Annotated in this window: 46 protein-coding genes; 27 read left to right on the forward strand and 19 right to left on the reverse strand. The window is 55.0% G+C overall.

The genetic code is table 11. From position 1 onward, the window contains the following. The 7 genes from Q0239_RS07170 to Q0239_RS07200 form a co-directional block, all read left to right on the forward strand. Nucleotides 1-1,122, forward strand: a 1,122-nt coding sequence (locus tag Q0239_RS07170; protein WP_298600472.1) for a strawberry notch C-terminal domain-containing protein, incomplete at its 5' end; no start/stop codon positions are given. An 89-nt stretch (nt 1,123-1,211) separates the two neighbouring features. After that, the gene (locus Q0239_RS07175) at nt 1,212-3,230 is read left to right on the forward strand and encodes a ParB/RepB/Spo0J family partition protein (protein ID WP_298600474.1); all 2,019 of its coding nucleotides are present in this window, start codon (nt 1,212-1,214) and stop codon (nt 3,228-3,230) included. Nucleotides 3,231-3,302: 72 nt separating this feature from the next. Further along, the gene (locus tag Q0239_RS07180) at nt 3,303-4,199 is read left to right on the forward strand and encodes a zincin-like metallopeptidase domain-containing protein (protein WP_298600476.1); all 897 of its coding nucleotides are present in this window, start codon (nt 3,303-3,305) and stop codon (nt 4,197-4,199) included. A 4-nt stretch (nt 4,200-4,203) separates the two neighbouring features. Beyond that, nucleotides 4,204-4,914, forward strand: coding sequence for a hypothetical protein (locus tag Q0239_RS07185; RefSeq protein ID WP_298600479.1), 711 nt, complete (start codon nt 4,204-4,206; stop codon nt 4,912-4,914). Continuing rightward, complete coding sequence (locus tag Q0239_RS07190; protein ID WP_298600482.1) at nt 4,911-5,111, forward strand: hypothetical protein; 201 nt, start codon at nt 4,911-4,913, stop codon at nt 5,109-5,111. Before Q0239_RS07185 ends, Q0239_RS07190 begins: the two co-directional genes overlap by 4 nt. A gap of 5 nt (nt 5,112-5,116) precedes the next feature. After that, nucleotides 5,117-5,479, forward strand: a complete 363-nt coding sequence (locus Q0239_RS07195) for a DUF3768 domain-containing protein (protein ID WP_298600485.1) — start codon at nt 5,117-5,119, stop codon at nt 5,477-5,479. Between the two features lie 13 nt (nt 5,480-5,492). Next, nucleotides 5,493-6,026 carry a thermonuclease family protein gene (locus Q0239_RS07200; protein ID WP_298600488.1) on the forward strand — a complete coding sequence of 178 codons (534 nt, stop codon included), beginning with the start codon at nt 5,493-5,495 and terminating at the stop codon, nt 6,024-6,026. Nucleotides 6,027-6,261: 235 nt separating this feature from the next. Here the strand turns inward: Q0239_RS07200 and Q0239_RS07205 are convergent, their stop codons facing one another. Continuing rightward, nucleotides 6,262-6,777, reverse strand: coding sequence for a hypothetical protein (locus Q0239_RS07205; RefSeq protein ID WP_298600491.1), 516 nt, complete (start codon nt 6,775-6,777; stop codon nt 6,262-6,264). 290 nt (nt 6,778-7,067) lie between these two features. On the opposite strand from Q0239_RS07205, the gene Q0239_RS07210 reads away from it, so the two are divergent. From Q0239_RS07210 to Q0239_RS07235, 6 genes are all read left to right on the forward strand, one after another. Continuing rightward, nucleotides 7,068-8,138 carry a hypothetical protein gene (locus tag Q0239_RS07210; RefSeq protein WP_298600494.1) on the forward strand — a complete coding sequence of 357 codons (1,071 nt, stop codon included), beginning with the start codon at nt 7,068-7,070 and terminating at the stop codon, nt 8,136-8,138. A 66-nt stretch (nt 8,139-8,204) separates the two neighbouring features. Beyond that, nucleotides 8,205-8,729 (forward strand): hypothetical protein, encoded by a 525-nt coding sequence (locus Q0239_RS07215; RefSeq protein WP_298600499.1) that lies wholly within the window; start codon nt 8,205-8,207, stop codon nt 8,727-8,729. Then, nucleotides 8,726-8,929 carry a hypothetical protein gene (locus Q0239_RS07220; RefSeq protein WP_298600502.1) on the forward strand — a complete coding sequence of 68 codons (204 nt, stop codon included), beginning with the start codon at nt 8,726-8,728 and terminating at the stop codon, nt 8,927-8,929. Before Q0239_RS07215 ends, Q0239_RS07220 begins: the two co-directional genes overlap by 4 nt. 24 nt (nt 8,930-8,953) lie before the next feature. After that, a complete protein-coding gene (locus Q0239_RS07225) occupies nt 8,954-9,694 on the forward strand; it encodes a phosphoadenosine phosphosulfate reductase family protein (protein WP_298600505.1) in 741 nt (246 codons plus the stop codon). Between the two features lie 375 nt (nt 9,695-10,069). Then, nucleotides 10,070-10,405, forward strand: a complete 336-nt coding sequence (locus tag Q0239_RS07230) for a single-stranded DNA-binding protein (RefSeq protein WP_298600508.1) — start codon at nt 10,070-10,072, stop codon at nt 10,403-10,405. Nucleotides 10,406-10,479: 74 nt separating this feature from the next. Next, nucleotides 10,480-10,695: a hypothetical protein gene (locus Q0239_RS07235; protein WP_298600513.1), complete on the forward strand. Its 216-nt coding sequence runs from the start codon at nt 10,480-10,482 to the stop codon at nt 10,693-10,695. Between the two features lie 135 nt (nt 10,696-10,830). Here Q0239_RS07235 and Q0239_RS07240 read toward each other — a convergent pair whose 3' ends face one another. After that, a complete protein-coding gene (locus Q0239_RS07240) occupies nt 10,831-11,085 on the reverse strand; it encodes a hypothetical protein (RefSeq protein WP_298600515.1) in 255 nt (84 codons plus the stop codon). A 102-nt stretch (nt 11,086-11,187) separates the two neighbouring features. Next, nucleotides 11,188-11,316, reverse strand: coding sequence for a hypothetical protein (locus Q0239_RS07245; RefSeq protein ID WP_298600518.1), 129 nt, complete (start codon nt 11,314-11,316; stop codon nt 11,188-11,190). 798 nt (nt 11,317-12,114) lie between these two features. Here Q0239_RS07245 and Q0239_RS07250 point away from each other — a divergent pair. The 6 genes from Q0239_RS07250 to Q0239_RS07275 all read left to right on the forward strand — a co-directional run bounded on the left by Q0239_RS07250 (nt 12,115) and on the right by Q0239_RS07275 (nt 15,235). Beyond that, on the forward strand, nt 12,115-12,570 hold the full coding sequence (locus Q0239_RS07250; RefSeq protein WP_298600521.1) for a DUF736 family protein: 456 nt from the start codon (nt 12,115-12,117) through the stop codon (nt 12,568-12,570). Nucleotides 12,571-12,714: 144 nt separating this feature from the next. Further along, nucleotides 12,715-13,671: an SLOG family protein gene (locus tag Q0239_RS07255; RefSeq protein WP_298600524.1), complete on the forward strand. Its 957-nt coding sequence runs from the start codon at nt 12,715-12,717 to the stop codon at nt 13,669-13,671. A gap of 142 nt (nt 13,672-13,813) precedes the next feature. Further along, nucleotides 13,814-14,113, forward strand: coding sequence for a hypothetical protein (locus Q0239_RS07260; RefSeq protein WP_298600528.1), 300 nt, complete (start codon nt 13,814-13,816; stop codon nt 14,111-14,113). Further along, the gene (locus tag Q0239_RS07265; protein ID WP_298600531.1) at nt 14,103-14,288 is read left to right on the forward strand and encodes a hypothetical protein; all 186 of its coding nucleotides are present in this window, start codon (nt 14,103-14,105) and stop codon (nt 14,286-14,288) included. Before Q0239_RS07260 ends, Q0239_RS07265 begins: the two co-directional genes overlap by 11 nt. A 52-nt stretch (nt 14,289-14,340) precedes the next feature. Then, nucleotides 14,341-14,682 carry a hypothetical protein gene (locus tag Q0239_RS07270; protein WP_298600534.1) on the forward strand — a complete coding sequence of 114 codons (342 nt, stop codon included), beginning with the start codon at nt 14,341-14,343 and terminating at the stop codon, nt 14,680-14,682. A gap of 268 nt (nt 14,683-14,950) precedes the next feature. Beyond that, the gene (locus tag Q0239_RS07275; RefSeq protein WP_298600537.1) at nt 14,951-15,235 is read left to right on the forward strand and encodes a hypothetical protein; all 285 of its coding nucleotides are present in this window, start codon (nt 14,951-14,953) and stop codon (nt 15,233-15,235) included. A 97-nt stretch (nt 15,236-15,332) separates the two neighbouring features. On the opposite strand, the gene Q0239_RS07280 is transcribed toward Q0239_RS07275, so the two are convergent. After that, nucleotides 15,333-15,566, reverse strand: a complete 234-nt coding sequence (locus tag Q0239_RS07280; RefSeq protein ID WP_298600540.1) for a hypothetical protein — start codon at nt 15,564-15,566, stop codon at nt 15,333-15,335. Nucleotides 15,567-15,586: 20 nt separating this feature from the next. Then, a complete protein-coding gene (locus Q0239_RS07285) occupies nt 15,587-15,817 on the reverse strand; it encodes a hypothetical protein (RefSeq protein ID WP_298600543.1) in 231 nt (76 codons plus the stop codon). A gap of 434 nt (nt 15,818-16,251) precedes the next feature. On the opposite strand from Q0239_RS07285, the gene Q0239_RS07290 reads away from it, so the two are divergent. The 8 genes from Q0239_RS07290 to Q0239_RS07325 all read left to right on the forward strand — a co-directional run bounded on the left by Q0239_RS07290 (nt 16,252) and on the right by Q0239_RS07325 (nt 24,614). Next, complete coding sequence (locus Q0239_RS07290) at nt 16,252-16,539, forward strand: ribbon-helix-helix domain-containing protein (protein WP_298600546.1); 288 nt, start codon at nt 16,252-16,254, stop codon at nt 16,537-16,539. After that, complete coding sequence (locus tag Q0239_RS07295) at nt 16,526-18,898, forward strand: type IV secretion system DNA-binding domain-containing protein (RefSeq protein WP_298600549.1); 2,373 nt, start codon at nt 16,526-16,528, stop codon at nt 18,896-18,898. Before Q0239_RS07290 ends, Q0239_RS07295 begins: the two co-directional genes overlap by 14 nt. A gap of 118 nt (nt 18,899-19,016) precedes the next feature. After that, nucleotides 19,017-22,034 (forward strand): MobF family relaxase, encoded by a 3,018-nt coding sequence (gene mobF, locus Q0239_RS07300; RefSeq protein ID WP_298600552.1) that lies wholly within the window; start codon nt 19,017-19,019, stop codon nt 22,032-22,034. A gap of 204 nt (nt 22,035-22,238) precedes the next feature. Then, a complete protein-coding gene (locus tag Q0239_RS07305; protein WP_298600555.1) occupies nt 22,239-22,442 on the forward strand; it encodes a hypothetical protein in 204 nt (67 codons plus the stop codon). Nucleotides 22,443-22,452: 10 nt separating this feature from the next. After that, on the forward strand, nt 22,453-22,866 hold the full coding sequence (locus tag Q0239_RS07310; RefSeq protein WP_298600557.1) for a hypothetical protein: 414 nt from the start codon (nt 22,453-22,455) through the stop codon (nt 22,864-22,866). Nucleotides 22,867-22,888: 22 nt separating this feature from the next. After that, entirely contained in the window at nt 22,889-23,179 is a 291-nt protein-coding gene (locus Q0239_RS07315) for a helix-turn-helix transcriptional regulator (protein ID WP_367276073.1), read from the forward strand. A gap of 30 nt (nt 23,180-23,209) precedes the next feature. Then, on the forward strand, nt 23,210-23,980 hold the full coding sequence (locus Q0239_RS07320) for a CsgG/HfaB family protein (RefSeq protein WP_298600559.1): 771 nt from the start codon (nt 23,210-23,212) through the stop codon (nt 23,978-23,980). Nucleotides 23,981-24,209: 229 nt separating this feature from the next. After that, nucleotides 24,210-24,614, forward strand: a complete 405-nt coding sequence (locus tag Q0239_RS07325; protein ID WP_298600563.1) for a hypothetical protein — start codon at nt 24,210-24,212, stop codon at nt 24,612-24,614. Nucleotides 24,615-25,024: 410 nt separating this feature from the next. Here Q0239_RS07325 and Q0239_RS07330 read toward each other — a convergent pair whose 3' ends face one another. The 14 genes from Q0239_RS07330 to Q0239_RS07395 form a co-directional block, all read right to left on the reverse strand. Next, entirely contained in the window at nt 25,025-28,225 is a 3,201-nt protein-coding gene (locus Q0239_RS07330; protein WP_298600566.1) for a conjugal transfer protein TraG N-terminal domain-containing protein, read from the reverse strand. A 27-nt stretch (nt 28,226-28,252) separates the two neighbouring features. Next, nucleotides 28,253-29,767 (reverse strand): conjugal transfer protein TraH, encoded by a 1,515-nt coding sequence (locus Q0239_RS07335; protein WP_298600569.1) that lies wholly within the window; start codon nt 29,765-29,767, stop codon nt 28,253-28,255. After that, a complete protein-coding gene (traF, locus tag Q0239_RS07340; protein ID WP_298600599.1) occupies nt 29,767-30,558 on the reverse strand; it encodes a conjugal transfer protein TraF in 792 nt (263 codons plus the stop codon). The genes Q0239_RS07335 and traF overlap by 1 nt, the downstream gene beginning before the upstream one ends. 17 nt (nt 30,559-30,575) lie before the next feature. Continuing rightward, entirely contained in the window at nt 30,576-30,944 is a 369-nt protein-coding gene (locus Q0239_RS07345) for a hypothetical protein (RefSeq protein ID WP_298600572.1), read from the reverse strand. Further along, nucleotides 30,945-34,652, reverse strand: coding sequence for a conjugal transfer protein TraN (gene traN, locus Q0239_RS18180; RefSeq protein ID WP_367276074.1), 3,708 nt, complete (start codon nt 34,650-34,652; stop codon nt 30,945-30,947). Nucleotides 34,653-34,843: 191 nt separating this feature from the next. After that, nucleotides 34,844-35,587: a type-F conjugative transfer system pilin assembly protein TrbC gene (gene trbC / locus Q0239_RS07355; RefSeq protein ID WP_298600575.1), complete on the reverse strand. Its 744-nt coding sequence runs from the start codon at nt 35,585-35,587 to the stop codon at nt 34,844-34,846. Between the two features lies 1 nt (nt 35,588). After that, nucleotides 35,589-35,837 (reverse strand): hypothetical protein, encoded by a 249-nt coding sequence (locus tag Q0239_RS07360; protein WP_298600578.1) that lies wholly within the window; start codon nt 35,835-35,837, stop codon nt 35,589-35,591. 10 nt (nt 35,838-35,847) lie between these two features. Further along, nucleotides 35,848-36,861, reverse strand: a complete 1,014-nt coding sequence (gene traU / locus Q0239_RS07365; RefSeq protein WP_298600604.1) for a conjugal transfer pilus assembly protein TraU — start codon at nt 36,859-36,861, stop codon at nt 35,848-35,850. Continuing rightward, entirely contained in the window at nt 36,861-37,130 is a 270-nt protein-coding gene (locus Q0239_RS07370) for a hypothetical protein (protein WP_298600580.1), read from the reverse strand. The genes traU and Q0239_RS07370 overlap by 1 nt, the downstream gene beginning before the upstream one ends. Continuing rightward, a complete protein-coding gene (gene traW, locus Q0239_RS07375; RefSeq protein WP_298600607.1) occupies nt 37,127-37,759 on the reverse strand; it encodes a type-F conjugative transfer system protein TraW in 633 nt (210 codons plus the stop codon). The genes Q0239_RS07370 and traW overlap by 4 nt, the downstream gene beginning before the upstream one ends. A gap of 74 nt (nt 37,760-37,833) precedes the next feature. Beyond that, a complete protein-coding gene (locus Q0239_RS07380; RefSeq protein WP_298600584.1) occupies nt 37,834-38,352 on the reverse strand; it encodes a S26 family signal peptidase in 519 nt (172 codons plus the stop codon). Beyond that, a complete protein-coding gene (locus Q0239_RS07385) occupies nt 38,336-38,872 on the reverse strand; it encodes a TrbI F-type domain-containing protein (RefSeq protein ID WP_298600587.1) in 537 nt (178 codons plus the stop codon). The genes Q0239_RS07380 and Q0239_RS07385 overlap by 17 nt, the downstream gene beginning before the upstream one ends. 1 nt (nt 38,873) lies before the next feature. Then, entirely contained in the window at nt 38,874-39,215 is a 342-nt protein-coding gene (locus Q0239_RS07390) for a hypothetical protein (RefSeq protein WP_298600591.1), read from the reverse strand. Beyond that, the coding region (locus tag Q0239_RS07395) for an ATP-binding protein (RefSeq protein ID WP_298600594.1) at nt 39,212-40,506 on the reverse strand (1,295 nt) is incomplete at its 5' end. The genes Q0239_RS07390 and Q0239_RS07395, both read right to left, overlap by 4 nt.

A 40,506-nucleotide genomic window follows, 5' to 3' on the forward strand; every position in this document is an offset into this window, starting at 1 on the left:
CCGGCAGACAATCTCGGAAGCGAATATGCCAAAGCTGCCCTGGTGCAATGGTTTCATCTACTGGCAGAAGGGAAGCTGAAAAGCTGCAGCTATGCTGACTTCCAGCACCGAACGGGGCTCAAGCTCAGCAAGGAAGGTGGGCTAACGGATGACCTTCCGCCGATCCAGCGATGGCTCAACCGCATCTTGGCCCTCCCGATTCAATTGCAAAACGACATATTCGACGAGTTTCTGGGCTTAGTCGAACAACGCGTGCAGGCGGCAAGGGAAGCAGGAACACTCGACATCGGCGTCGAAACAATCAAAGCCGAAGCAATCGAAATCATCGACGAAAAGCTTCTCCGTGTCGACTCGCACAGCGGTGCAAAAACCTGCCTTCTGACCATAGATCTGAAATGGAAGAAGCAGACTACGTCGCTTGAAAAAATCATGGCACGCGCCGCCAACGATACAAAGTCGCGTTATCTCCAGAACAGCAAAACGAAGGAGGTCGCTCTACTTACACGAGCCCGCTCGCTCCTGTTCAACGACGGACAGATGATCAGGAACTACAGGCTGACGAAAATTGCGGAATATGGAAGCATCACCGAAGGGGCACTTTCCGAGTCAGCATGGGAAGACATTCATGAGGCCAATTTTCAGAAGCTCTGGAGTTCACAGGCCGCGGACGAAGCTGAGAGGCTGCACAGTGAACGCGTCTATCTCGCCTCGGGGCAGCTCTTGCCAATCTGGAACAAGCTCAGTGATGACCATATGGAAGTACGCCGACTAACGACCAACGCAGGACAATCGATCCTGGGACGAATTGTCGAACCAAGTGACGTCGCGGCGCTGTACCAAAACTTCGGCGTAAATGCCGAGGTCAACCTGTCGGCTGAACAGATGGTTGAGGGCGCACTTGCGGGAAGAACGGTTACAATCAACGGTGTCGAAACCCTCCAACTAAAACATTCAATGGTCAATTTCGAACGGCGTCTTGAGCTTGTTGGCGCCGATCCTCGGCGACTGAAACATTACAAGGCGCTTGGGTGCTACACTGAACTGATCCAGTCGAGGACGAGACTATTCCTTGCGCGATCGAGCGCAGTCTCAGTGATCGAAGCCATCACCGATCAGAAATGAACACCGGGATAATCCAAAAGGAAAGGGGGGAGGGAGGAGGGAGCTTGGAGCGTGGCTAAAGCCGCGCGGCTCAGCACAGGAGACTTATCATGACAATTACAACAGTTCCGCTTAAATGCCTTCGGCTTGCCAAAACCAATGTTCGCCGTTCCAACGGCACCACAGGAATCGAGATGCTCGCAGCCAACATCTTGGCGCATGGCCTCATCAACCCGCTGCAAGTAATCCAGGCAAAAAAGAAGGGCTTCTACGACGTCTTTGCCGGTGGTCGCCGACTGCGCGCGCTCACACTGCTGACTGAAAATGGCTCAATTGACGACGACTATGCCGTATCGGTAGAAATCAAGGAAGCCAGCGACACGCTGATGCGCGACATCTCGCTTTCGGAAAATGCAATGCGGGTGGCAATGACGGCCGCCGACGAATGCCTCGCATTCGACCAGATGTTGGGCAAGGACAAAAGTCCTGAAAAAATCGCACAGCTTGCAACCAATTACGGAACAACCGTGCGCCATATCGAAGCGCGGCTTCGTCTTGCTAACCTCGCCGATCCAATCTTTGCAGCACTGTCTGACGGAACAATCACGCTCGACGCAGCCAAAATTTACGGACTGACCGCAGACAAGGACAGGCAATTGGCCGCTTACGAAAGTCTTGCTGCAATTCGCGGGCAAAACGATGATTGGCGAATTCGCAAATTGATCTTTGACGATGCGCTGCAGGCTTCCAACCCCATTGCCCTGTTCATCGGCGAAGAAGCATATCGCGAAGCCGGCGGCCGCATCGAGGCTGACCTGTTCAAGGATGCTGGTAGCGCCAATTGGACCGATGGACATATTGCCCGCAGCCTCGCCGAAAGCCAGCTCAACGAGATGGCTGAACAAGTCAGAACCGAGAACGGACTGGGCTGGATCAAGATCGTCGTCGGGGACAATGTCCCTTATGATGCCTATCAGCAACTGCATTATTATTACCCGCCACGCGTCAAGCTCGACGACGACCAACAAGCGCGACTCGAAGCCGTCGAAGACCGCATCGGAGAAATCAACGAACTCTTCGAATATGGCGAGTTTGAGACGACAAGCGAAGAAGAACTGCAGAAAGAGCTTGATGCGCTCGAAACCGAATATTCCGAGCTCCACGATCAGGGAACCGCAATCCCTGACGAAGATCGGGAACATATCGGCGCATTCTTGATGCTGACTAAAGAAGGCGGAACGACGCTCTATCACCAGCTGTTTTCAACCAGAACAATGCGGAACGACAGCAATAGAACCGATCAGCGATCGGACGACGCGCCGCAACCAATCCACAGCAGAAGCCTTACCGAGGATATGGCGATGATCCGCCGCGACATCCTGGCAGTGCATCTCGCAAATGACCCGGGCCTCGCGCTGGATCTCTCGATCTTCCAACTCGCGGCAGGTGTTCTGTCAGCAGCCTATGGCACGGGAATCACGCTGCGCATCGAATCTGTGGGCGACCCGCAAGGAAGCACATCTACCAAATCGAACGCAGCCACCGAAGCACTCGCGCAAATCCGGGAATCGCTCGATGTCAGCTGGTTTGATCACAGCGATACCAATGGCAACTTCCAGCGTTTCCGCGAGCTTTCCGATGACGTCAAAGCAGCCTGGCTGGCCTATTCCATGGCTCGGAGCCTGAAAGCCACTTCTGCGACGAAGAACAACTTCCACAACCCGTTTCACACGATGTTGGGGGCGATTATGGAAATCGACACCGCGACGCATTGGCGGCCGACTGCCGACAATTATTTTGGCAAGCTGAAGAAATCAGCAATCCTCGAACGCATCGGAGAACTTGGCGATCCATCATTGGTGGCCCGCTACAGCAGCTCGAAGAAAGGCGAAATCGCGGACGCAGCTGAGAAAATCTACAGCGGCAACGCCATAATCGATCCTGAAATCAAGGCCAAGGCCTTGGCCTGGGTGCCTGAGGAACTACGCTTCAAGACCGAAGACGTCGAAGAAGTGGCGGCACCTAACGGCATTGACCCGGAAGCGATCGACGACGTCGCAATCGATGGCCCCACCGAGACTGACGATAACGACGCCGAGGCCGCCAACGACGAGCTCGTCGAAGCCTAAAACAACCATGAACATCCGCATCGAGCCGGGGCCAAGACTCCGGTCGATCGCGGCTGCCCGAAGGAAATCGAAATGCCAAAATCAGAAAGAGCATCACCTGCAGAAATCATCACTGACATGGTCATCAGCCGTCTTGAGCAGGGCGTAAGGCCGTGGACCAAACCCTGGGCATGCGGTGCATCCCAACGGCCTTTGCGCGCATGCGGAACGCCCTACACCGGGATCAACTGCCTTTATCTGTGGGCGATGGCCGAACAGAACGGTTTTCACTCGCGATACTGGATGACCTACAAACAAGCGCAGCAGCTAGGAGCGCAGGTTCGCAAGGGCGAGAAATCATCGCTAGCGATCTTCTACAAGCAATATGACGTCGAACCGAAAGAAGACTCGGATGATGACGATGGGAAACGCCGCGTCATGCGGGCCTATCATGTCTTCAACGCCTGCCAAATCGATGACCTGCCTGAAAAATACACCGCGACCGAAATCGTCGTCCAACAGCCCGAATATGAGCAGCGCGAAGCGTTGGAAGCCATGTTCAATTCGTGGCCGCTGCAGGTCCGCCATGCCGGCACACAAGCCTATTACAGCCCAAGCGCCGACATCATCCAGCTGCCTAACCGCGAAAAATTCTTCACCTATCCCGACTATGCAGCAACCCGTGTGCATGAAAGCGTGCACGCAACCGGCCACAAAGACCGGCTCAATCGACAATTCGGCAAGCGTTTCGGTGACAAGGCATACCAATTCGAAGAGCTAGTTGCTGAATCAGCGTCATTTTTTATGAGCGGCGAACTGGGACTGCCCGACACTGTCATGGAAGGGCATGTGGCCTATATTGGCCATTGGCTCGAAATTTTGCGCAACGACAAGACAGCCCTGTTCACGGCGGCAGCAAGAGGTGAAGAAGCCGTCAATTGGCTGAAAGCCAATGCCTCAGGCCGCGCTGCAGCGCAAATCGCGGCTTGAGGATATGACCATGTATCCCGACCGCGAATACAGGTTTGTTCTGGCAACTCTTGATCCGATCCCGAGCCTCAATGAGGCCGGATGGTATATCGCCATCCAGCACGCCATGAACGATGCGGAAGCAGCTGGGCTTGATGCAGTCAATGACCCTGGCGTTCGCTTGCTCCGATTGAAATCGACCAGCGCACAAAGCGCCTCGGTCGAAAACCCCGAAATGACAGAGCTGCAAAATATCTGCCAAAAGCGGCTCGCCAAGCTACGACGCGAACCCACACTGGCACTTCTCGGAAGCTATGACGTCGCTAGCGACGACAAGTTGAAGCAGTGGTTCCATGCCGAGGCGCGCAAGGCGCTGGTCGCAATGGCGGACAAGGCCGAAATCGATCCGAGAATGTATCAGCTACGCCACAGACTGGGACATCGCTATGAACCTGGCTCAACCTATATGGTCGGCAAAGGCTTTCACATCGAGGTGACCGCTGGACGAAAATTCGGAGCCAATGTCGGTCTCTACAAGACAAAAGACCGCGATTACCTAACCGGCGACACGCCTCGCTGGCGATCATTGCTGCAGCTCCTCGACACCGCCGACTATGCCCTATGGCTGAAGGATCAACTGCGATTGATGCAAATAATGAGCAATATTTGCTCTCCGGAAGAAGCACTTGACCCCGAGTCCGGTTTGACTCACTCTGACGAAAGGATTGGGCAATGACTGGTTTTACGAGAATTTCCGACAAGCGAAAAATACTCGCAGGATTTGCGAACGCACACCGGCTCGCGCTTCGGATCAGCGAGGCCGCAAACATCAACACGGCCGTCACACGTACCGACGATCCAACGCAACCGTTCAAGGTTTCGATCAGCGACCCGCGCGATCCTAAACAGATCTTGCGCGTGCAACAGGGATGATCGTCATGGACCAGAACCCGACAGCAGCCGAATGTGCACGGCTGAACGATCTTTGCCGCTTCGGTCAATTGCACCAAAGCAGAATTGTAATCACACGCGGCTGCATTGATCGCTTTTGCAATCCCGATGAACCATTGAGCATATTCACGGTGCAAGCCGAGCTTTCGAACAAAGTCCGCGAGCACCAATTCAACGCAGACGATGATCCTTATGGCGAACGTGACTTCGGTGCGTTCGAACATGAAGGCGAAAAGCTCTTCTGGAAGATCGACTATTACGACTCCGATCTCACATATGGATCAGAAGATCCCAGTGACGTCGAGAAGACGCATAGAGTTTTGACGATCATGCTTGCGAGCGATTATTGAACGGAGAAGTGCGATGACGCCCGGACACAAATTGATGGCAGTAACGCTGATCAGCGTCGCCGCATGCTCATCAACAGCAAGCAGCCAAAGCGTGAACGTGCCCGGCGCACGAGCGATCGACGGCGATAGCCTGGCTATCGAAGTGCGGCTCAAAGGCGTTGACGCCTTCGAACATGATGCAATTTGTGCGGACAGGCACAACAAATGCACGCCATGCGGCAGAATGGCCCAAAGCCAACTGGCCGCGATCCTCGATCAAGGACAGCGCAACGGGTCAATCACAATCACATTCTCGAAAACACGAAGCTATAATCGTCTCATCGCGACAGCGCAGGCGAACGGCTTTGATGCCGGCGAAGCCCTGATCGCCTCAGGCTACGCCATCCCGCAGCCGCAATATCTAACCGACGATCCGGAAAGGCGAGAGCGATACCAGAGGGTATTCGAATCCGCCTTGGAAGAACAGCGCGGTGCATTCGCAGGCCGGTGGATAGAACCGCAGCAATGGCGGCAAGGCCGTAGATTAACATGCGAGGCCCAATCATGACCAAAACAATGCGAATGGCAGAAATGCTGGATCACATCCACGAAGGACACCTTGCCAGACGCCAAGGATGGCACAACGGAATGCTCTACGTCTATATCGACAGCACCAAAGGATTTAGCGAGCCATTCATCGCAACATTTACACGGGGCGTTCTCATAGATTGGCCATATTCGCCTTTACGGGCGGATTGGTGCAGTGAAGACTGGATCTTGGTTTCGGAGAAAGAAGCAGCAGCTCAGCGCGAGCGCGCGATACCGTCCCACGCTGGACCAAAATCAAAATCTTCCTCAAAGCGTCCGCGAGGGCCATCGGCTTCATCAAAGAAACGATAAGGCGGCTCAGCTGCAGCAACAGCATGCCCGTTGGTCGCTGACACATGAGCCGCGTCAGCGCGGGTTTGCATCAATGCAACGAGCCGCTGCAGATCCAACAGCATAGCGACCGGGCCACGTCCAGCGACCGAATAATAAAGCGCGCGCTGATAATCATCGCCCCGACAACCTAAAATTTCTGCCAGACGACGCTTGCCTTCAGGGCGACCATCAGCCGCCCAGCACAGCGCTTCCTGAAGCTCACGCGCGGCCAGAAAACCATCTTCTGGCGGCATCCCGACCGAATGGCCCGCAAGGGCGCGCATCGTCCAGGATTCATCCGGATTGTCGCGAACCTCGATCAAGCCGAGATCGATATCCAGAGGGTCCAAACCGTGCTTCTTCATCCACTTCGAGAAAATCATCTTCAAAACCTCCATTTTTTCGAACGTAACATGAACATCAGCGGCATTGCAAGCGTGACCTCTCCATGCCAGATTCTTTTGAAAGGAGATTGTCAATGTGGCTCGTTCCAAGAGGCACAGTGAAGATAAACCAGAGTGCGAAACCACTGCCTGAAGCAGTGCGCGCCGCCCTGGACGATTGGTATTCGGGCAAAGGATCACTCCGCGACGAAGAGGCCGCGGTCACGCTCGCGCAACAGGCACGCAAGCACCGATACTGGCTCGCTTGTTCATGCAGAGGCGACGGAACAAAATTGCGCGCTCCAATGCTTACTTTCAATTTCCTGTCAGAAGCAGAGACCTATTATCTGCGCCGCTTGACCGGTCGCAAGCACAGCGCCCATGCTGAGACGTGCACCTATTATCGTGAGCAAGCACCCCCAAGGCTCCGGGAAATCGAAAGCAACCGCAAAGCGATCACTCCTACAGACGGTTATTTTGCGATCCTTCACCCGGACGCTGTGCAACTCAGTCAAAAGCCCGAAGATGAAGATATCGACGATCGCACCAGGCACAAGACAACACCAAAACTTGCGCGCATGCTCTGGCAGCTTCTGACAATATCAGGCCTGACAAGAATCCCCACACGCGAACATGACATTGCCGAAATTTTCAAAGTCATCAAAACGGCCGCCCAAAAAATCGAAATTGCTCCGGGAATCCAACTCGCCGAACTGCTCTTCACACATCCGGCAGCATATCACAGCCGCAAAATCTATGCTGTTTTGCGTTCACGCGCGAAAACATGGCCCAGAGACCATCAGCCACAGGCTTTCATGCTGACCTATGGACAGGCAAAGCGAAGCAACAGTCTCCAATTTCGAACCGAAGAGCCGATGCCGATCATCAACAGCATCCAATCACGATCAACGGTCGACAACCGTCTCGACGGTCCATGGCTCGCGCTGACGGTTATCGGCGACTATCCCGATATTCACGGATATGCGCCCATGCGCTGCTACGCTGAAGCGATCATGTCCGGACATTATTTCGTTCCGGCACTTCGTAACAGCGATCGACCGATTTTCATGCAGCTACTCGCAGCACGGCAGATGCTACTCGACGACGACATCGAAATGCAGATCGAACGTCCCCTTTTCGACCGTCCGGTCGAAAAAGGATATACACGGCCCGACTATGACCTCGAATTCTTCGACCTCAACACCGGAGAATTGAAGCGCGCCGCATTGCTTGTCGACGCCCAAGACGACATCTTTGTAAAGAACAGAGATGAGCTTTTGCGACCGCATGTGCAATGCCTCCATATATCGACGAATGACCCAAACTCAGGCGACAAACTCCAACGCCTGCTTCGCGAATATCTCCAGCTCTGCTGATTGAAAGGGGAGGGGGTTGAAGGGGGGTGCGCTGCCAAAGGGGCAAGCGCCCATCAGGAGACCATCATGGCAGACCTATTTGAAACGACGGTTGTCGATCCATCGATACCGCCAGGCGATATACTACCGATCGAGCTCATGCTGCTTGCAGAAATATTCACGCTCGATGGCGATGATGACCGTATTTACCTCCACACCGAGAACAACACGGCGCAGATACTCCATCTCACAGCATCGGAGCTATCCGCAGCATGTCTCGAAACAGTCGGCGAATGCATTGCCAAAACCATAGCAAACGTGGCGCTGCTGAAGGCGACGGCCTCAGACGAGAAAGTTGCGGTCGATCTCAGCGATGATGGCTGGACCGATATTCTTGCCGACATTGTCAAACGCTCCACAACGCTCGACTTCATCACAGTCGAAACCGGCTATTCCTGCTCAAAACCGAGAAAGGATGGCTTTGGCGGACGTGCAATTTACATCGACGGCGAGACCATCGCCCATATGTCGACGCACGATTGGCTTCAGCGCATGATTGCTGAAGCCGAAGCCAATCGGCTCGCCATATCAGACGAAAGGACATCGACATGATTATCATCATTCCACTCACCATCATCGCTCTCGCGCTGATCGCCATCCTTGCGGTTGCCCGCATGATCATCACCCGCTTTCCGAGCCGACTGGGCCTACAGCCCGTCGGCCCGAGTGACCATTGGGTACGCCTCGAAAAGGCGCGCCGCGAAGAGCCGATTTTCGACCTGCGCGATGCCACAGTTGGCCACATGCGCTGATTCTGCAGAAGGGATCATCCCCAAATGACCAGCACAAGCATCGACACACTCATTCAAAGGGGCGCCTTGTTTGTCGTCAACCATAGCGGCGGCAAGGACAGCCAGGCAATGTTCGCAAAGATATCGAAGCTAGTACCCGCGCATCAAACGATCATAATTCATGCAATATTGCCGGAAGTCGAATGGGATGGTGTGATCGAGCATATCAAGCGAACAACTGGCAACGTACCATTGCTATTTGCGAAGGCTAAAAAGACATTTTTCGAAATGGTCGAACATCGGAGCATGTTCCCGTCGCCTTCTTACCGGCAGTGTACCTCTGACCTGAAACGTAATCCAATTGAACGAGAGATCCGGCGATTCCTCAAAGACAATCCTTCATTTGGAGGGCTTGTCGTAAATTGCATGGGTATGCGCGCACAGGAAAGCACCGGTCGAGCTAATTTGGAACCGCTTCAACTCAATCAGAAGAACAGCAAAGCTGGCCGCGAATGGTACGACTGGCTGCCAATCCATGACTGGCTAATCGACGAAGTGTTTTCGGCTATATCGGATGCAGGACAAGAACCACATTGGGCCTACGCTGCTGGCATGTCGCGCCTCTCTTGCTGTTTTTGCATCATGGCGAACCAATCTGACTTGACGACTGCAGCCCGGCTCGCTCCCGCATTATATCAGCGGTATGTCGATACAGAGCGCCGCCTCAACTACACACTATCGCCGAGCAGGAAATCGCTTCCGGATTTAACAGGAATACCAGGTTGAGCGGATCCTCTCAAAATTGGCGCCTCGTATAAGCCAATGTCAGTTTTTCGAATATATGCCGACCACATCGGAACGACGGACAGTTGATTGTACGAACTGGCTGTATGGAGGCTTCACAACGGCAGCAAAGGCCAATCTAGCAATGTTCCAGGACAACCGTTTTTCGCAAGCCGTCCTGTCCTTGATAGCCGCTGAACACTGCGGCGGCAGCTGACGATTGCAACCAAAAAGCAGCGGACCGAGAAGCCCTACGGGCTTGCCGCACCACTCCTCGCTTTTTGGTACCGCCTATCGGCTTGCATTCGCCACCTTAATGCCACCGCCTGTTTGGTTCATCGGCGGACAGTCCGCCCGATTTCGAAAACGGAGAATGTCATGAAGAACCTTGTTATCCTGATCGGCCGCATCGCTGCCGCTCCCGAAACCCGCCAGTCCGGCGAAACCAGCGTCACAAACTTCAACCTAGTCACCGACCGCCCGAAACTGGTCGATGGCAAAACAGTCAAAAACGACAAAGGCTATACCGATACGATCCCCGAATTCCACCGGATCACCGCATTCAACGGTCTTGGCCAAACCGTCGCCAAGCATAAGGCAAAAGGCGATGTCGTCGAAGTCCAGGGTCGGCTGCACTATTCGAAATGGACCGATAATGGCGGGAACGAACGCTACTCGGTCGAAATCATCGCCGAAGAGGTCCTGTTCCTCTGATGAAAGCAACAAGAGAGGCGCTGCGGACGCAGCGCCTCTTCACCCTTTAACATTTCTATGGTATGGAGAGCATCATGGCAACCAAAGCCCAGATCATCGAACTTGAATTTGACACTCAAGTCGCAACCCTGAAGAAAACCATGGCCGAGCTCGAACTGATACACCAGCAAACGATCAAAACGATGAAGGAATCGCAGTATCATCCTGCGAGTATCATCTTTAACTGCATGATTGGTTTTTCCGCCCTGATGGGTGCAGGCATCGCCATCGGAAAATTCCTGCTGAACTAAACACCCAATTCTTGAGAAGTCACAAACGGCTCCTTCGACCGATACGGCGAAGGGGCCATTTTTTTGCTCTCCATGCAAAAGACATCCGGTGATTGACGCCTTTCGCCCTTCTTGAAACGCGGCCGAAATTGACTTTCAAGTCTGTTGGCCAATCCGGACCAACCAGCAAGCGACGTCCCAGCTATAAGCAAATGATCCCGTTCGTCCTTCAATCGGGAACAAGCGAACTGGGACAGTGCCCGTTTCTTCCGCCTCAATCAGCTCGTCCAACGTTGCATATCCGAGCGCCTTTCTCAGATTATCGCCGCTTAACAATGGTCCACATTGACCAAGAAAATCAGCATCAACCTCGGCGAGCAAATCTCGGTCCTCAAGTCGTTGTGCAATCATAAGCACTCCTCCAGCTGAGCGCGGTGTCTCACAATGTGAACAAATGATCAACAATCGACGAGCTGACCTCAATCGAAATCCCTACTGCTTCCACTCGCAATTTTACTGCTGACCCCAATCAAGCGGCAGATATCCGGTGCGCCTAAAGCTCTTTTCGGTTTGTAACGTCGCCAAATCGACAATTATGACGACGATGGCGCAGCGCTGCCCTTTGGCCAGCCCTGCGAACATGACATATCCCGTCTCAGTTTTTTTGGTTTTTGAAAACGATACAGAAGATGGAGGGCAGCAGCGCGCTTCGCACGCTGCTGCAACCTGCGCTACTCGCTAAGCAGCCGCCAGCATCGCCAAGCGATGCCGTCGCCGGCCAAGCTCGCCGAGCCCCTGACAGGTCTCGGCCCATACGGGTGACGCTCAGGCCTGACGTAACAGGCTAACTCAAATACTGCACAGAGCCACGGTTGGACTTGCGAGGTTGTAACATGCTTCGCATGAGGAAGATGCCCTGCTTGCCTGTTACACCTTCGCTTACAGAGCAGCATCACCATCCGCTTTCCTACCATGCGGGTTTCGGCTCACAAGGGGCTGCCTCCCAGCAACTACGGTCGCGGTTTTCCGCTGGCTGGGCGTTGGCTGCTTGAAGCAGCCAGCCAGCGGAAAACCGGACCTGCGTAAAGCTGGCAGCGCGACGTCCCCTTGCGACCCAAGAGCCCCACATGTCCGGACGCGTCAGGCGAAGCGGCTCCGTGAGCGAAGGGTGAAAGTAAGTCCAAAATATGCGCGACAGGTCATGAGTTTAATAAAGTGAACAAAATTCATTCAGGAATTTTGTGCGTTATTTATTTTTATTTAGTTTTGGCAAAGCTCACCATGAACGATGGGCGGGGGTGGCGCTTTTTTGTCAAGTTTATTGTTTAATTGACTGAATAGAAGGGAAGTTTTATTTAAAAGGGGTCGAGAGGGAATGGTCCCAATCGCCAAGTGCCGGAAGGGCTCAAAGCTTCCGGCGAGAAGTCAAGGAGAAGTCAAATGCAAATCGGAATTATCCGTAAGAACGCTCGCGGCCTGTTCGTGGGTGCAGTCAGCACATTGGACCTGGGCACGATCAACATCGGCCTCAATCCCGTGCAATCGCAAAACCCCGAAGCCCCCGCCTATGAAGTTATGGGATGGCGCACAGGTGCGTCGATGGTCAACGCCGTGAAACTCGGCGCTGTTTGGGAAAAGACCTATCGGGACGGCAGCGGCACGGTTTTCCTTCAGGGCCAGCTTAACGACCCGTCCTTTGCAAAGCCGTTGCGCGTTGCATGCTTCACCATCGAAAGCGGCGAAGAAAAAGGCAATATGTCGGTCGTTTGGGATGATGGCAACCGCCGCAATCGCCAGACCAGCGAAACCAAGGAAGCAGCGGCCGACGGCGACGATGGCCTTGGCAACTCCACCGCTGGCAACGACCAGCACAGCCAGCACTCTTTCCAAGAGTAAAGGAGGTGAGGGGGGAGCAGCTCAAATGCTTCCCCCTCTAGCCACCGGATAGCGCAGACGCAGCTGTCAAGGAAAGACAGCGCCCCGCATCCCAATGACCAATCGCTTAATGAGCCAACGCCGTTCGCGTTGCAAGGAGGCATTATGCCCGGATTTATGAGCATGGCGGATTTTCAAGAGCATTATGCCGAAATCACCGCTTCCCCCGAATTTGCCGCAGCCTTTGGCGAAGAAATCCCGATGGCGCAGCTTTCCCCCTTTGATGAGCCAACGCAAGCCCCGCTTCCCGATGATGGCTTTGCCGAGTTTTTCGCTGGCAGCATGGCAGGAGCGCCGTTTGAATTGCTCGCCGACACACGGCTTGAGCGTTACGCCGAGCGCATTGCATGGGGCATCGTCAACAGCTTGCACATGGTGGCAAGCCAGATCGAGCGCGAAGAGGACGACGCAGCAAAGAAACTTGGCGAATTGGCGCGCAATTTTGACCCTTCCGAAATCTACCAAAACGAATTGGAGGAAACGCAGCGCATTTGCCAAAGCTTGCACGAGGCGCGCGGCGCGATCGAAGCAATGCGCGACCATGCAGCCGCCAAGTTCAGGACCGAAACCGGCAGACCGTGGACCACGACCAAGGGGAGCCGTGTTGCATCCGGCCTCACCGCCAGCCAGATCGACGCCAAAGCCTTTCTAGCAGCACGAGCGCAGCAGAAGCGCGACCAGCTTGCACCCGAAGGCCCATTAGTTGCCATATCAGGTGGCGCGCAATGGGAAGATTCAGCCCCGATCATCGCTAGGCTGGACGCTTGCAAGAAGCGCATCCCTAACATGCTGTTGGCAACAACCGCACAAGCCAAAGGCGTTGACGCTATCGCCGCCGCATGGGCCGCAGCCAATGACATTAAGGTCATCGCGTTCAGGCTTGACCGCAATCTTGGAAACCGCGCAGCCTTTGAACGCAACCGGCGACTTGTTGCCTTGCGTCCGGTCGAGTTGATTATCTGCGAAGGGTCTGGCGTCCAGATCAATCTCGCCCAGCGCGCCCGCGATGCGGGCTTGCCGGTCTGGATAATCCGCAAGCAGGCGATGGAGGCGGCAGCTTGAGCCGCCTTCGCACAGCGTTGCAGCCGGTCTGGCCCGTCCTATGCTGGTTTGCTGTGGCGCTTGTCATCGCTTTTATCTCAATCGGGATATCGGCCGAAATCTGGCCCAGCGCGACAATCTGAACGAGAGAGGAAGCAAAAAGATGAGGCCGGAATTTTTCCTGATCGATGCGGCAACGGGGAAGCCCGCCGCCGCCTATCGCACGACAATCCGCACCGCTGGTGACAGTGATGTTCTGGTTAAGGATATGCAACAGATCGAAGCCGAGCAATGGCTTGCACATGCTATCGAAAGCAATTTTGCAATTGCCGGAAGCAATGCCCAATCCATGCGGCTACGAACTAAGGCCGGAGGATGCGAAGCAGAAATCTGGGGCATTGGTGCAATCCATTTTGGAGTCAGCACTTGCGTCAGTGAAGCGGTGGCAGAAGATGCAGCTTAGCCGATCAACGAACATCGCAACCGGCGAAATGCGCTATCATGCCGATGGCCGCCGCATTACATTTGAGCGCTATCATGAGCTATGGGGCGCAACTGCAAAAGTCAGCGCGCTTGCTACCACACGGACCAATTATGGCTGGCGCTATACCGCCTCGCTGTCCCATGCAGACGGGTAAATGCCAAATTTGCGGGCGGCGACTTCGGCTGAAAAAATCAGCCGAAGTCGCCATGCACTACCGACACGGCACGGCTTGCCCAGGGTCCGGATTTGCACCCATCGAGATCGACGATAGCAGGCTGGCAGAGGTTGCCCGCAACGAGCGGGAGCGCGCCCTGAATATAGCAAAAGAGATACGCATCCAGATCGAGGCGCGCGTAAATCGGATTGAACCAGAATTGATTAAAAGACAGATCGAGGCGAGCACCCAAGCGAACAAGCTTGAAGCCAAGCTGCGCCGCCTGAATAGATGGCCGGAACGCTTCGCACGGCAGATGGAGAACCACGGTTACGGCGATCCACCGCCCCCCTATATTACAGCGCGTTATGGTGCGAACTACGCAAAGGGATAGGGCGCTACCGCGCCCGATTTATCGACGCCGAGGCAAGCGGAGAGGGGAAACCTTCTTGCAGTTTGTCCGAGCCTGAGAGCTGGCAGCGCGCCCGTCAAGGATGCGCGGTGCCCCCAATTTTTTCCTCCGCTTCACTGCGTTACGCTCCAGAAAAAATCGGCACCCCCACGCCCCGCTTGCGCGGCGGCGCTTTGCGCCGTCCCTGACTGACACGCTGCCAACTCTCGTTCGAGGGGCCTCTTCAATCAGAGGCTGAAAGGAGCCTGTCATGTCAGAGCAAACGAAATTTGAAATCGCACTTGCACGAGCTGAACAAAGATCGCTTCATACCGATTTCGATCAACACATCATTGAAGAAAATGGCGAGTTCATTGTCCATGATGATGGCAACGGAACACTGCCCCAATGGCGAATTGACCAGATCGTCTTTACCGTGTCAGGAAAGCTTTGTCTGGAAGATTTGGGCCAAGCAAACTGGCTCGATGATGCGCTGCCTGTCCAGATCGAAATGGGCTGGCTTGAGCATTTTAACGAGAGCGAATTGCCATATTGAGAAAGGGGCGCAATGCCCCTTTTTTGCGTCGGTGGCTTAGCGGCGAAGCGGCGCACGGGGGATCGACCCCCGCGCGCCGCTGGCATGTTATGCCGGTTTAATCATGGTTGGTGATATGGGAATAGGCACGGTCGAAAGCAGCTTCAAATGAGGTTAGGGCGAAGCGCAAATCATGGATGACATCGACCGGATCGCGAGTGCATCCAGAGAGGGTCAAGGCTTTGAGCCAGTCGCTTGCAGAAGGAGAATTCTGGATGTCAGCAAAGACCGGATCGAGACGCCAGTCGGGGGGTGAACGCAAGCCGGAATCGGGCATGATCGAAGGCACCATTCTGTCAAAACAGTATTGGGTCAATTGGCATTTTTGAGGCGCTTGTGAGCCTCTGCGAAGCCCATCTTTTTGACCAGATCGAGAAAGCTTTTCAACTCAGCAAGCGGTGTCTTCGCCAGTAGCGATTTGGTCAACAGATCGGTTCGTTCAGAGTGTTCCAGTTCACGCAAACGCGAGCGCCTTTCAGCAAGCTTTTGCTCCTCGGCTTCGATTGCTTTCATCTCTTCATCGAAGGACAGTTTCTTGGCCATTTAGTATCTCCGGCAATGGTGTTGCATTGCGGGAAGTGATAGCGCCATGATCCGACCGAGACAATAGCGGGAGCAATTTTCAAGGCCACCTGGCCCGGTTGACCAGCTGAAAAGCTGTTACCGATGGACTGGTTACAAACGCAACTATCGGGAGGCAGGGTCAACATATCAAAAATCGAAGTAAGCAGACCTTACACCACGTTGTGGTGAGAATAATACATAAATACAAGGCGTTAGTTGATGGCATGTTGTAAGACAATGTCTTACGCTTTTGGAAGCGGCGGAAAACAGCGGATTTTTCGTAAGACGTTGTCTTACATCGCCATCACGAAACATGGTGTCTTACATATCGCTTGCGGCCACCTAATGTTACGGCTAAAAGAGACCGGCGAAGTAACCACCGGCGTGCACACCTTTATCGAAGGTGTGTTTGAATGCCAACTACGTCTATAACTGTTCGGTTTGATCTCGAACTCGCGACAGATCTCAATGACCTTGCCCGAAACAAGGGCGCTCCAAAGAGCATGATCGTTCGTGAAGCGGTCGCATTCTACCTCAAGACGATGCGTGGGCGTAGCGAGGAGCAGCTCAGAAAAGTCATGTCCAGCGAATATACCGCGCTGGCGATCGACCTGATTGTTTCAACCGAATATCCCGCCGACAGAGACAAGTTATTGATTGAAGCGGGACGTCGGGCGGAGGCTGTAGATGCAACAGCCTAACACCTATTCGGATGGTCGCCGCAAGGGCAAGTTGAAGCATCATTCGGCGCGCGGAACGCTCCCCCGAAACAGCGGAAACTACACCCGCGGATCGCAGCTGATCGTGCATGAATTCATGATGTGGTGGGGCTCTTCCAAGATTCCCATTTTGATGATCCTCGGCATCTTCGCGATCCTCTATTCGGTGGCCCTGGCGATCACGCTGCGCGAGCATGAAGTGCAGATGATTTTAATGCGCAGCTATGCCTGGATGTGGGAGATAATGAAGCTCAATCCAGACAAGGTTACCAACCTCACCTTGCGCGATGGCAGCGTCGTTACCGCGCACATGGATATGATCGCTTCGCACCCGCAAATTGCAGCTGCCTGGGCAACCGCCACGAAGTGCTTCTGGGGGTCAGGACTCGTTGCCTTGCTGGTCGGTGGCCCGTTCGCGGTCTGGTATGTAGATGCATCAAGCAAGCGCGGCGAGAACATCCTGGAAGAGCGGCACCAACGAGGTGCCATGCTCGTTGATGCGGAAGAGCTGGCGCCGATAATCGACGCTCATAACCGGGCTGAATATCGCAAGGAAGTGCGACAGCTCTTTCCCAAGCACAGCGCCGAAGAAATTGCCCGGTTGCCCTTCGCCAAGCGCAAGGAGAGCGGTATCCACCATCCCTACAACATCGCGGGGATCAACTTTCCCTGGCGCACCGAACAGGGTCATGTGATGCTCATTGGCACCACCGGCACCGGTAAGTCGACCGTCATGAAAGACATGATCGTGCAGATGCGCAAGCGCCAAGACAATGGCGTCGTATTTGATCTCACCGGCGATTTTGTCGCGAGCTTTTACAATCCTGAGACGGACGTCATTTTGAACCCGATGGATGAGCGCTGCCCGAACTGGTCAGTGTTCAACGACTGCAGGGACCATGTGGACCTGACCAGTGCTTCAGCCGCTCTGATTCCGATCGATGGGGGCGCGTCCGAACCATTCTGGACGATGGCCGCGCGCACACTCTTTGTCGAAACATGCATCAAGTTGCTGGAAGACGAGAAGCAGTCTGGCGGGAAGCGCAAGGCGACCAACCAGGCGCTCGCGAGCCGCCTAATGATGGCTGACCTGAAGCAGGTTCACAATATGCTTGAAGGCACGATCGCGGATCCTTTGACCGCGCCTGAGGCTGCGCGGATGGCAGAGTCTATTCGTGCAGTTTTTAACACCAACGCGCAGGCGCTGCGCTTCCTGCCCGAAACCGGTCCGCACTTCTCGATCAAGGAGTGGGTTGGCAAAACGGATAAGCGCGGAAGCATCCTCTTCATCAGCAGCTCGCACAATGAGCTGACCCTGAACAAAGCGCTCCTTACCCTTTGGATGAATATCGCCGTCCAGCATTTGATGCGGTTGCCGCGCACCCGGGACCTGCGGACATGGTTCTTCTTTGACGAAGTGCACGCGCTTCACCGGTTGCCGGCGATCGAGGATGGCCTGCAGACAGCGCGGGGCTACGGCGGGGCCTTCTGTCTAGGCATTCACTCGATTGCCAAATTGAAAGAGACCTATGGGGAGCAGGGAGCGGTGCATCTGACATCGCTTGCCCGAACCAAGCTGATCCTTGGCACGGCGGATCGCGAGACGGCGGAATATTGCTCGGACTTTATCGGTCACCGCGAAGTGCGCAAAAATGATGAAGCCTATAGCTACGGCTATTCGCAAATGCGCGATGCGGCAACCATCACCCCGCGCGAGCAGATCGAGCCGTTGGTGCTTCCCGATGACCTTATGAAACTGCCGTCGCTGCGAGGCTTTCTGGTTTATACCGAAGGCTTTGATGCCGCACGTGTGAAGCTGAAATATCGCTCCTATCCACAGGTCGCGGCTCCCTATCAGACACGGCAAAACGTCCAGCCACTCACTCTATTGCGGGAAGCCGCCACACGACCGACGGGCGAGGACGAGGAGGAGGCTGGCGGCCGCGAGGGTAACGCTACCCCTGAGCCAGAGATCAAGGAAACGCCAATCAACGTTGCCAAGGAAGAAGCCGAGGCGATGTTCAAAGAGGAGGACCGCGAAGGCGACGCGGCTGCCGGGACCAATGAACCAGCGCCGAAGATCGTTCAGGCCATGTTTCCGCAAACGCCTCAAACCCAGATGAAGGCTTCGGAAGCTGAGCAGAGGCGCGCCGAGGAGAGAGCTGACACGAAAGAGGGTGCGGAACGGTCTGAGGCGAGGCGGTCGGAATCGGACCAGACCAGGCGCGAGCTCGGAATGCCATTCGAGGATCATGCGTCTGAAGAGCGACAGCGCGGCAGCAACTCCCTCAATCGCGGCGACAGTGAAATTTCACTCGACGACGATGGAATGGGAATGTGATGACCGTCATCATCCTTCTCGACCGGTATGTTGACAAAGGTCAGATCAGCCTGTCGGTATTTGAACAATTAAGAGTCATTGGCGGGATTCTGGATATTGTCACAAGGCAGTATCGCTGATGCTGTCGGTATCATCCGTTCGATCGTCAGGCGGCGCTGCAAATTATTTTGCCAAGGACAATTATTACACCGTTTCTGAAAATGAAGAGGCAGGGGTCTGGCATGGCAAAGGTGCAAGCGATCTTGGGCTTAGCGGTATCGTCGAGCGCGAGGCTTTTGAGGACATATTGAACGGCAAGCTGCCTGATGGCGAGCTTGTGGGTCAGAAAGAAGGCAGAAAGCTCGGAATCGATTTGACATTCTCCATGCCAAAGTCGGCATCGATCATGGCTTATGTCGCCGGAGATGAACGCATCCTTGGCGCTCACATGGCGGCCGTCAAAAAGACGATCGACTTCATCGAGCGAAATTACGCCGAAGCCAGAATTAGCGAGCGAAAAGGAAATCCTGACTCCGTACTACACCGGGAGGCACAAAAAACGGGTAATCTGGTCGTCGCATTATTCGCACACGATACATCTCGGGCATTGGATCCACAGGGGCATATACATGCGGTCATTGCAAATATGACCAAGGATCTGAACGGCACCTGGAAGGCGCTGTGGAACGGCGAAATCTGGCGAAACAATACGGTGATGGGTCAGGCCTATCATGCGGCGTTTCGCAGCGAGGTCCAAAAGCTCGGCTATGAAACCGAAGCCGCAGGGAAGCATGGCAGTTTCGAGATCAAGGGCGTACCCAAAGAGATTCGCGATGAATTTTCCAAACGCACCGAAGAGATCAATGCAAAGATCAAAGAACTGGGCATCCAAAGCGACTATGGCAAGAAGCAGGCGACGCTTTCCACGCGGGATGACAAGAAAAATGTAAGTGACCGCGGCGCGCTTGTGCAGGAATGGAAAGACCGAGCGAGTGCCTTGGGGTTTGACGGGAAGGCTTTGCACCAAGAAGCGCTACAGCGATCGAAACAAAGCCAGGGTAGCATAAAGGAAAGCTTCACCAAGATAATCAACCATGTTCGAGAAAGCGTCGGCGACCTGTTTCGATCGCCTGACCCAATGGTTCCTTCGAGAGCGGCAGCGCTGTTCATGAACAGTGATGAGGTGAAGGCACAACATGCCGTCGCTTCAGCCATCCGTCACCTGTCGGAGCGCGAAGCCGCGTTCGAAAAAGGTGACATCATTCGTTCAGCCCTCGGTTTCCAGATAAAAGGGGTGGTCGTCGAGGGTGTCGAGAAGCGGATCACCGAGCTGCTGCGCGAAGGGCATCTTATTGCTGGCAAATCTGAGCGCGCAGACCAGCATTTTGATTATGTGACCACGCCTGCAGCGCTGAAGACGGAGCAAGCGATCCTCGACGGAATCGATCGCGGTTTGGGCAAGGGAAATGTGATTGTGCCGGCAGCGGACGTGCTCGCCCGACTTGCCGAGGTCACAAAGGAACGGCCTCTCAACGAAGGCCAGGCTGCGGCGGCGGTAATGATCCTGTCGTCGGGCGACCAGGTAACGACGGTGCAGGGGGTTGCTGGGGCGGGCAAATCAACGATGATCAACGCGGTTGCCCGGGTTGCAGAAAGCGAGGGCAAGGAAGTATTGGGGCTCGCCTTCCAGAATAAAATGGTTTCCGATCTCCGTGGCGGCGCTGCAGCGCAGCTCGGTGTTGAGGGAATGAAAGCGAATGGGATCGAAGCCCAAACGATAGCATCCTTTGTCAATGCCCACCACCGCAATGCAATGCTGGGGCAAGGCCCAAAATTCGAAGAAACCAAAGCAGCGCTTCAGAACAAGATACTTCTGGTCGACGAAAGCTCGATGGTGTCCTCCAAAGACATGCTCCAACTGATTGAGATTACCCATGCGCTCGATCTTGACGGCTTACATTTCATCGGCGACCGGCAGCAGCTGTCCGCGATCGAGCAAGGCAAGAGCTTTGCTCTGGCACAGGCGCATGGTGCGCCGATGGCGCGCATGGATGAAAACCTGCGCCAAAGGGGCTCCCCGCTGCTGACGGCCGTCGCAGGGCTTACCAATGAAGGTTTTGCCTCAACGGCGATCGAGCTGCTCGATGCCCACAACCGCGTCACCGAGGGCGGGATAGATTATCTGCAGAAGGTTGCCGATCTCTGGCTTGGCAGGGACTCAAAGAGCCGCGAGGATACAGCGATATTCACTGCAGGCAGGGACGATCGCGCAGAGGTCAACAAGCTTGTCCAGTATGGCCTCAAAGCCGAAGGGAGCCTCAAAGGAGAGGGCCGAGAGGTCACGATCCTTCAGAGCTCCAACATGACCCGTGAGGAGCTGCGCTATGTGTCGAGCTACCGTGAGGGTCAAATCCTTGAAGCGCGCATGGGCGTGCGGGAGCTGCGGCTGCCCAAAGGCGAATATCAAGTGAAGGGCATCGACGAGAAAGGCAGAGTGATACTCGAACGCGATGGCCAAAGTCGAACAATTGATCCAGCGAGGATTGACCCGAAACACAAATTTGATCGCCTGACACTCAATGAGCAGCGCGAGATCAAGCTCCATGAAGGCGAGAAGATCCGTTGGACCGAGAGAGACAAGCAGCTTGATATTGCCAAAAGCACCTTCGCCCGGGTTTTGGCGATTTCCGACAAAGGCATCACCGTAGAGCTCGAAGACAAGCGCTCGATGACGCTGTTGAACGACGATCCCATGCTGAAGCGGTTAGATCTTGGCTATGCGCTCAACGCCCATATGGCACAGGGGATCACGCAGAAAGAGGCGATCCAGGCGATTTCCGCATATCAGCGCAACCTTGCGACCCAGCGTAGCGAGAATGTGCTGGCGACGCGCGCGACGCATGACCTGCATGTTGTCACCGACAATGTGAGCAACCTGAAGGCGCAGCTCGATCGCAATCCCGGCAACAAGACATCCGCGCTCGAAACGATCGGCAAGCTTTCGGTCGACTCTCAACCGAAAGCGCCAGTGGGAATCCCGATGCATGGCGGCATGAGCGACGAGCTCAAAGCCAAAATCGAAGCGGTACCGAAGGCGCCTGATCGGACCAACACACTTCCTGTTCCCGAACGAAAACTTGGATTGGATTTAGCATGAGGGACGGTCTCAATTTCATTTGTGAGGTTCTGAGCTGGTCGACGGTGCAAGCGTTTCTGTTGGCCGTAGTACTGCTGATCGTCCTGGGCACGATCGGGAATCGTACTGAGGACGAAGACGTCGAGGACAAGCGAGAATCGAAGGTGAAGGGACGGCCTCCCGGAACGGACGAACATTTGAGCATGAATGGAAAGGAGTAAGCAAATGGGCTGGAATTTCGAAGATGTCGGCGGGTTTCCTGACCAGAAATCTGCAGATGACTGGGCGAAAGCCAACAAAATCGACCCGCGTGATGTCGATATCCGATCGGATGGCGGGAAAAGGGTTTCGGTAAGCGTAAGGCGTTCGGCGCTAACCGATAATGCCAACAACGATCGCAACAACGGCCGCAGTGACGGCTTTTTTTGAGGAGTGTACAATGAAGAAACTGTTGATGTTATCGGCCGTCCTGGCGGCCGCGTTATCCCAACCGGCGATGGCCAGTACGTGTCATGATTGCGATGAAGCATCCGAACACAGCAAGCTGCACGCTCAGATAGACGCTGAGAGCGAGAAAGCCGCGGCTGCAAAGGCACATATAACGGCGATCGCTGAAAGCAGCAAAGCTGCCGAGGCTGGCTGGCCATGCGATGAAACCAAAAATGCAACCAAAGTCGCGATGCGGGCGGCAGCGGACGCCATCGTACAATCGGGTGCCAATGCTAGCAGCAAAGCGGCTGCACATGAATGCGACTGCGAGGATTGCGAAGAAGGCCTTTGCACCGAAGCGAAGCATAAGGCGGTCGCCCAAGGCGATTGCGTCGAATGCGTCGAGCAAGCGCGTATTGCGTGAAGTCGGGAGACGCCCGGTTGATGTGACCGGGCGTCTTCGAGGCAAGACTATGCTCAACGACATCAAGCAACTTCGAACAGCGAAAGGCTGGAGCCAGGATTATCTTAGCTTCAGGCTTGGTTGTTCGCGTCAACATGTCGTCAATATCGAGAAGGGCAAACACGACCCATCGCTCGAATTGGCGATGCAAATTGCGCGGCTGTTCAGACGGCCCGTCGAAGCCATTTTTCATCCTCTCGAAAAGGCTCTGCGGAGCTGTGAGGAGGCCGTGGCCGAAAGCGCCGCTGCGATCGAAGAGACTTGCACGCACTAACGGTGCCGAACGCTATATGAAGGATCTGTCATGACCAAAAAGCTCATACCCATAAGCATGTTGGCATTCATGCTCGCAACGCCGTCGACGGCCCAGGCACAAGAACTGGGGAAAGGCGGGCTTGGCGTCGATAACGCGGCCTCACTACCAAAGTGCGACAAACCCATGGCGACGATCGCACTTGTCGAGAAGAAGGCGGCTGATCCCTATGATAAACTCCCTGAAGGAATACGCGCGCTGGCGGAGTTGGCCGAGGCACAAGACCGGAAAGAAGGCCCTACGCGCGTCGATCCTGTTCCGCTTGTTCGCTTGATGGCGGCAAATTCTGGCTGCTTCATCGTTGCCGATCGCGGCGACTCATTTGAGGCCGTGAAGAGAGAGCGTGCCCTGTCGGGCCTGGGCGAGCTGCCTGTCACTCCGGCTGACTACATCGCGAATGTCGAGCTCTTGTATGCCGACACGAACGCCAGAGGCGGAGGAGGGGGTGTTGGCGGGTTAGGCTATGCAATCGGCATCAAAACGAAGCATTTGGAAGCTCAGATGCTGATTTCGCTGGTCGACGTGAAAACCGGATTACAGACGAGCATAGCGAGTGGATCGGCACGGAAAAAGGATTTGTCGATCATCGGCGGCGGCATTTTGGTCGACGCCGGGGTGGCGCTATTGGGTGGCGCTTACAACTCGACCGACCTCGGGAAAATAACTGCGCTCGCCACCCTGGACGCGTTTCGAGCGCTCATCCCGGCGACACAATCCGCAATGGCTGCTGCCGCGCCAGTGGCACCAGAGCAGCCGAAATGACAGGCAAGTCATATACTCTAGTGCAACCAGAACATCTGGGAGCAATCGCGGTTTGGAAGGCAGAGGATGGCAGTGCGATCTGCTTCTTTGACTGCCGCCGAGGTAATGGGCAAAGATCGGTGGCGATGTTGCATAAACCCAAATTATCGGGAACGGTCGAGACGCCAAAACCGGGACAATGCCAATGAACGCTCCAATCAGGCCACTTGCGACGTGCCCCATGTGCAATATGCCAATCGAATATTGGCCTGAGAACAAGCCGTTCCAAGACTGCCGGCATTGCTTGCGCCCGCTGGCGCTGTTTCCCGTCATCAAGACACAACCCAGAGCTTACCGGATCATGTCGGTCTTTTCGGTCGGGAAGAACGTGACAGCCCTATTGGCCCTCGCAGCCCTACTTTCCTTGTCGTTGAGTATCATGCACTTACGTGTTTTGGCGGCAGTGGTCGCAAGCACCTTTCTGGTGAGAGGCGCACTGGAGGCAGCTGACGGGTTGGCCGGGCTGAAATCGGGTGTTGATTTCAGCTGGGGAAATATGAGGATGGACAAGACTGCCAAGCGCAGCAGCTGGGCAAAAATTGCGATCGGATTGGGATTACTTGGATTGGGGTTGGTGGGAATTGGGGCGCAATAGGGTCCGTTGAAGCCCAATTCACCGAAAAATTGACTTTTGACCATCTTTAGCTTATGATAGACACATGTTCGACGTTCACAGCCTTGAATCAAGCCCGCGGGAACACTTCCCATTCGGAGGTCATGGCCGTCCCGGTCCGACGATTGACACGTTTAGGGGCGCTGGAATGGACATTGCGAGATCGACGGCGCGAGCATCATACATAATAGATCAAAAATCGAGCGCCATTGTTCAACGTCGGATGCGTTTCGCGTTTTATGGGTTGATAACCGGGCTAGGTCTTCTGTTTATTACGATCGGCGTTGCCTTTGCAGCTTAGCTGCCTAGGGTAGGCCGGGAACGGAATCGTAGGCCATGTGGTCCGTGTAACGACCCTGTGAAAAACACAAAAATGTCGGCGCGGACGAAAGCTAACCCTTAAACTTGAGGTGCAAGTGGTTATCGTGACCGCGCCACTTTTTGGTCAGGCCCTCCTTAATGAGCTGAGGGTCATTAAAGAGAACGGTTAGACCAGGATTTCGGTCCTTCATGAAACGAATATATTCGCGGGTTTGATCTCGATCATAAGCTGGATCCTGCCAGGTAACAGGCGCGCGCGAGCCATCGCTACGGAACGGTCGTATATCCGCTTCATTCCCGCGCTCATGTCCGTCGTGGCGTGATGTGTCACCGCCGCCTCTCTTGCCAAGATCTCCAATACCAACTGGCGCCCCACCGGCGCGCGTCCAGATCGCTGCTGACTCTTGGAGCTCCGAGACGGTTGAATCACTGCCATATCGATGATCTGACCTATCATAAGCGTAATAACCTTCACCAGAGGCCTTCAATCGAGTCGTAGCGGGGCCCGAAAACGAGCTTGGCCCATCACCGACATTGGGCAAGTTTACAGAGCTTTCACCTTTTTTTTTTGGGAAAGCGGGGCCACCGAGATCGGGTAAGTCGGCAGCATCGAGATTATTTGCCGGAAACGGAACAGGCCTGCCAGCATCGGGGCCAAAGGGTTGCGCGGAATCAAAGTCTGTTGGCCGCCTGCCAGAAACATCCTTGATGACATCACCGATCGCCAGCTCAATGCCTGCGTTGCGCCGCTGCATCTGCTCATAGGTGAGATTGGGATCTGTTAAGTCAGGAAGGGCTGCAAGCTCCGGGCGCTCGTTACGGAGCTGATTATAGCGATCATAGACCAGATTATCGAGATTGCTTGATACACGCCAATCATGGGTTTCAGCAAAGCTGGCTTCGGAGCGAAGCGACCTTGCCTGTTCGCGGTGCCAGGCAATCTGATTGCGGAGCGACTGTTCATAGCTCTCACGAGACTCGTCTGTGGTGCCATGACTTTTGGTCCTGCTGGAGTCGGAATAACCAGTGTCACGGCTAAAGGTACCGCTGCTTTCGGAGGTGCCTTTTGTTGTTCCAGTAGAATCACGGGTGGTTGCATCGAGATATTGTTCGCCTCTAGTTGTCCTATCCGTACCAGTGACAGTCTGATTTGAGAAACCATCGGTGCGCGTTTGGCTACCGTCCTTATATAGGCTCCCTTGAACATTTAATTCACCGTAGCCGGTTGCGCTGGTGTCAACGTAACCTTCACCTCCACTGCCTATAATACCTTGCAAGGGTGTTCCAGCCTCGCCTTTAGTGCCACCGGTAGCCTGACCCTTCAGCCCAAGAATGCCATTACCTGAAGCCTTAGCACCAACAACGTCGCTGCGCTGAAAGCCATCGGTTTGAGTGAAGGTGTCGCTTTTTGTGGTGCCACTTCCCTCTGTAAACCGTCCTCCAGATGCTGACGTAAACTCTCCTCGCTCAAATGTTCCGGTTTCGGTCGATGTGCGAGATTCAGAACCACTTTCATTGCGCCGACCTTTTGTGGTCGATTGTGAAACGCCCCATGTCTCGGCGGAACTGCGCGATTGAGACAGCACATTGGAGAGCTCTTGTTGCCTACGATTGGCCTCCATATCGTGCCAATCTGCGCTTTGACGAAGTTGGGCGAGATTGCCCGTCGAATAGGTGGCAGAGAATGGAAGCCGCTGCATTGCCCCACTCGAATCAAACACAGTGCGTCCATCGCCATGCTGGCTCATCACACGACCGTCATCAAGCCTGGTCGAATGCTTCATCGCGCCATCGGTGATAGAGGGCGCAGTCAGCCATTGACCGAGCTGACGATTATTCGCAGTCAGGTTTTCATAATTGGTGTTGCCAAAGCTGTAATTGCCAGTCGTGCGTTCGACAGCCGAAGCTTCGGCGCCGCTTTGAACTGGCGCCAACCAGCTGGCAGCGCTGCTTGATGCAGCCATTGCACCGCGCGCCAACATGCCGGCCAACACGGGGACGGACATCATCATAAAGCCGGCGATCGTTGCAGTGTCCGAATTGACTGCCTGAATGCCGGCGAAATTGTTGAGGGTCATGCCGCCTTGCGCAACGGCATTCATTTCCGAGCCAAAGCGATCCATCACGAACATGTGAAGCAGAACGTATAGCGGTCCCCACGCGGCAAGGTAGAAGAAGCCAGTGAGGTATCCCTTCAGCGCAGAGAGCCCCGTATTCGGGAACAAGAAGAGCGGAAAAAGGACGGGAAACATCGCATAGAAAACGATGGTCAAGACGATGTTCAATATCGGAACCCACGTCATCGCCTTTTCGGTGACGCCGACAAATACGTTCCTGGCCTGGACCTCGGCCCGATGGGAGGCAAAGATATCAGCCTCATCATTGCCGAAATTGGTTTGCGCTTGCGCAAAAGCGTCGATAACCGATTTCTGGCGGAAAAGGAGGTTGGCAGCCTGATTGTTCCCGGTGGCGAAATTTCCGATTACGGGAATATCGGCATTGAGCCGGTTGCGAGCAGCAATGTTCGAAAGATCAGGATAGACCGTCCGTGCGAACTGATCGATCTCCGCCGTTTCAGCACCCACGAGATATGCATTCATTGCGTTGTACGCACCCTGACAGGTCATTCCGACGAAGTCCGCGGTTGCACCATTGTCGACCATATATTTGACCCCACGGTTGACGGCGGCATTGGTGCCTATGTCAGCCCAGAGGTTTGTCGAATCCTGAAGCGTTTTCAGGCTGCGCAAGCCCATGACGATGTCCATGAACACGCAATTCTTGACGTAGGTATCCAGATTATATTTGAACACCGGATCTTTGAATTCGAAGGTGTTCACCTTCTCCCACATCTTGGCGCCATAGACGATCCCGCCATTGGAATAGCGAAGAGCTGACGGCATGACGAAGACCGTTTCCGCCTGGCGGACGAGCCAATCGCCAGCTTGACTGGTGACCGAGGCCATTACACCCAAGCCGATAGGGACGTTACCAACGACTGCTGGCGCCAGGCTTGGATTGACGCGATCGGTAACCCTCACAGTAACAGTCGGAACCATCAAGCAGGCGTAGATGAGCGTGGACTGCAGGAACCAACGGAAGGTAGAACGCCAGTCGAGATTGAAGGCCATGACGCATAGCGAGTAGATGAGCCCCATGACCATCACGACGCGAAGCAACGATCGGAAACCGCCATTGCCGGTCCAGGCGGCGACGGCGTTCATGGTATTGACGACATATTCGCCGCCACCGATCGTGAAAATCTCGTACATGGGACAGTCCTTTGCCCGAATGGAACCCTATTGGAGGTGCGAGGAGCTCAGTGATTTTGAAAAGCGCATCGAGGCAGCCAACTGCGGAGAGAGCTGCGTGCGAAGCGTCTTTTCGAGGAGCTGAGTGCGCTGGATAATCTGGAACGCAACGTCGAAACGATCAGAGGATTTTGCCGCCAGAGCGAGGAGGTTGTTCCGCGTCTCGTTCAGCTGCCCGCGCCATGCCAATAGCTGATCGGCGTCAGCACCCTGGAAATCAGCACGAGCGTTCATCACTATGTCCGTGAAGCGCAGCGCCATGGTGGTGACGAGATCGACGGCGACGATTTCGGCCAGGTCATTGAGCTGCGCACTGTCGATGCCGAATTCGGCCGCAGCGCTAACCGTCATGATCTTGTAAACGGGAATACTGGCCAAGCCGAGCAGCTGGATCTCGGCATTTGATAACTGATTACCTGGCTGACGGACCTTCGTTGCCATCGACTGCAACAATGTGCGCACTCTCGGCTTTATCGCTGCAGAGGCTGAAATCACCATATTCTGCTGGGTTGGATTCAAGCAATCGGTCTCTTCGTCGCATGTCCAAATCTTGTGCGGCGCAGCACTTGTGCCATCGAGCATAGCCGTGATCATTTCGGCACCGGCACCACCGATGAACTGATAGTTGGGTTGACCGCCATCGGTGGCCGGCGGGGTATAGATGACAGTGCCAACCATTGTCATAAGAAACTCGCGGAACTGGGAATCGAAGCCAGAATATTTCTTCTTCAGCGCCACCCACGTATAGTTGGCCTTCATTCCGGGCTGCTCGCGCATGCTGCTGTCGGTGTTCGACGCCATGTGCGACGCGCGATTGCCGCCATTGTTGCAGTCCTGGCGGGCACGGGCCCAATCCGCAACACGTCCTTGCGAGTTGGCAATTGCCTCACACACGATACTGCTGGCAGTGTCAGTCTTGGGCCACAATCCACCAACCAAACCCTGCGCAAGCTCGCAGCTGTTGATATTCATCTGGTTCATCTGCTGGACCTTCTGCGCCAGCTCATCCATGACCTTGCCGATCTCGGGCGATATGGTGTCGATCGCCAGTTTGAAGGCAAAACCCACGGCGTTGTTTGCAGTCGCCTTCAGCATGGCCACCAGCTCGGCCGTGTTGATGAACGAGAAACTCCCGGCAAACAGATCGATGCCGCCGCATCCGGCGCGCGCATTGGGGAGCTGAAGATTGAAAGGCTGGATGTTCTTCTGCGGGAATCGTGACCAGACGCTACCAAGCGAATAATAGCCAGCGGACTGCCCCTGATAAGCGGTCGGGCCGGTTACATTGGCTTGGACACCCATGTCATCCATAAAGTTGCGCATTTCGCCGTCGACCGAAGCGAAGGCTGGCGACGGCGACGTCATCAGCAATGATGTCGCCAATACCGCGCCAAATGCTCGGCGAAGATTGGATCGAAAGCCGCGGCGAATGCGTCGCGGTGCTGTGACTGACAGACTGACCTGGTGGTCAGTAGCGGAGAGCAGAGTAAGATCTTGGGACATCAGTAGTCTCCACCTGGTTCGACCTGCGTCAGCTGAAAGACGCGATCGACAATTTCATCTTGGGAAAGAATGCCGTAGCCAATCGGCATCGGCGCTTTGGTCACGCTGTCGAACAGAACCAGCGCAGGAACCTGACGATTATCGCCAAGGCCAAGCTTCTGATATTGACCCGTATCGACCATATAATCGGTGAAGATGGTTGAAGGCCCTCCGTCCATCGACACTGCGAGGACGTTGAGTCCATATTTGTCGCTCACGGCCTTCAAAATGGGAGAGAAGATGTCGCAGGCAGAGCAGGATGACGAATAGAAATAGAAGACCCCGTAACGCTGCGAAAGCTGGGACATTACGATATCGCGGTCAGCTTTGCGGCCATCGATCCACGCGCGCTTGCCCAAGGTGGAAACGGGACGTTGCAGCGTGTAGTCGAGCTCCGGGTTTTGCCAGATCGATCGCTGCCAAACATCGGAAAACAGCGAAGACCGGTCGAGTTGCTGCCGCTGAAAGGCGATATATGCGCTGACATTCTCGGTGGTAGGTTCGAGTATGGCGGCTGCTTTGCGTTCTTCCAGCTCCGCGGTAATCGCCGCCAACCGGGCCTTCGCACTCGGGAAAGAAGCCGCGGCCTTGGCTTCTGTCGGTTTGGGCTTGGGCTTTTCGCAATAGAACCAGGTCCCCAATTTCCGCTCGGAGCAATAGGTTGAATCTTCCGATTGCTTGACCTCGACACCGTCTGCCTCGTTGGCAACGGCCGAGGAACCCACAGCCGCGGCGAGCAACGGAAGAACCATAAGAAAATGAACATGTTTCATCGCGATGACTCCTCAAGTTTCTTCATAATGGAAAGGAAAAGGCCGACATCGAGGAGCTTCTGTCCCCGATCAAGCACGCGCAAAGCGATCGCATAGAAGGACGCAATGGCGTCCATGCCCGCTTGCAATATGATGTATGTTCCCTCTTCGAGCTGAACCCAACCACGAGCGACCAGCTTGCTGAGAGACGGAAAAATTTCGGCAACCGGGACCGAACGTTCGATCCAGCGCGATACCTCTTCGGCTACGGCAGAGGACGTGCTTACGCCCAAACGCGACAAGGCCATCCCGACGAGAAACTCCGAGACGGTCATATCGGCTACCAGATTATCCGGGCTCGTTGATATGTTTGAAACCGTCCCCATCTATGGCCCCATGTTGTTGGTATAATATGCGTTGATACGATTCTGGATATCGACCAGTGCCTCAGCCTCATTGGGCAGGCGAACAGCATCTTCGAACTCAGCATAGACTTCACGGAAATCCATGACCGAGAGGTCGAGCCGCGCGAATTCTTCGATCGTGAATCCCTGACACTGCTCGGTCCGCGGCGCACCGTAGGGCTTCCCAATTTGCGGGCGGCCCTGTTCCTGCAGTATCCGACTGATCTTGCTCTGATAGCAGCAATAGGCATCCTTGCGCGTCACGCAGACGCCGAGCACGCGGTCCGAGCAATAGGTCCCAACCTTTGTGCAGAGCCCGGCATCGTCCTTTCGGTCGAGCTCTCTTTCAGCGGAGTTGCAAAGCCAGGGAGTCAGCACCGGAACCCCCTTGCCCGAGCAGCAATTGGCAAGCCCGAAGACCTTTTTGTGGCAGGTCTCGCGCGTCCCACGGAAAAGGGTGAGGGAATTCTCATCAAACTCGGCATTGGCCTGGCCAAGCGCGTTCAATCCGACGAGGGCGTCCTTGAATTCGGTATTTGGTTCGCGCTCGATCGCCTCGCATTCTCCATTGATGCAATAGACATCATCGCCGCAAACATATTGAGTGGGCTCGGGGGTGGTGTTTCCTGTCGGGCAAAGATAGATACGCTCGCTAACCTGGCAGTTGCCATTCGTAGGCGCAGGATCATCAAGGCAGATTTCCCGATCAAAACGGCACGAGGCATTTGCTTCAAGATCAGCGCAATCATTCTGGCCTTGGGTCAGCGTTGTGCAGCTGTAGTTACGATCCCAGGCCCAGCACGGCTTTGTGATCGACACGCCATTGATGATGCGCGTAACGGGCGTTGAATCGGTACAGACATCAACCGGAGCGGTACATTCGGCACCAGCGGGACCCGGAGATTGGAAATCGACGCATTGGCCATCGGTCAGGACAAAGCCTGAAGGACAGCTCTGACCTCCCGAAGCAGGCCGTGTTTGCGACAAGGTGCATACTTGGCCTTCAAGTGTGTAACCGGGCGGGCAATCATAGCCAGTGACGGTCGCAGCAATCGATGACCGACAGACGTTACCGTCGATCTGATAATTGACGGGACAGCTATAAACGGGCGTTGCTGGTTCCCGAAGTGTCGAGGTGCAGGTGGTTCCCTGAAGCGAATAACCAATGGGGCAGGAATAAATTGGATCGCCGGGGATCGTATCGGTCCTATCGCACGAGCTGCCGTTGACGGCATAGCCTGCAGGGCAGCTATAGGTAGTCGTCGCCGGCTGCGTGTCCGTGCGATAGCAGAGCGCACCGACGAGATTCCATCCCGCAGGGCAGGAATATCCGGGATCAGCTGGTTGGCTTTGCGATCCCAAACATTGCGACCCCGAAAGTGTCAGCCCTGCGGGGCAGCTGTAGACTGGAGACGCGGAGACTGTTTCGACATAGCTGCATTGGCTGCCTGACGGGGTATAGCCGAACGGACACAGATATTCGACAGCCGCAGGCTGGCTCACGGTTGTTAGACACTGGCTTCCAGACAGCGTTGAACCAGATGGGCAGCTATAAGTCACATCGGCGGGCTGCGACGTATCCTGAAGACAGCTGGTGCCACTTAACGTGTAACCCGAAGGACAGCTGTAAACCGGTGTTGCAGGCTGACTTTCGGACGAAAAACACAGCTGGCCACTTAATGTTTCACCAGACACACAAGTGTAGGAAACATTCGGAGCGGTAACATTTGTGAGAATGCATCCAAGGCTCGTATTGGTGTAGCCAGCGGGACAAGTAGCGATTTGCTCGGCTTGATATATACAAGTAATGCGGCCAGCACGTTCGGTTGAAGAAGTTAAGGGCAATGACTCCCAATAGGCATCACAAACTTCGGAGTTTGGAATAATGATGCGGCAAAATCCACCCCCCGCCAGCGGATTCAAACCGTAGCATTCGTAGGTGATGGTCGGGGCAACGGTTATCGTTTCGATGCACTGATTGCCGTTAAGAACATATGGCGATGTACAACTCAAAACCTGATCTGCGGGTCGCGAGGTTTCGCGCGAACAAAGGCTGCCATTTTGAGTCCAACCCGAAGGGCAAGACGGCGAAGTTGTTGCCGGTATTGACGTTGTGCCAATGCAAGTTGTGCCATTCAAACTCATGCCTAATGGGCAGCTGTAAGTGGGCGTGGCAGGCTGGCTCGACGATTGCTCGCAAACTGTGCCGTTTAGCGTCCAACCCGACGTGCAGGTGTAATTGGGCGTAGCCGCGATCGTAGTTGTCCGCGTGCAGTCCGATCCGTTCTGCGTCCAACCCGCTTCGCATGCATATCCGGAAACCGTAGCAGGCTGGCTGGTAGGCTGAGTGCAGATATTGCCGCTCAGAGTCCAGCCAGCAGGGCAGCTGTAGCTTGACGCAGGAGGTTGACTCGATTCCTGCGAACAGGTGGTACCGGACAATGTCCATCCTGCAGGGCAGCTATAATTCGGTGTGCCAGGAACGCTTTCTGTGCGAATGCACTGCGAACCGCTGACCGCATAGCCCGACGGGCAGCTATAACCAACAATGCTAGCCGCCTGGGTGACGGTTTGAACACAATCGCTCCCTTCGACGGTATAGCCAGAAGGGCAGGTATAGCCAGTTATGGTGGCTGCCTGTGTTGCAGTGCACACAGTCCCGCTCAGTTGATAACCTGCAGGACACTCATAACCCCGGATGACACCTGGGACAGCGGAGGAAAGCGTGCATTGATCGCCATTGAGCGTCCAACCTTCTTCGCACGAATAGCCGACATCTGCAGGACGGCGCGAAACGCACGCATTGCCCTCAAGCGTATATCCCGAAGGACAGGCGAGGTTGGCGGCCGCTTCGCACTGTGACAGATTGAGCGTCGAGTTGACATAGGATGAAGCGATCGCTTCTTCGAGAAAGCTCGGCTCATAATATGTGAAAGGCGATACCGGCGAACTGTAGCCGAAGCCCGTTATGGTACCGTTTACCTGAACCGGGCAGCTGTAAGCTTGTGTCGCAAGAAAGGTCTGCCCAAAGAAAAAATCGATATCGCTATACTGTGAAGGGCCTATATACGAGGTGCTGGAGCTGAGCAGCGTGCAGCCACTCGCAGGCGCCGAAAAGGCTTCGCAAGCCGACCCAATCTCGTTGGTGAAGGTGAAGCGATTGCGACAAAAGCGAAAATCATCGGTGCAATAGGTGCCCTGCTCATAGAGCCTAGTGCAGGTGTAGCGATATTGCGTGTTGAAATGATGATCGAGCGTCACCTGGCATTGAACATCTCGACCAGAAACCGCTGTTCCGACATTGCAGGTGAATTCGGCAAATTCCGTGCTTCCATTGCCAGCAGGAAGAGGCTGGCACTCGCCTGAGGTTCCGCTGATTTGCTCGCCTTCGAGAAAGGCAGACGGATCGTCCTGAATAGCAAGCGCGCGTTCCAACTCCGATCGGGGAACGTTGGCCACCGGACGGGAGCTGTCGTTGACAGTCTGGAAGCCATCGTTGGTCCGCGATTCGAGCATCCCTGCAGGCGCCATATCGTCGGGTGCCTGATAGTAGCTCGACTGTGCGGGAACATTCTCCTCATAATGGGGAATCTGGCCCGCAGCGCCGTCGCGCAAGGGAATGTCCTGGTTAGCCGCGCGAACATCAGCACCGAAGGTCTTTGCATCATCACGCGCCTGCTGAGCCGTCATCGGCTGAATTTGAGAGGGCAGCGGTGGGGGCGCTCCTGGGGTAGTGACAGGAGGCGGGGCAATGTCCGGCTCCATTGCTACTGGCTCTGGTTCGTCAACGGGCTCCGGGATATAAATCTGTGCAATGGAAGGGGACGCAAATGCGACCGCTCCAATTGCGATCAACCGCCAAAGATGACGCGCAGACCGCATTAGCCAGGCTTTTTAAGGTTGCGAAGAGCGACGGCCGCAACTGCGGCTCCGGGTCCATTGGAGTCGACGAATGACTCAAGAACATATTCGACAGTGACGTTCCCACTCAACCGATCGTGCGGCGGGACGGGCGTCACGCAATCAAAACCGGAGCAAAGCTCGAAATCACTGGAGGCTACGACAAATGTCGGTGCCGCCTGAATGTTGAACGCGCGAAACAGACGCGGATCGATACCGATATTCGGCTCATCGCCCTCACTGTCAGCAAGCTTGGTCATGCCGGCAATGAACTGCTTGGCATTATTGTTGGGAAAGCCGCGGAAGACGACAATACCGCCGGCACGGGTGGTGTCTTTGATCAGCCTTTTCAGCGACACTGGCGGCATCGACAGGCTTGCAAAAACCATGAAAAGCGGAGCTTCACCTTGCGGTTTGGCGGCATTGCCGGCAGCGCCGGACAGCAACTCGTCAAAATCCACCGGTCCCTTCGGGCCAGCAGGGAAATCTTCGGGCGAGAGTTCCGCCAAATCGGCCATTGCACGATCATGCAAGCGCTGGACCTCTTCCTCGTGCGGTTTGCCCCGATCTTTGACGCCATCGACCAAAGCCTGCGCTTCAGCTTGTTCGCCTTTGGCCTTTGCCTTGATCGCTCCTAGGTCAAGCCCATCAACCGTTTGAGCGACCGCTGCGGAAACGGCGACGAGCGCAACTACGGCGGCGATTTTTGTTCGAAGCGCAACCATGTCACTGCACCCCAAAGTGCAGCGCAAATTGCTGGAAAAACTCCAGTAGAAGCGTTGACAAAGTGCTGAGCGAACGAATCTGATGAGCAATGAAGCGGACCTCAGCTTCGCCGACGCCAGTCAAAACCAATTCGAGCGCAACGCCACAAAGGATAGCAAGACCAAGCAGAAAGAAGCAGGCGGTATGCCATTGAATGCGCCGATCAAGGGGTTTGATCACGTCCTTCCTCGGCAAGATGATGATGCTCATCGAAATGCTCCTACAACATGCAACAATTGCGTTTACGCCAGGTCAGATAGCCAAAATCTTCGCCCTTAACGGGATAAGCCTTGCCGGTTTTGGGCATGATGGTGGCGGCGCCAATGGGTGCGCAGGCGTAGCGACCAGAGGTCATCGAAGTCGGATTGGTCATCTGCAGCCGGTATTGCTGCTTCCGCATGATGGGCATGATATATTTGGCACAAAGGGCCTTCGAGCCCATCGTCCCCCAAGCCAGAAACTGCCTGTGCATTTTGTAGAGCATCCGCTCGGCCACAAGACGCGAGGCCTGCACCTGCGTGACATGCGCGGCAACATGACCGTTCAAAGGATACATTTCGCCGTTGCAGCCTGCGCACCAAAAGAGCTCATCAATCGGTAGCTTGCGCGTAGACTGGACACAGTCGGCAGCACATGCTGCGATCGCAACAGGGCTGGTGAACAGAGCGACCTCAGGGTTGATGATCGAAGTCAGCGAGGAGTCTTGCCAGAGCGGATCAAGCTCGGTCACATAGGCAATATCAAAGCTGCTCTGCTCAAAGCACAGAAAATCGGTGAGGATCTCCAGCCAATACAACAACGGGTAGATGTAGAGATGCGACTGCCACTGCGAGCTGTTCTGCGTCTTTCCGCCAACCTGGCTGCGACCCTGAACATGGCCTGCGCCAACGTCGAACCCGGGATCGAGCTTGACCCCGCCAAGATTGGGAAAACACCAAGGCTTGTTTGTGACGTCGACCAAACGCGATGGCTCCCAAAACCCGATCGCGATTCCGATGCGCGGAACAGGACTGCCGCAAGCACAAATGGGATTGTCAGGATTTTTGGTATCTGGGCGTTCTGACTTCCAGATTTTCAATCCACCAACCGACAATGGAAAAAGGCAGGACCAGCAAACATCTGTGACGGGATTGACGAAGCTACCATGACAGGTAGCACTTTCGGCACGAGCAGGGGTAGGGCGCATAACCAGAATGAAACCCACGATCGCCAAGAAGGTCAGAAAGCGCCGCATCATGACCGCTCCTCGAAAAGCCACCGATCATCAGCAATTCGCTTAAGGTGAAAATAGCGCCAGCCCAGAATTGGAACGATGAGCAGTAGTAGCAAGGGAATCAGGGCGGCCTTCGGGCCCATTACGGATTTGAGATATGCCAACTGGCCGATCGACAGGGCCAGCATGACGCAAAGGCATAACCAGGCAATGCGCATGCGCTTGAGTGAAAGAGATTCGGGGGCGGCCATCGGCGTTTTGGCAAGCTCCCACAGATCCTTTAGCGTCATTGACGGCCGCCTTTCAGGACATGTTCGGTAACCCTGAGCAACTCCCCTTCGGCAACCACTGTTGCAGGGGTATGCTTGATTCCGAACTTGCCAACGAGCTGCCCGCCCTGATCGAAGAAAAAGCGCCTTTGGTGGGGTTTCATCTCCTCGAACGGCGATCCCGAGACAAAGATGATCTTGGATTTGAGCGCGCTCCAATTGCGCACCGCCCAATCAACCTCGGCTTTGTTGTCACCATCGACAAAAACCAAATCCTGGGACAGACGAACGAACTGCATCGGATTTACGCGCTGACCGGCAAGCGCGATCAGATTGCCCTTTGTATCCTTGATGTCATTGTCGACGACAACCGAAGGATCGTGAAGCCAGCTGCGCTTCGAAATAGCAGAGGACAGACCCGCGACGGGAAGCGGACGTTTGACACGGGCTATGGCTTTCGCCTTCATCTGCTCGTTCAACGCCGCAAATTGCCCGGTCGACTCCATATGACGAAGCCGCTGCTCAATCGCCAACAGCAAGTCTGTCTCGATAATGGGAAAAGTCTCGCCAAGAACGCCAAAATCCTTGGCTGTTGCAGGGGTATGATCAACCATTGCGGAAGCGCCCAACAGCAAGGAGAGCAACGCCAAAGGTGACGCGCGACGAAGTACGGCCGAGCGTAGACGAACCGGAGCCGCAGATTGTCCAGAAACCGCCCCGATCGTCATAGAATCGGATCCCCGGTGCCGATGATCTGGCGCCGCGACACAAAGCCGATGTCGGCATAGCGGCTGTCGAAACCATCCTTGTGAGACGTGGCGAGGAAGAAATGGTCGCGAGGAATGACCCCCGTTGGGCCAGGTACGAGTATTTCACCGCGCTTGCTCTTGGATTTCAGCGTGGCAACGGGCTTGCCGTTGACAAAGACGGTCGAGCCTTTGCGGGAAACCAAATCACCGGGGAGACCATAAACAACCTTGCCAAAGGCTGGCACATCATCTCCCCAATGTGCCCTGGTGATTTTTGTCGGGACCAGTTTGAAAAACACATAGTCGCCGCGCTCGGGCGTTTTGTTTTTCTCGATGAAGAAGGCCCAGTTTGGGAGCGATTCCGAGCTATTGATGAGCAACGCATGGCTATCCCGCCAAGACGCAAGCGACTGGGTCGCCACAAAGATGAGACCAATCGTTCCAACCGCCAACCAGCGTGTGCGAAGCGAGGGGCCTTTAGTTTGCCGTTCCATTTGCCACCGCTCCTGGACCGCCCGGCTGCGCCATTGCCTGACGCATCGCGCCCATCACATCATTTTGCCCCAACTGCGCGGGTTGAGGCATCTTCACCTTTGCGAATACCTCTTTGCGAAGCTCGCTCGTGATGTCGGGAATATTGTCTGAAACGACAGCCTCGGCGACGAGAACAATCTGTCCGCGCTTGCCGCGCGCGACCAGATTGTTCTGAATCTCCGTCATGAACGCCTTGGTCTCGGCCGTCACCTGGTCCGGAGGCGTTGTCGATCGAGCCTGTGCCTGAACATATTCGCCGACCATCGACTGCAATTGCACCTTTGCGATCGGCGGCATGCCAGAGCCTTGGAGTACCTCCTTGGTCACCCATGCACCCCATAACCCAACAGCAACCACGGCACCAACAAGCGCCACCGGCACAAAGCCAATACCCTTTTGCCTGACAGCCACCGACTGTTGTGCTTCAAACAACGGCCCGTCGCTTGTCGGCTGACCGGTTGATTTCGATGGAGTGGTCATATCAATTGTCCTTGGCTGTGGATGATGGGATGATGAGCGAATGCCGGCGAAAGAAGCAGACAGCGCAAAGCAGCAAAATGTTTGCAAAGAGCCAGATATGGGCAAATTCGGCGCGGCGGGCATTGTCTGCAGCCAGATAGCGCGAGCCAAAATTATCGAGCTGATAGAGAAGGCCCTCGACAGTGAAATTGCCAAGCATCACAAAGAACAGCACATTGAGTGCAATGACACAGGCAAGACAGACCAATGCCCATCCAAGCGTGCGTAACGACCAGTAGCAGCCAACACGACCGATGACCAAAGCACGGTCAATATAGGGCTGATAGGCGGCGAGCGTCGTCATTCTGCAGCCTCCAGCTCTTCAGAAGCATCGCGTTCCGCTAGAATCTCAGCCCCGCGCTTCTCCCACTCCATGTCGGCCGCAGCGAGCTGTGCCGCAATCGCCGGCTCTTTGAATTGCAAATCCTGATCAGCGTAAAATTCGGGGAAGGCCACGCGATCAATGGCATCAGCGATTGGGAATCCGGCGCGCATATATGACTCAATTGCGGCAAAGTCGTGCGGATTGGAGGAATACAGCTTGGCCGAATAGGGATCGAGGACGAGGCGGCCGACCGCCAATGTCTCCGGTCCCTTAATGAGAACATCCGAATATTCGACGTTGTGGCGCTTCAGCGACCGAACCAGTTTTTCGGTATGGGCATCCATGCCAAAACGATCATTCTTGGCAAGATCACTGATTGTTTCTTCCTTTTGCTCCAACACGACAAACCAATCGCTGTTTTCAATGGCCGCGATAGAACCTTCAGATTTGTAAAAGTCGTTGATCGACTGCGTCGCGGTTATCAACGAACCGCCATATTTGCGACAGGTGCGGGCATAGGTTTCAATGGCTTGCCCCATCTGCCCGCCACCAAGCAGCTCCCATGCCTCATCGACCATCAACGCCTTGCGGATCGAGCGATCGACCTTGCGCATGGTCTGGAGCGACCGGAACATCAACGCGGCGAGACAGACCGAACGAAGCTCTGGCTTGCTGGCGAGATCTTCGAGCTCGAACACAGTCAGATCGGCGGAAAGGTCAATCGAGCAGGCACCGACGAAAAACTTGCCGAACGTTCCTTTCGAGGAAAATGGCGACATAGAACGGGCCAAATCCTCAGCATAGATATGGCCCATTTGCTCAAAGGCATCGATCACATGATCAATTGTACCGTCGCGGCCAAATTCGGTCCAAACGGAGTTAACCGCCTGGTCGATCAGCCCTCGCTCGACATCGCTCAAACGATCCTGCTGGCGGGCCATCTGACCGATGATTGACTTCAACATGGCGAGGCATTCGACAAGATAGTCATTCGCCTCAAGATTATCTTCAGAGAGCGAGTCCGCCTCGATCATGTCAAAGGGATTGAGCGAGAAGCCGGACGACAGCTTGAATTCGACAAATGAACCGCCAAGCGCACGCGCCATATGTTCGAAGGACCGGCCATTATCGATGACGGTTACGCGAGCACCAGCACCGACCAGCGCAGCACAAGTCTCTTGCATCATGACGGACTTGCCCGAACCGGACTTACCGAAAATGGCGACATTGTGATTGCCGGCAGCATTTTGGAAGGGCGACCAGTAAAATG

The organism is uncultured Sphingorhabdus sp. (assembly GCF_937872355.1).
Classification (GTDB): domain Bacteria; phylum Pseudomonadota; class Alphaproteobacteria; order Sphingomonadales; family Sphingomonadaceae; genus Sphingorhabdus_B.

Excerpts from the sequence above, each read along its gene's own strand:
- trbC (WP_298600575.1), bottom strand. The coding sequence starts at position 35,587 with ATGGTTGCGCTTCGAACAAAAATCGCCGCCGTAGTTGCGCTCGTCGCC.
- traF (WP_298600599.1), bottom strand. The coding sequence starts at position 30,558 with ATGGTTCTTCCGTTGCTCGCCGCGGCTGTGGGTTCCTCGGCCGTTGCC.
- Q0239_RS07345 (WP_298600572.1), bottom strand. The coding sequence starts at position 30,944 with ATGGGGACGGTTTCAAACATATCAACGAGCCCGGATAATCTGGTAGCC.
- Q0239_RS07320 (WP_298600559.1), top strand. The coding sequence starts at position 23,210 with ATGACCAAAAAGCTCATACCCATAAGCATGTTGGCATTCATGCTCGCA.
- Q0239_RS07225 (WP_298600505.1), top strand. The coding sequence starts at position 8,954 with ATGACCAGCACAAGCATCGACACACTCATTCAAAGGGGCGCCTTGTTT.
- Q0239_RS07180 (WP_298600476.1), top strand. The coding sequence starts at position 3,303 with ATGCCAAAATCAGAAAGAGCATCACCTGCAGAAATCATCACTGACATG.
- Q0239_RS07210 (WP_298600494.1), top strand. The coding sequence starts at position 7,068 with ATGCTTACTTTCAATTTCCTGTCAGAAGCAGAGACCTATTATCTGCGC.
- mobF (WP_298600552.1), top strand. The coding sequence starts at position 19,017 with ATGCTGTCGGTATCATCCGTTCGATCGTCAGGCGGCGCTGCAAATTAT.
- Q0239_RS07245 (WP_298600518.1), bottom strand. The coding sequence starts at position 11,316 with ATGTTCGCAGGGCTGGCCAAAGGGCAGCGCTGCGCCATCGTCGTCATA.
- Q0239_RS07215 (WP_298600499.1), top strand. The coding sequence starts at position 8,205 with ATGGCAGACCTATTTGAAACGACGGTTGTCGATCCATCGATACCGCCA.
- Q0239_RS07205 (WP_298600491.1), bottom strand. The coding sequence starts at position 6,777 with ATGGAGGTTTTGAAGATGATTTTCTCGAAGTGGATGAAGAAGCACGGT.
- traN (WP_367276074.1), bottom strand. The coding sequence starts at position 34,652 with ATGACGGCTCAGCAGGCGCGTGATGATGCAAAGACCTTCGGTGCTGAT.
- Q0239_RS07235 (WP_298600513.1), top strand. The coding sequence starts at position 10,480 with ATGGCAACCAAAGCCCAGATCATCGAACTTGAATTTGACACTCAAGTC.
- Q0239_RS07185 (WP_298600479.1), top strand. The coding sequence starts at position 4,204 with ATGACCATGTATCCCGACCGCGAATACAGGTTTGTTCTGGCAACTCTT.
- Q0239_RS07305 (WP_298600555.1), top strand. The coding sequence starts at position 22,239 with ATGGGCTGGAATTTCGAAGATGTCGGCGGGTTTCCTGACCAGAAATCT.
- Q0239_RS07325 (WP_298600563.1), top strand. The coding sequence starts at position 24,210 with ATGCCAATCGAATATTGGCCTGAGAACAAGCCGTTCCAAGACTGCCGG.
- Q0239_RS07390 (WP_298600591.1), bottom strand. The coding sequence starts at position 39,215 with ATGACGACGCTCGCCGCCTATCAGCCCTATATTGACCGTGCTTTGGTC.
- Q0239_RS07335 (WP_298600569.1), bottom strand. The coding sequence starts at position 29,767 with ATGTCCCAAGATCTTACTCTGCTCTCCGCTACTGACCACCAGGTCAGT.
- traU (WP_298600604.1), bottom strand. The coding sequence starts at position 36,861 with ATGCGGCGCTTTCTGACCTTCTTGGCGATCGTGGGTTTCATTCTGGTT.
- Q0239_RS07175 (WP_298600474.1), top strand. The coding sequence starts at position 1,212 with ATGACAATTACAACAGTTCCGCTTAAATGCCTTCGGCTTGCCAAAACC.
- Q0239_RS07250 (WP_298600521.1), top strand. The coding sequence starts at position 12,115 with ATGCAAATCGGAATTATCCGTAAGAACGCTCGCGGCCTGTTCGTGGGT.
- Q0239_RS07370 (WP_298600580.1), bottom strand. The coding sequence starts at position 37,130 with ATGACGCTAAAGGATCTGTGGGAGCTTGCCAAAACGCCGATGGCCGCC.
- Q0239_RS07220 (WP_298600502.1), top strand. The coding sequence starts at position 8,726 with ATGATTATCATCATTCCACTCACCATCATCGCTCTCGCGCTGATCGCC.
- Q0239_RS07360 (WP_298600578.1), bottom strand. The coding sequence starts at position 35,837 with ATGAGCATCATCATCTTGCCGAGGAAGGACGTGATCAAACCCCTTGAT.
- Q0239_RS07195 (WP_298600485.1), top strand. The coding sequence starts at position 5,117 with ATGGACCAGAACCCGACAGCAGCCGAATGTGCACGGCTGAACGATCTT.
- Q0239_RS07385 (WP_298600587.1), bottom strand. The coding sequence starts at position 38,872 with ATGACCACTCCATCGAAATCAACCGGTCAGCCGACAAGCGACGGGCCG.
- Q0239_RS07240 (WP_298600515.1), bottom strand. The coding sequence starts at position 11,085 with ATGATTGCACAACGACTTGAGGACCGAGATTTGCTCGCCGAGGTTGAT.
- Q0239_RS07190 (WP_298600482.1), top strand. The coding sequence starts at position 4,911 with ATGACTGGTTTTACGAGAATTTCCGACAAGCGAAAAATACTCGCAGGA.
- Q0239_RS07230 (WP_298600508.1), top strand. The coding sequence starts at position 10,070 with ATGAAGAACCTTGTTATCCTGATCGGCCGCATCGCTGCCGCTCCCGAA.
- Q0239_RS07200 (WP_298600488.1), top strand. The coding sequence starts at position 5,493 with ATGACGCCCGGACACAAATTGATGGCAGTAACGCTGATCAGCGTCGCC.
- Q0239_RS07290 (WP_298600546.1), top strand. The coding sequence starts at position 16,252 with ATGCCAACTACGTCTATAACTGTTCGGTTTGATCTCGAACTCGCGACA.
- Q0239_RS07255 (WP_298600524.1), top strand. The coding sequence starts at position 12,715 with ATGCCCGGATTTATGAGCATGGCGGATTTTCAAGAGCATTATGCCGAA.
- Q0239_RS07275 (WP_298600537.1), top strand. The coding sequence starts at position 14,951 with ATGTCAGAGCAAACGAAATTTGAAATCGCACTTGCACGAGCTGAACAA.
- Q0239_RS07330 (WP_298600566.1), bottom strand. The coding sequence starts at position 28,225 with ATGTACGAGATTTTCACGATCGGTGGCGGCGAATATGTCGTCAATACC.
- Q0239_RS07295 (WP_298600549.1), top strand. The coding sequence starts at position 16,526 with ATGCAACAGCCTAACACCTATTCGGATGGTCGCCGCAAGGGCAAGTTG.
- Q0239_RS07270 (WP_298600534.1), top strand. The coding sequence starts at position 14,341 with ATGCACTACCGACACGGCACGGCTTGCCCAGGGTCCGGATTTGCACCC.
- Q0239_RS07260 (WP_298600528.1), top strand. The coding sequence starts at position 13,814 with ATGAGGCCGGAATTTTTCCTGATCGATGCGGCAACGGGGAAGCCCGCC.
- Q0239_RS07380 (WP_298600584.1), bottom strand. The coding sequence starts at position 38,352 with ATGGAACGGCAAACTAAAGGCCCCTCGCTTCGCACACGCTGGTTGGCG.
- Q0239_RS07285 (WP_298600543.1), bottom strand. The coding sequence starts at position 15,817 with ATGGCCAAGAAACTGTCCTTCGATGAAGAGATGAAAGCAATCGAAGCC.
- Q0239_RS07310 (WP_298600557.1), top strand. The coding sequence starts at position 22,453 with ATGAAGAAACTGTTGATGTTATCGGCCGTCCTGGCGGCCGCGTTATCC.
- Q0239_RS07265 (WP_298600531.1), top strand. The coding sequence starts at position 14,103 with ATGCAGCTTAGCCGATCAACGAACATCGCAACCGGCGAAATGCGCTAT.
- Q0239_RS07280 (WP_298600540.1), bottom strand. The coding sequence starts at position 15,566 with ATGGTGCCTTCGATCATGCCCGATTCCGGCTTGCGTTCACCCCCCGAC.